Origin of the sequence: Sphingomonas sp. 3P27F8, assembly GCF_005502745.1 — a bacterium.
Taxonomy (GTDB): domain Bacteria; phylum Pseudomonadota; class Alphaproteobacteria; order Sphingomonadales; family Sphingomonadaceae; genus Sphingomonas.
Map to the genome: position 1 here is coordinate 1 of NZ_SCNL01000020.1, position 48,024 is coordinate 48,024.

Annotated in this window: 39 protein-coding genes, 1 tRNA gene and 1 pseudogene; 26 read left to right on the plus strand and 15 right to left on the minus strand. The window is 66.8% G+C overall.

The window, feature by feature from the left end; all coding sequences use genetic code 11:
* Window positions 1-190: 190 nt before the first annotated feature.
* Together FFS35_RS17725 and FFS35_RS17730 are read left to right on the plus strand one after the other, a co-directional pair.
* Entirely contained in the window at window positions 191-1,657 is a 1,467-nt protein-coding gene (locus FFS35_RS17725) for a lipopolysaccharide biosynthesis protein (RefSeq protein ID WP_137788219.1), read from the plus strand.
* A 314-nt stretch (window positions 1,658-1,971) separates the two neighbouring features.
* Window positions 1,972-2,892 carry a formylglycine-generating enzyme family protein gene (locus tag FFS35_RS17730; protein ID WP_137788220.1) on the plus strand — a complete coding sequence of 307 codons (921 nt, stop codon included), beginning with the start codon at window positions 1,972-1,974 and terminating at the stop codon, window positions 2,890-2,892.
* Window positions 2,893-2,901: 9 nt separating this feature from the next.
* On the opposite strand, the gene FFS35_RS17735 is transcribed toward FFS35_RS17730, so the two are convergent.
* The 6 genes from FFS35_RS17735 to FFS35_RS17755 form a co-directional block, all read right to left on the minus strand.
* Entirely contained in the window at window positions 2,902-4,167 is a 1,266-nt protein-coding gene (locus FFS35_RS17735; protein WP_137788221.1) for an adenosylmethionine--8-amino-7-oxononanoate transaminase, read from the minus strand.
* Complete coding sequence (gene bioD / locus FFS35_RS17740) at window positions 4,164-4,793, minus strand: dethiobiotin synthase (RefSeq protein ID WP_137788222.1); 630 nt, start codon at window positions 4,791-4,793, stop codon at window positions 4,164-4,166. The genes FFS35_RS17735 and bioD overlap by 4 nt, the downstream gene beginning before the upstream one ends.
* Window positions 4,790-5,914, minus strand: coding sequence for an 8-amino-7-oxononanoate synthase (locus FFS35_RS17745; protein ID WP_137788223.1), 1,125 nt, complete (start codon window positions 5,912-5,914; stop codon window positions 4,790-4,792). The genes bioD and FFS35_RS17745 overlap by 4 nt, the downstream gene beginning before the upstream one ends.
* Before the next feature lie 50 nt (window positions 5,915-5,964).
* Window positions 5,965-6,096 carry a hypothetical protein gene (locus FFS35_RS20530; RefSeq protein ID WP_283214579.1) on the minus strand — a complete coding sequence of 44 codons (132 nt, stop codon included), beginning with the start codon at window positions 6,094-6,096 and terminating at the stop codon, window positions 5,965-5,967.
* 63 nt (window positions 6,097-6,159) lie between these two features.
* Window positions 6,160-6,663: a methylated-DNA--[protein]-cysteine S-methyltransferase gene (locus FFS35_RS17750; RefSeq protein ID WP_137788224.1), complete on the minus strand. Its 504-nt coding sequence runs from the start codon at window positions 6,661-6,663 to the stop codon at window positions 6,160-6,162.
* A gap of 50 nt (window positions 6,664-6,713) precedes the next feature.
* Window positions 6,714-7,307 carry a TlpA disulfide reductase family protein gene (locus FFS35_RS17755; RefSeq protein ID WP_137788225.1) on the minus strand — a complete coding sequence of 198 codons (594 nt, stop codon included), beginning with the start codon at window positions 7,305-7,307 and terminating at the stop codon, window positions 6,714-6,716.
* Window positions 7,308-7,323: 16 nt separating this feature from the next.
* On the opposite strand from FFS35_RS17755, the gene argH reads away from it, so the two are divergent.
* The 8 genes from argH to FFS35_RS17795 all read left to right on the plus strand — a co-directional run bounded on the left by argH (window position 7,324) and on the right by FFS35_RS17795 (window position 20,691).
* Window positions 7,324-8,685: an argininosuccinate lyase gene (argH, locus tag FFS35_RS17760; protein ID WP_137788252.1), complete on the plus strand. Its 1,362-nt coding sequence runs from the start codon at window positions 7,324-7,326 to the stop codon at window positions 8,683-8,685.
* Between the two features lie 2 nt (window positions 8,686-8,687).
* Complete coding sequence (locus FFS35_RS17765; protein ID WP_137788226.1) at window positions 8,688-8,945, plus strand: hypothetical protein; 258 nt, start codon at window positions 8,688-8,690, stop codon at window positions 8,943-8,945.
* A complete protein-coding gene (gene lysA / locus FFS35_RS17770) occupies window positions 8,945-10,201 on the plus strand; it encodes a diaminopimelate decarboxylase (RefSeq protein ID WP_137788227.1) in 1,257 nt (418 codons plus the stop codon). The genes FFS35_RS17765 and lysA overlap by 1 nt, the downstream gene beginning before the upstream one ends.
* The gene (locus tag FFS35_RS17775; RefSeq protein WP_249341730.1) at window positions 10,198-10,950 is read left to right on the plus strand and encodes a siroheme synthase; all 753 of its coding nucleotides are present in this window, start codon (window positions 10,198-10,200) and stop codon (window positions 10,948-10,950) included. Before lysA ends, FFS35_RS17775 begins: the two co-directional genes overlap by 4 nt.
* Window positions 10,947-11,900 carry a CorA family divalent cation transporter gene (locus tag FFS35_RS17780; protein WP_137788228.1) on the plus strand — a complete coding sequence of 318 codons (954 nt, stop codon included), beginning with the start codon at window positions 10,947-10,949 and terminating at the stop codon, window positions 11,898-11,900. Before FFS35_RS17775 ends, FFS35_RS17780 begins: the two co-directional genes overlap by 4 nt.
* Window positions 11,901-11,974: 74 nt before the next feature.
* A complete protein-coding gene (locus tag FFS35_RS17785; protein ID WP_137788229.1) occupies window positions 11,975-17,752 on the plus strand; it encodes an Ig-like domain-containing alpha-2-macroglobulin family protein in 5,778 nt (1,925 codons plus the stop codon).
* Between the two features lie 44 nt (window positions 17,753-17,796).
* The gene (gene pbpC / locus FFS35_RS17790) at window positions 17,797-19,878 is read left to right on the plus strand and encodes a penicillin-binding protein 1C (protein WP_137788254.1); all 2,082 of its coding nucleotides are present in this window, start codon (window positions 17,797-17,799) and stop codon (window positions 19,876-19,878) included.
* Window positions 19,879-19,893: 15 nt separating this feature from the next.
* Window positions 19,894-20,691 (plus strand): DUF72 domain-containing protein, encoded by a 798-nt coding sequence (locus FFS35_RS17795; protein WP_137788230.1) that lies wholly within the window; start codon window positions 19,894-19,896, stop codon window positions 20,689-20,691.
* Here FFS35_RS17795 and FFS35_RS17800 read toward each other — a convergent pair.
* From FFS35_RS17800 to hemC, 3 genes are read right to left on the minus strand one after another with little or no spacing between them, the layout of a single operon-like run.
* Window positions 20,684-21,580: a hypothetical protein gene (locus tag FFS35_RS17800; protein ID WP_137788231.1), complete on the minus strand. Its 897-nt coding sequence runs from the start codon at window positions 21,578-21,580 to the stop codon at window positions 20,684-20,686. The two genes, FFS35_RS17795 and FFS35_RS17800, sit on opposite strands and share 8 nt — an antisense overlap.
* 24 nt (window positions 21,581-21,604) lie before the next feature.
* The gene (locus FFS35_RS17805) at window positions 21,605-22,270 is read right to left on the minus strand and encodes a uroporphyrinogen-III synthase (protein ID WP_137788232.1); all 666 of its coding nucleotides are present in this window, start codon (window positions 22,268-22,270) and stop codon (window positions 21,605-21,607) included.
* A complete protein-coding gene (hemC, locus tag FFS35_RS17810) occupies window positions 22,270-23,169 on the minus strand; it encodes a hydroxymethylbilane synthase (protein ID WP_137788233.1) in 900 nt (299 codons plus the stop codon). The genes FFS35_RS17805 and hemC overlap by 1 nt, the downstream gene beginning before the upstream one ends.
* Before the next feature lie 63 nt (window positions 23,170-23,232).
* On the opposite strand from hemC, the gene tsaD reads away from it, so the two are divergent.
* The 3 genes from tsaD to FFS35_RS17825 are packed head-to-tail and all read left to right on the plus strand — an operon-like array spanning window position 23,233 to window position 25,759.
* A complete protein-coding gene (gene tsaD / locus FFS35_RS17815) occupies window positions 23,233-24,258 on the plus strand; it encodes a tRNA (adenosine(37)-N6)-threonylcarbamoyltransferase complex transferase subunit TsaD (protein ID WP_137788234.1) in 1,026 nt (341 codons plus the stop codon).
* Window positions 24,255-25,226, plus strand: coding sequence for an NAD(P)H-dependent glycerol-3-phosphate dehydrogenase (locus FFS35_RS17820; RefSeq protein ID WP_137788235.1), 972 nt, complete (start codon window positions 24,255-24,257; stop codon window positions 25,224-25,226). Before tsaD ends, FFS35_RS17820 begins: the two co-directional genes overlap by 4 nt.
* Window positions 25,227-25,228: 2 nt before the next feature.
* Window positions 25,229-25,759, plus strand: a complete 531-nt coding sequence (locus FFS35_RS17825) for a DUF1697 domain-containing protein (RefSeq protein ID WP_137788236.1) — start codon at window positions 25,229-25,231, stop codon at window positions 25,757-25,759.
* On the opposite strand, the gene FFS35_RS17830 is transcribed toward FFS35_RS17825, so the two are convergent.
* On the minus strand, window positions 25,756-25,908 hold the full coding sequence (locus tag FFS35_RS17830) for a DUF1674 domain-containing protein (RefSeq protein WP_137788237.1): 153 nt from the start codon (window positions 25,906-25,908) through the stop codon (window positions 25,756-25,758). The two genes, FFS35_RS17825 and FFS35_RS17830, sit on opposite strands and share 4 nt — an antisense overlap.
* 31 nt (window positions 25,909-25,939) lie before the next feature.
* Between FFS35_RS17830 and FFS35_RS17835 the strand changes: the two genes are divergently transcribed.
* The 4 genes from FFS35_RS17835 to purH all read left to right on the plus strand — a co-directional run bounded on the left by FFS35_RS17835 (window position 25,940) and on the right by purH (window position 31,335).
* Complete coding sequence (locus FFS35_RS17835) at window positions 25,940-27,241, plus strand: RsmB/NOP family class I SAM-dependent RNA methyltransferase (protein ID WP_249341731.1); 1,302 nt, start codon at window positions 25,940-25,942, stop codon at window positions 27,239-27,241.
* 69 nt (window positions 27,242-27,310) lie between these two features.
* Window positions 27,311-27,973, plus strand: a complete 663-nt coding sequence (gene rpe / locus FFS35_RS17840) for a ribulose-phosphate 3-epimerase (RefSeq protein WP_137788238.1) — start codon at window positions 27,311-27,313, stop codon at window positions 27,971-27,973.
* A complete protein-coding gene (locus FFS35_RS17845; protein ID WP_137788239.1) occupies window positions 27,970-29,703 on the plus strand; it encodes a heparinase II/III family protein in 1,734 nt (577 codons plus the stop codon). Before rpe ends, FFS35_RS17845 begins: the two co-directional genes overlap by 4 nt.
* A 60-nt stretch (window positions 29,704-29,763) precedes the next feature.
* Window positions 29,764-31,335: a bifunctional phosphoribosylaminoimidazolecarboxamide formyltransferase/IMP cyclohydrolase gene (gene purH, locus FFS35_RS17850; RefSeq protein WP_137788240.1), complete on the plus strand. Its 1,572-nt coding sequence runs from the start codon at window positions 29,764-29,766 to the stop codon at window positions 31,333-31,335.
* Between the two features lie 25 nt (window positions 31,336-31,360).
* Here purH and FFS35_RS17855 read toward each other — a convergent pair whose 3' ends face one another.
* The 4 genes from FFS35_RS17855 to nadB all read right to left on the minus strand — a co-directional run bounded on the left by FFS35_RS17855 (window position 31,361) and on the right by nadB (window position 38,586).
* On the minus strand, window positions 31,361-32,878 hold the full coding sequence (locus FFS35_RS17855) for a lipopolysaccharide biosynthesis protein (protein ID WP_137788241.1): 1,518 nt from the start codon (window positions 32,876-32,878) through the stop codon (window positions 31,361-31,363).
* A gap of 28 nt (window positions 32,879-32,906) precedes the next feature.
* Window positions 32,907-35,672, minus strand: a complete 2,766-nt coding sequence (gene polA / locus FFS35_RS17860) for a DNA polymerase I (protein ID WP_137788242.1) — start codon at window positions 35,670-35,672, stop codon at window positions 32,907-32,909.
* A 78-nt stretch (window positions 35,673-35,750) separates the two neighbouring features.
* Entirely contained in the window at window positions 35,751-36,761 is a 1,011-nt protein-coding gene (locus FFS35_RS17865; RefSeq protein WP_349290337.1) for a serine hydrolase, read from the minus strand.
* 244 nt (window positions 36,762-37,005) lie between these two features.
* The gene (gene nadB, locus FFS35_RS17870; protein WP_137788244.1) at window positions 37,006-38,586 is read right to left on the minus strand and encodes an L-aspartate oxidase; all 1,581 of its coding nucleotides are present in this window, start codon (window positions 38,584-38,586) and stop codon (window positions 37,006-37,008) included.
* A gap of 93 nt (window positions 38,587-38,679) precedes the next feature.
* On the opposite strand from nadB, the gene thiL reads away from it, so the two are divergent.
* From thiL to FFS35_RS17915, 9 genes are all read left to right on the plus strand, one after another.
* Entirely contained in the window at window positions 38,680-39,567 is an 888-nt protein-coding gene (gene thiL / locus FFS35_RS17875; RefSeq protein ID WP_137788245.1) for a thiamine-phosphate kinase, read from the plus strand.
* 110 nt (window positions 39,568-39,677) lie between these two features.
* Entirely contained in the window at window positions 39,678-41,840 is a 2,163-nt protein-coding gene (locus tag FFS35_RS17880) for a sodium-translocating pyrophosphatase (protein WP_137788246.1), read from the plus strand.
* A gap of 212 nt (window positions 41,841-42,052) precedes the next feature.
* On the plus strand, window positions 42,053-44,953 hold the full coding sequence (locus FFS35_RS17885; protein WP_349290338.1) for a TonB-dependent receptor: 2,901 nt from the start codon (window positions 42,053-42,055) through the stop codon (window positions 44,951-44,953).
* Between the two features lie 171 nt (window positions 44,954-45,124).
* Window positions 45,125-45,370, plus strand: a complete 246-nt coding sequence (gene infA / locus FFS35_RS17890; RefSeq protein ID WP_026325702.1) for a translation initiation factor IF-1 — start codon at window positions 45,125-45,127, stop codon at window positions 45,368-45,370.
* 16 nt (window positions 45,371-45,386) lie between these two features.
* Complete coding sequence (locus FFS35_RS17895) at window positions 45,387-45,968, plus strand: Maf family protein (protein ID WP_137788248.1); 582 nt, start codon at window positions 45,387-45,389, stop codon at window positions 45,966-45,968.
* Complete coding sequence (locus FFS35_RS17900; protein ID WP_137788249.1) at window positions 45,961-46,881, plus strand: ribonuclease; 921 nt, start codon at window positions 45,961-45,963, stop codon at window positions 46,879-46,881. Before FFS35_RS17895 ends, FFS35_RS17900 begins: the two co-directional genes overlap by 8 nt.
* On the plus strand, window positions 46,878-47,051 hold the full coding sequence (yacG, locus tag FFS35_RS17905; protein WP_137788250.1) for a DNA gyrase inhibitor YacG: 174 nt from the start codon (window positions 46,878-46,880) through the stop codon (window positions 47,049-47,051). The genes FFS35_RS17900 and yacG overlap by 4 nt, the downstream gene beginning before the upstream one ends.
* A gap of 29 nt (window positions 47,052-47,080) precedes the next feature.
* Window positions 47,081-47,156: transfer RNA gene (locus FFS35_RS17910), tRNA-Phe, on the plus strand.
* Between the two features lie 446 nt (window positions 47,157-47,602).
* Entirely contained in the window at window positions 47,603-47,788 is a 186-nt protein-coding gene (locus tag FFS35_RS17915) for a hypothetical protein (RefSeq protein ID WP_137788251.1), read from the plus strand.
* Between the two features lie 19 nt (window positions 47,789-47,807).
* On the opposite strand, the pseudogene FFS35_RS17920 reads toward FFS35_RS17915, so the two are convergent.
* Window positions 47,808-48,024: pseudogene (locus FFS35_RS17920) on the minus strand (RNA methyltransferase); the annotation flags it as partial.

Here is a 48,024-nt window from a genome sequence, read left to right on the forward strand (position 1 = left end):
CGGCCATAGCGCCTGATTTCCGGTGACCAACAAAGCAAACCAAATGGCCACCCCGTCGGTGAAACCCCTCTAGGCCCCACCACACCAACTCGTCAAACACTTTTTGCAATTTTATGTCCGTCATCGACGAAATCGCCGGATTCCGCGGGTTTTAACGCACTGTGAAGGCGGCAAGGCTAAGCCCGCATCGATGGATGCCACGGCGAATCAACCGAATGAACCAGCGGAATCGCTCTCGCGGCAGGTAAGAAACGCCGTGATCTGGCGCTCCGGGAGCCAGATTCTGGCGCAGCTTGTGCAGTGGGCCGCGACCTTCCTCGTGATCCGCATCCTCAGCCCGCACGATTATGGCCTTTATGCGATGACCGGCGTCTTGCTCGTGTTCCTTAACATGCTCAACGGCTATGGATTGGCGAGCGGCCTGGTGCAGCGGCAAACCATAACGCACCACGAGGTGCGCCAGCTTTTCGGCATGCTGATCGCGCTGAATCTGACGCTCGGAATCATACAGCTGGCGATCGCGCCGCTGGCTGCCGACTATTATCGACAACCACAGGTCGCGACGCTGCTGCGAGTGCAAAGCCTGCTCTATATAGCAACGCCGTTCATCGCGCTTCCTTATGCCCTGCTTAGTCGCGAGATGGACTTCCGGCGCCAGGCGAAAGTCAACATGATCGCCTCGATCGCCAGCGCCAGCACCGCGCTCGCCGGCGCACTGGCCGGTTGGGGAGTATGGACGCTGGTGTTCGCGCCGATGGCGTTGTTCTTCACTCGCGCGATCGGGATGACGGTCGCGGCGCGCGTGTTGGTATGGCCATCGTTCAATTTCCGCGGCGCGGGGGGGCTTGCGCGCTTCGGTGGAGTAATGGCGGCGAGCCAGCTGTTCTGGTTTCTGCAAAGCCAGGCCGACGTGTTCATCGGCGGCCGGCATTTCACGCCGCACATGCTCGGCATCTACACAACCAGCCTGTTCCTGACGCAGATCTTCGTTTCCAAGTTTGTCCCGCCGCTGAACGAGGTGGCCTTTTCGGCCTATGCCCGTATCCAGCACGATGCGGATGCGACGGCCGCAGCGTTCCTGAAGGCGGTCCGCGTCATTATGCTGGTCGCGCTGCCGTTCTATTTCGGGCTGGCGATAACGGCCGAGCCGCTTGTCCTGACCATGCTGGGCGATAAATGGGCAGAAGCTGTCCCAGTGGTGCGCCTGCTTGCCTGCGCGATGCCTTTCATGACGCTGCAGGTGCTATTCTCGCCGGCGTGCGACGCGCTGGGGCGGCCGGGGATCGGCGTGCGCAACGGCGCGACCGGCGCGGTCATTCTGGCAACTGCCTTCATGATCGCGGTGCGCTGGGGCCCGGTCGGGCTGGGATGGGCGTGGATCTGCGCCTATCCAATCTATCTCGGGTTCACCTGCTGGCGATCGCTACCGGTGATCGGCGCCAGCCCTGCACGTGTCGCGCGCGCGATCGCCCCGCCGCTCGCCGCCGCCTCCGCAATGGCCGCGACGGTATGGATCGTCGATGAGAAATTGCCGCCACTGGCGCCGATGCCGCATCTCGGCGTGCTGGTCGCGATCGGCGCGGCGGTCTATGGAGCAGCGCTGCTCGCCTTCGCCCGCGAAACGATCGCGGAATTGATCGCTCTCATCCGGCATTGAGTGCGCGGGCAACCGCGTCGATTCGGTCAGCGGTTTCGCCAGGATCGACAGCATCGGACCTCTGCATCGGACCTCTGGCTGCGGGCGCCGACCTGCGACGACGAGCGGATCGGCCACGGGCTATGGGCTATGGGCTATGGGCGGCAAGGACGGGGCTGTCGTCTTTCCGCCAAACAGTATTCGCCCGGCAATGGCGCGGCCGACCATCGCGCTTGACGCATGACGCAAGTCCGTGTCCGGTTCTGCCGGTGTCATCATCGGAGTTTGTCTGCTCGTCAGACGGAGCGTGACTATTGGCTGCTAACCGCGAGAATATGCGCCTGTTGGACGGCGGGCGCTTCATGATGGGATCGGATCGCCACTATCCCGAAGAGGCGCCGGCCCGGCCGATGCGGGTCGATCGGTTCTGGATCGACGAAACGCCGGTCACCAACGCCGACTTCGCTCGTTTCGTCTCGGAGACCGGCTACGTCACTCTGGCCGAGAACGCGCCGGATCCGCGCGACTATCCCGGCATGGACCCGGCAATGGCGCGGCCTGGCTCTCCGGTTTTTCGCCGCACCTCCGGCCCGGTCGATCTGAACGACCCTGGCCAGTGGTGGGAATTCTGCTTCGGCGCCAACTGGCGCCGGCCGCTCGGACCGGAAAGCTCGATCGTCGGGCTGGAGGATCACCCGGTCATCCATGTCGCCTATGCCGATGCGGAAGCCTATGCCGCATGGGCAGGCAAGTCGCTGCCGACCGAGGCGGAGTGGGAATACGCCGCGCGCGGCGGCCTCGACGGCGCGGATTATGCGTGGGGCGACGAACTTGCGCCGGGCGGGGCGATGCTGGCGAATTACTGGCAGGGGCTGTTCCCCTTCGCCAACCAGTTGCTCGACGGATATGAGCGGACATCGCCCGTGCGCAGCTTTCCGCCCAATGCGTATGGGCTGTGGGACATGATCGGCAACGTTTGGGAATGGACGGCCGATCAATATGCCCAGCCTTCGCCCGCCGCTGGCACGAAGGCGCGCTGTTGCGCACCCGCGCGTCAACCGCGTGGCGCACGTCGGCGCGTCAGTCATCACCCCGCCGTCTCGCAGGATCGGATCGTGCAAAAAGTGCTCAAGGGTGGATCGCACCTGTGCGCCGCGAATTACTGCCAACGCTATCGCCCTGCCGCGCGCCATCCGCAATCGATCGACTCGGCGACCAGCCACATCGGCTTCCGATGTGTTGCGCGCGATCTCTGACGATGACTGTCAACCGCCGCGCGCGATATCGTCCAGAGCATTGGCGATCCCGGCGTACAGGAGATCGAGATCGCGGTCGTCGATGCAATACGGCGGCATGACATAGATCGTATTGCCGAGCGGACGGAGCAGCAGGTCGCTCTCGCGGAAGAGCCGGAGCAGGCGCGGCCCAAAATGCGAGAGATAGCCGCCACCGCGCGAATCGATCACGTCGATCGCGGCAATCGTGCCGATCGCGCGCGGATTGGCGACGCCGGCACGGCCGGTCAGGCCCGCCAGCCGCGCTGCCTGTCGGGCCGCGAGGTCGTCGATACGATCTTGTACCGGCTCGTCGCGCCAGATCGCCAGATTGGCGTTGGCGGCGGCGCAGGCGATCGGATTGGCCGTGTAGCTGGACGAGTGGAAGAACATTCGCGCCCGATCCGGCGACAGGTGCGCCTCGAAGATCGCCTCCGTCGCCATCGTCACCGCGAGCGGGATCGCCCCGCCCGTCAGCCCTTTCGACAGGCACAGGATATCGGGCACCACCCCCGCCTGCTCACATGCCAGCAAGCTGCCGGTGCGGCCCCAGGCGGTCATCACCTCGTCCGCGATGAAAAGAACGCCGTGGCGCGCGCAGATCGCACGCATTTCTGCCAGCACCCACGGCGGATAGATCAGCATCCCGCCCGCGCCGAGCAGCAACGGCTCGACGATCAGCGCGGCAGGGGCGTCGCGACAGGCCGCGTCGAGCGCGTCCAGCGTCCCTTGTTCAGCGCCGGCGGCGGGAAACGGCAGCGTGCCGACATCGAACAGCAGCTGGGAATAGACCGCGTTGTACACGCCGCGCTCACCGACCGACATCGCCCCGATCGTATCGCCATGATAGCTGTGCTGCATCACCAGGATGCGATTGCGTGGCTCCCCGCGATTGGCCCAGAAGCCGAGCGCCATCTTCAGCGCCACCTCCACACTCGTCGATCCCGAATCCGAATAGAAGACGCGGGTCAGCGCGGGTGGCATGATCGCGGTGAGCCCGTTCGCCAGCGTCTCGGCCGGCTCATGCGTCCAGCCGGCGAAGATAATCTGATCGAGCCGCTCGGTCTGCGCCGCGATCGCCGCCATGATCTTCGGATTGCAATGGCCGTGGGTGGTCACCCACCACGAAGAGATGCCGTCGATGATCCGCCGGCCATCGCGCGTATATAACGCCGCTCCGTGCGCGCGGGTGACGAGCGGGGTAGGCTCGCCCAGACCGTGCTGCGTGAACGGATGCCAGACCGGCGAGCCCGTCAACGGAAATCGCCCACGTCGAAATGAGCGGCGAAAGCGCGCGCCAAAGTGCCGGCGTCAAGCCGATCGAGCAGCGGAAGCCGGCCTAGCCGCCGAACCGCGCCGATCTGCGCGATCGTCGTCTCTGAATCGGGCTGCTCCTCCCCCACGAAGGCCATGCCAAGAATCGGGACGCCGCGCCGCCGGAGCGCCTCGATCGAGAGCAGGCTGTGATTGATCGTGCCGAGCGCAGTGCGCGCGACGATCACCACCGGCGCATTCCAGCGCGCGAAGAGATCGGCGAACAGCAGATCGCGGGCCACGGGCACCATGACGCCACCGGCCCCCTCCACTACCAGCGGCCCTTCCACATCGGGCAGTGCGAGCCGCGCGGGATCGACCGTGACGCCATCGATCTCCGCCGCGCGGTGGGGCGAGCAAGGCGTGCTCAGGCGGTATGACTCGGGCAGGATTTGTGCCGCTGCCACGCCAGCAAGCTCGGCGACGCTTTCCCGGTCGCCGCGCGGTTCGACGCCCGCCTGAACCGGCTTCCAGTAATGAGCACCGAGCGCCCCCGTCAGCGCGGCGGCGAAAACGGTTTTCCCGACATCGGTATCGGTGCCGGTGATGATGATCCTTGGATGCTTCATGCGCGCAAACTCCCAATTCGCTCGGCCAGTGCGACGATATCTTCCTCGCCCACATTGAGCGTGATCGAGATGCGCAGCCGCGCCGTACCGGCGGGAACGGTCGGCGGACGAATGCCGCGCACGTCGAACCCTGCCTTCTGCAACCCGGCGGCGAGCGCCATCGTCTTTGCATCCTCACCTATCACCAGCGGCAGGATCTGCGAGCCTGTCGGCGCCGTCCCGTGGGGCGCCAGCGCTGCTTCGGCGAACGCGATCAGCCGCACCAGTCTTGCGCGCCGCTCCGGTTCGTCCGCCAGAATCCGCAGGCTCTCACGCGCGGCGCTCGCCATCAGCGGCGACGGCGCGGTGGAGAAGATGAAGCCGCGCCCGCGATTGACGAGGAAATCGCGCATCACGCGGGGGCCGCAGAGCAGCGCGCCCTCGCAGCCCATCGCCTTGCCGCAGGTTCGCAAGGTGATGACCTGTTCCCGGCCTTCCAGATTGGTCGCCAGCCCGCGGCCTTGTTCGCCGAAGACGCCGGTGGCATGCGCCTCGTCGATCAGCAGCATCGCCTCGTGCCGTTCCGCGACGGCGAACAGTTCCTCAAGCGGCGCACGATCCCCGTCCATGCTGTACAGGCTCTCGACCGCGATCCAGGCTCGCCCCATCCCGCCACCGCGGCGCCAGCGGGTAATCGCGTCTTCGAACGCGCCAGCATCGTTGTGCGCAGCGCCGACATGGTCCGCCCGCCCGATCCGCATTCCTTCGTGCGCGCTCGCGTGAATCAACGCATCATGCACGACCAGATCGCCGCGCTGCGGGAGCGTGGAGAACAGGGTTTCGTTGGCGGTGAAGCCGCTAGAGAAAAACAGGGCGGCTTCGCTGCCGAAGAAGGCCGCCGCCTCCGCCTCGAGCGCTTCATGCTCGGCGTCGTTGCCGCGCAGCAGGCGCGATCCGCCCGCCCCCACAGCAACGCCGCGTTCAAGCGCCGCCACTACCGCCGCGCGCAAACGCGGCGAGTCGGCAAGCCCGAGATAGTCATTCGACGAAAAATCCCGCCCCATGCGCGGTGCGAGGTGGCGCAGCCGCGCCCGCGACGCGAGGTCGCGCAAAACGTGTTCCTGGGCAATCAGCAAGCTCATGCGCGCGCTATACCGGATAGTATGCGGCGCGCGACAAGCGGATTGGCGCATCAACGCTGGTTTTTGCGCCGCCCCCAGATGCGTTCACGCTCGCGACGCCGATGGCGGATAAACAGTACCAGTGCAGTCGCCAGGCCGATCACGAAAAGGGCGAGCAACACATAAGCGATTTCAAGACGCATCGGCGAGACTCTTGCTTGGGCGTTATCTTACCCAACGATCGGGCCATGCCATTGGCTCCCCGCTTAGATCGCCTGCCCGTTTACGCGGCGCTCAAGCTCGAGAAGCGCCTGCTTGGCGGCGAGGCCACCAGCGAATCCCGTCAGCGCGCCGCCCGCCCCGATCACACGATGACATGGCGCAACGATCGAGAGCGGGTTGCGCCCGTTGGCCGCGCCAACGGCCCGCGCCGCGCCGGGACGGCCGAGAGCGCGGGCGATAGCGCCGTAACTGGATGTCTCGCCGAACGGAATGGTCAGCAGCGCCATCCATACCGCCCGCTGAAAATCCGTGCCACCGAACCGCAGCGGCAAATCGAACGCGCGGCGTTTTCCGGCGAAATACTCGGTGAGCTGGCGTTCGGCGTTCGCCAGCACGGGGTGCCCGGGCGCGTCCACGGTGGCGGGCAGCGGCACGCGCGCGGGATCGTCATCCTGCCACAGGATCGCGACGAGTGCGTCGTCGTCCCCGACCAGCCGTAGTTCGCCGACCGGGGTGACAATCGTATTGCCCGACAGGGTTTTGCTCATGTCAGCCGCCATGCCCCAATGTGCGCCCGCGCGCTTCCCGGCGCTTGCGATCAAAGCGCCTCTTGGATCAGCTTGCGCGCTTCCGGCGAAGCCCAGTCCATCGCACCGGAGACGCGCCAGACCTCGCGCCCCTTCGAATCGAACAGGATCGTCGTCGGCAGGTTTACGCGGTAGCCAAGGCTGAGGTTCATCTGAGGATCGGTATAGGGCTGAATCCGATGCAGCCGCCGTGCGGTGACGAACGGGGCCACTTTCGCCTGGTCCATATCCTGGCTGACCGCGACCACCTTTACCCGATCGCCGGACCGCGCGGCCAGCGCGTCGAGGCTGGGCAACTCCTTCACGCACGGCGCGCACCATGTCGCCCACAGGTTCAGCAGCACCGGTTTGCCGCGAAAATCCGCAAGCTTCGCCAGCTTCCCATCTGGCCCGGTGAACGCAGCGTTGATCGCCGCCGTGCCGTGCTGGGCGCGATCGACCGCGCCCGCCTTGCCCTGCGCGGGCTTGGTGGCGACCACCTCGTCGGGTGCAATCGCATTATCCGCCGCTGCGGTCGCTTGCCCGCTGCCTGGGCTTTGCCTATCGCAGCCGCCGGCGGTGAATGCCAGCCCGAGGAGAAAGACGATCGCCGAACGCGAAGCCATGAGCGGTTCCAATCAGATGTGGGGCGGGCGTTTCGCCGAAGGCCCGGCTGCGGTGATGCGTGAGATTAACGCCTCGATCCCGTTCGACAAGCGGATGTGGCAACAAGATATCGCCGCGTCGCAGGCGCATGTCGCGATGCTCGCCGAGCAGGGCGTGGTGGCGGCGGAGGACGCCGCGACGATCTCGTCCGGGCTGGACAGGGTGGCGGCCGATTATGCCGAGAACGGCGTGCCCGACGATCTGACGCTCGAAGACATCCATATGCTCACCGAGGCGCGGCTCGCCGACGCGATCGGCCCGGTCGCGGGGCGGCTGCACACCGCCCGCAGCCGCAACGATCAGGTCGCGACCGATTTCCGCCTCTGGGTGCGGGATGCGATCGATCAGACGCTGGCGGCCCTCGATGCGCTCGATGCGGCGCTGCTGGCGCGGGCGGAACAGCATGCGGGCGACGTCATGCCCGGCTTCACCCATCTGCAGTCCGCACAGCCGGTGACGCTCGGCCATCACCTGATGGCTTATCACGAGATGATCGCCCGCGATGGCTCGCGCTTCCAGGATGCGCGCGCGCGGATGAACCTCTGCCCGCTCGGCTCGGCGGCACTAGCCGGCACGAGCTTCCCGCTCGATCGCCAAGCGACGGCGGCGGCGCTTGGTTTCGACGGGCCGACCCGCAATTCGCTCGACGCGGTTTCGGATCGGGATTTCGCGATCGAATATCTCACCTGCGCCGCGCAATGCTCGCTGCACTTGTCGAGGCTTGCGGAGGAATTCGTGCTGTGGGCATCGCAGCCGTTCGGCTTCGTCAGCTTGAGCGATCAATGGTCTACCGGCAGCTCGATCATGCCGCAGAAGCGCAACCCAGACGCGGCCGAGCTGGTGCGCGGCCATGCCGGCCGGATCACCGGCTGCCTCGTCAGTCTGATGGTCACGATGAAAGGCCTCCCGCTCGCCTATTCGAAGGACATGCAGGACGATAAACCGCCGGTGTTCGAATGCCACGACCTGCTCGGCCTCAGCATCGCGGCGATGACCGGAATGATAGCGAGCGCCACCTTCCGCACCGATCGGATGCGCGCGCTGGCGGAGAGCGGCTTCGCCACCGCCACCGATCTGGCCGACTGGCTGGTGCGCGAGGCCGACGTGCCGTTCCGCGAGGCGCACCACATCACCGGCCGCGCGGTCGCCCGCGCCGAAGCGCTTGGCGTGACGCTGGACAAGGTGCCGCTCGCCGATCTGCGCGCGATCGACGCGCGGATCGATGATCGCATTTATTCGGTGCTGTCCGTGGATGCGTCCGTCGCGAGCCGGACCAGCTTCGGCGGCACCGCGCCAGCCAATGTACGCGCCGCCATCTGTGCGGCGCGGGGAGAGTGACGATGAAGCGCGCATCGACGAAATATGAATTAGCCGCGATTGCGGCGCTCCTGCTGGTGCTCGCGGCGTGCGGCCGCTCGCACGGCCTGCAACCCGCGAAGGGCGAGAGCCTGCCCCCCGCGCCCTATGGCACCGAGGATCCACCGCTGGGCAATCAGCTCATCCGCGCCACTCCGCAGGAACGCCCGGCGCGCGGCGACGAGCTGTTGACCAATTCCATGGACCGCCGGTCGGACCAGTTCGACCTGCCGCCGCGCTGATGGATCATTTCACGCTGATCGACGGCGCGCTGCATTGCGAAGGCGTGTCGCTGGCGAAGATCGCCGCGGAGGTGGGCACGCCCGTCTACGTCTATTCCGCCGCGACATTGCGCCGCCACGCGCAGGTTTTTCGTGAAGGCTTGAAGCCGGCCGGGCGGATCCACCTTGCCTATGCGATCAAGGCCAACCCCAATATCGGCGTGCTGCGCGTGCTCGCGGACGAAGGTTATGGCGCGGACGTGGTCTCGGGCGGGGAGATGGCACGCGCGCTGGCGGCGGGAATGCCGGCGCACGACATCGTCTTTTCTGGCGTCGGGAAGACCGATGCAGAGTTGGTGAAGGGCCTGGAGGCCGGGATCGGCCAGTTCAATCTGGAGCTGGAGGAGGAAGGCGAGGTGCTCGCCGCGCTCGCCGCCGCGCGCGGGCTGACCGCCCCGGCCGTGCTGCGCGTCAATCCCGATGTAGATGCCGGCACGCACGCGAAGATCTCCACGGGGAAGCGTGAGAACAAGTTCGGCGTGCCGATCGATCTCGCGCCGGCGATCTTCGATCGGCTCGGCCCGCTGGATGGGCTGAACCTGCGCGGCATCGCGATCCATATCGGCAGCCAGCTTTTCGATCTGGCGCCGCTGGAAGCCGCCTATCGCCGCGTCGGCGAACTCGTGGCGGAGCTGCGCGCGCGCGGTCACGCGATCACGCACGTCGATCTCGGTGGTGGCCTCGGCGTGCCATACCGGCCCGGCGATGCGCCGCCACCGCCCGCGGATTATGGCGCCATGGTCGCCCGTGCGACCGCCGGCTGGGATGTCCAGCTGATGTTCGAGCCGGGCCGGGTGATCGCGGGCAATGCCGGCGTCCTGCTGACCGAGGTGATCTGGGTGAAGCCGGGTGTGGCCCATCCCTATGTCATCGTCGATGCGGCGATGAACGACCTTGCCCGCCCGGCGATGTACGATGCGTGGCACGATTTCGCCGCCGTACGCCCGAGCGGAGAGACGATGATGGCGAACATCGCCGGTCCGGTTTGCGAGACGGGGGACACGTTCGCGATGGCGCGCGAGATTGATCGCGTCGTGCGCGGCGATCTCGGCATATTCCGCACTGCCGGCGCCTATGGCGCTACTATGGCCTCCACCTACAACAGCCGCGCGCTGGTGCCCGAGGTGCTGGTCGATGGCGATCGCTACACCGTCGTCGCCGATCGCATCGCGGCCGAGACGATCCTCGCGGCCGAGCGCGTGCCGGACTGGCTGTGACGCTGCACAGCCTTCCCCTGTTCGTCCGGCTGAAGGGACGGCCGGTGATATTAGTGGGCGAAGGCGAGACGGCGGAGGCGAAGCGGCGCCTGCTTGAACGCGCCGGCGCGATCGTGGTGGATGAGGCGCACGCCGCATCGTTAGCGATCGTCGTGGACGATGAGGCGGCGGTCGCGCGGCTCAAGGCGCGCGGCGTTCTGGTGAATGCGGTCGACCGGCCGGCGCTGTGCGATTTCACCCTGCCCGCCATCGTCGATCGCGCGCCGGTGATCGTGGCGATCGGCACCGGCGGCGCATCGGCCGGCCTGGCGGCGGCGCTACGTCAGCGGCTGGAGGCGCTGTTGCCAGCTAACCTCGGCCCGCTGGCTTCGGCGCTACACGCCGCGCGCGAGGCATGGCGCGGTCGTTATGCCGATGCGGCCAGCCGACGGCGTGCGATCGGCGCGGCACTGGCGGCCGGCGGCGCGCTCGATCCGCTACGCGATCATGGCGTAACCCCGGATGCAGGACCACCGGATGAAGAGCGCCTGACCGGCGGGATCGTCAGATTGCGGCTTCGCTCCGCCGACCCCGACGACCTGACGCTGCGCGACGCGCGTGCGCTCGCCAATGCCGATCTGGTGAGCCACCGCCCCGGCGTGCCACCCGCCATCCTCGATCGCGCGCGCGCCGATGCCATTCGGATCGAATGTGCCGCCGCCCCGTTGAACGCGCCGGCCGGGCTGACTGTCGATGTGGAGATGCTGTGAGCGGATTCGGATATCGTATCGATGAAGGCAAGCCGCGCCGCATTACCGTGGCGGACGCGCTCGATTGCTCCGCCGGCTTCGTATGGGTGCATCTGTCGGCCACCAATGCTGAGGCCGCCGCGTGGTTGCGCGATCAGGCGAAGCTCCCCGAATATGTCGTGGAATCGCTGATCGCGCAGGAAACGCGGCCGCGCTGCGACGGCTATGATGCGGGCGCCTATCTCAATCTGCGCGGGCGCACCGAGGAGGACCTCGATTCGTCCGATCTGCTCGCGTCCGTGCGCATCTGGGCAACGCGAGGGCGCGTCATCTCGGTGACGCGCAAGCATCTGCTCGCCACCGATACGGTCGAGGAATCGGTGAAGCAGGGCAGCGTTACCGATCCCGGCGATCTCATCACTGCTTATGCCACCGCGATTACCGCCGATCTCGATCCGGTCGTGGCCGCGCTGGGCGACGACATCGATGATTGCGAACAGGCGCTGGACGCCGACCGCGTCTACGAATTGCGACGCCTGGTGACGCGCGTGCGGATCACCTCGATCGGTTATCGCCGCTTCCTCAATCCGCAGCGCGCGGCACTGGAGAAGATGGCGCAGCTTCCCGGTGACTGGCTCGACGGCGACGATCGCGCCCATGTCGCGGCCGCCGCCGATCGCGCCGCGCGAATGGCGGAGGAACTGGAGGCGATCCGTGAACGCGCCAGCCTGATCCACGAGACGCTGACCGATCTGCGCGCGGAACTGATCGACACCCGCAGCCTCATCATCGCGATAGCCGCGATGATATTCCTGCCGCTGACTTTCATCACCGGGCTCTACGGCATGAATGTCGACGGCCTGCCTTATGCGCACGAGCCGTGGTCGTTCGACGCTATCATGGCCGTGTGCGTGCTGATCTCGGTTGGCGCGATCGTCTATTTCATGCGCAAGCAATGGTTTCGCCGCTGAGCTGATCCGCACGTTTCCCGCTGGACTTCGGGCGCCTCCCGCCGATAGCGTCGGCGCGTCTCGGGAGGGTATGCATGAAGATCGCCGCCAAGCTTGCCGTGCTCGCGCTGGCGATCGCGCCGGTCGCGGCGCTCAGCGACAATGCGCCGCGGGTGATCCTGGCGCAGCCGGGTATCGGCGACGGGGCGATCGAGCGGTTCACGATGCGATTCAGCCAGCCGATGGCGCCGCTGGGCGATCCGCGCGCCGCCGCTCCCGCCGCCACGCAATGCCCGGTCGCGGGTCAGGGTCGCTGGGCGGATCAGCAGACCTGGGTCTATGAATTCGCAAAGCCGCTGCCGGGCGGCACGACATGCAGCTTCAAGACGGTGGATGGGCTGAAAAGCGTCGCCGGCTATGCGCTTGCCGGTACGCAAAGCTTCACGGTGGACGCCGGCGGCCCTGTCGCGCGCGCCGTGCTGCCATCGGGCGGCGGCGACGAGATCGAGGAGGACCAGACCTTCCTGGTCGCGGCCAATATGGCGCCCGATCCACGCTCGGTCGCGGCCCATGCCTATTGCGCGGTGGACGGCATCGGCGAGAAGATCCCCGTCGACGTGCTTGCCGCCGACCTGCCCGGGAAGCTCATCGGCGCGATGGGCAAGGATCGCTGGGAGGTGCGCAGCTTCCTTGAGAGCGCGGGCCTGCCCGGCGATCTCGCGCAGGCCTCCCCCGCCGATCGCCAGCGCGCGATGGTCGGGGTTGTGGCGCTGAAATGCCGCCGCAACCTGCCGCCGGGGCGCGACATGGCGCTGCTGTGGGGCGCGGCCATCATCGGCGCAGGCGGCAAGATCGCCGGCACCGATCAGCGTTTCGACTATACCGTGCGCAAGCCGTTTGCCGCGCGCTTCGAATGCTCGCGCGTGAACGCGCAAGCCGGGTGCAGCCCGGTCGAGAAAGCCTATGTCCGCTTCTCCGCGCCGGTGCCGATGTCCACCGCGCAGGCGATCCGCTTCACGTTGCCCGACGGCAAGCAGATCGCGCCTGCGTTCAGCGCCGATGACAAGAAGAAGGCGACGATCGCCGATATCACCTTCGCCGCGCCGCTCCCTTTCGCCACCACCGCGAAGCTGGAGTTACCGCAGGGGGTTAAGGACGAGAGCGGCCGCGCACTTTCCAACGCCGAGCGCTTCCCGCTTGAGGTCCGCTTTGATCGCGCCCCGCCGCTGGTGAAGTTTGCCGCGCCGTTCGGCATCATCGAGGCGAAGGAGGGCGGGGTGCTCCCGGTAACGGTGCGCAATGTCGAACCGGCGCTGCAGGGCCGCAACCTCGCGGTGGGCGGACAATCCCAGCGCATCGCCGACGATGACGGGCAGATCGCGGGCTGGCTGCGGCGCGTGGGATCGGCGGACGACAACCGATATGAGACGGTCACGCGCGGCAAGGATCGGGTGGAAATCAACCATACCGGCGACACGTCGATCCTCACCGGCAAGGGCGCCCCGCTGAAGGTCGCGCTGCCCGGCAAGGGGCAGGATTTCGAGGTGGTCGGCCTGCCGCTCGGCAAGCCGGGCTTCTATGTCGTCGAACTCGCCAGTCCCGTGCTGGGCCGTGCGCTGCTGGGGCGCGACGCGCCGCGCTACGTCGCCGCCGCCGCGCTCGTTACCAACATGGCGGTGCATTTCAAATGGGGCCGGGAACGCAGCCTGGCCTGGGTCACGGCGCTGGATAGCGGCAAGCCGGTTGCCAATGCGGCGGTGGCGATCACCGATAGCTGCACGGGCGCGCTGCTGGCTCGCGGCACTTCAGATCGCAACGGCGTGGTGACGGTGCAGGGCGGGCTGCCGGAGCCGGAAACCTACGGAAGCTGCAACGACAATTCGACCGCGCATCCGCTGATGGTTTCCGCGCGGGCGAACGGCGATTTCAGCTTCACCCTTACATCCTGGGGCGAGGGCATCCGCCCTTATGACTTTGACCTGCCCTATGGCTATTCCAAGCCGGACGACGTGTTCCACACCGTCTTCGATCGCGCGCTGGTCCGCGCCGGCGAGACGATCAACATGAAACATATCGTCCGCCACCCGGTTGGCGCGGGCTTCGTGATCCCGGCCGGCTTCAGCGGCACGCTGCGCCTGTCGCATCGTGGATCGGACACCGAGTTCGATCTTCCGCTGACGATCGACGCGCGTGGGATCGGCGAGACAAGCTGGACCGCACCGAAGGGCGCCCCGATGGGCGATTACGACCTGCGCGTGATAGCGGGTGATCGCACGATCTATACCAACCAGTCGTTCCGGCTGGACGAATATCGTTTGCCCACGATGCGCGCGAGCGTGAGCGGGCCGAAAGGCGCGGTCGTGCGCCCAAAGACGGTGCCGCTCGACCTGTTCGTCGGCTATCTCTCCGGCGGTGGCGCCTCGAACCTGCCGGTGGACCTGCGCGTCGGCTGGTTCGCGCGCCGCGCCAACCCGGATGGATACGAAGCCTATACGTTCGGTGGTCGCGCGGTGCAGGAAGGCGTGCGGGCGCTCAACGGCGACGGCGAGGAGGATGCGCCAAGCCTGCCGCCGACACAGACGCTGCCCGCCACGCTCGGCGGCGACGGAAGCGGGCGACAGGCGATCGATGTTCCGCGGAACCTTGACGGCACCACCGACATGACCGTCGAGATGGATTATCAGGATGCCAACGGCCAGACGCTCACCGCGTCGCGCAGCATCCCGGTTTTCGCCTCACGCGTGCAGCTTGGCGTAAAGACCGACGGCTGGCTGATGAAGCAGGACGATCTGCGCCTGCGCTTCGTGGCGCTCGATCCCGATGGCAAGCCGGTCAAGGGGCAGAAGATAAGCGTCGCCTTTTACAGTCGCCAGATTCTGACGGCGCGGCGGCGGCTGATCGGCGGCTTCTACGCCTACGACAATCAGATGCGAACGACCAAGCTGTCCGCGTCTTGCTCCGCCACGACCGACGCACAGGGGCTGGCGCAATGCGGCGCCGATCCGGGAATTTCGGGCGAGGTCTATGCCGTCGCAACGACTACGGATGCGGACGGGAACGTCGCCCGGGCGGTGAAATCGGTGTGGCTGGCGGGCGATGACGACTGGTGGTTCGGTGGCGATAACGGCGATCGCATGGATCTCGTGCCCGAGCAGCCCGCCTATAGGGCTGGGGATACCGCGCGCTTCCAGGTGCGGATGCCGTTCCGCGACGCCACCGCGCTGGTGACGGTGGAGCGCGAGGGCGTGCTCTCCAGTTTCGTCACCGAACTTTCGGGAAAAGACCCGGTGGTCGAGGTGAAGATGCCGGGCAGCTATGCGCCGGACGTCTACGTTTCGGTGCTGGCGGTGCGCGGCCGCGTAACGCAAAGCTGGTGGGGCTGGTTCAAGAGCCTGTTCGGCGCGCGCGACGAAGCGCCCAAGCCGACCGCGCTGGTCGATCTCTCCAAGCCTGCGTATCGGCTCGGCATCGCCAAGGTGAAGGTGGGCTGGGAAGCGCATACGCTCGGCGTGGCGGTGAAGGCCGATCGCGAGCGTTATGCCGCGCGCGACACCGCGCAGGTGGCGATCCAGGTGCGCGGGCCGGACGGGAAGCCCGCGCGCACCGCCGATGTCGCCTTCGCCGCAGTCGATCAGGCGCTGCTCCAGCTTGCGCCCAACGAATCGTGGGACGTGCTTACCGCGATGATGGGCGATCGCCCCCTATCCGTCCTCACCGCCACCGCGCAGATGCAAGTGGTGGGCAAGCGACATTACGGGCGCAAGGCGGTGGAGGCCGGCGGCGGCGGGGGTGATGCCACCGCGCTCAACCGCGAGAATTTCCAGCCGGTGCTGCTGTGGAAAGGCCGCGTCGCGCTGGACGCGAACGGGCGCGCGGTGGTGCCCGTTGCGCTCAATGACGCGCTCACCTCGTTCCGGCTGGTCGCGATCGCCACCGACGGCGCGGACCGCTTCGGCGCGGGCGCCACCAATATCCGCAGCGCGCAGGATCTGTCGGTCTATGCCGGCTTGCCGCCGGTTGTCCGCACCGGGGACAGCTATGCGGCTGGCTTCACGCTGCGCAACGGATCGGACAAGCCGATGACGGTGACGGCGGAGGTTTCGCTCACCCCGCGCATCGCGACCGGCCGGCCGCTCACCGTGACAATCCCCGCTGGCGGCGCGGCGCCGATCGCGTGGAATCTCGTCGCGCCACCGGTCGCCGGCACGCTGCGCTGGCAGGTAAGCGCGACGGCCAGTAACGGCCGCGCCGCAGACAAGGTGACCGTAACGCAGGAGGTGGTGCCCGCCGTCCCCGTGGAGGTATGGGCCGCGACGCTGGCGCGGGTCGGTGCGCAGACCAGCATTCCGGTCCGCGCACCGGCAGGTGCGCTCGGGGGCATGGGATCGGTCGATATCCGGCTGGACGATACGCTCGCGCCGCCGATGGCCGGGGTCCGCGCGTTCATGGCGGCCTACCCTTATAACTGCTTCGAGCAGCAGATGAGCCGGATCGTCGCGCTGGGCGACACGGCGGGCTGGACGCGGCTTGCCGCCGACATTCCGGCCTATCAGGCATCGGACGGCCTGCTCCGCTACTGGCCAAGCGAAAGCCTGAACGGATCGGAGGCGCTGACCGCCTATGTGCTGTCGATGGCCGGCGAGGCCGGGCTGCCGATCCCCGAGGCTAGTCGAAGCCGGATGATCGAGGGGCTGCGCGCCGTGCTGGACGGGCGTGTGCGGCACGAAGAATATGGCGACGTGCGGCTCCAGCGCCTCGCGGCGTTCGCGGCGCTCGCGCGCGCCGGCGCGGCGGGCCCGGCGATGCTGGGACAGATCGGGATCACCCCCGCGGAAATGCCCACCGCCAGCCTCGCCGATTATCTGATGGCGCTCGATCGGGTCCCCGGCCTCGCCAACGCGCAGGCGCTGCGCGGGGCGGGCGAAAACGCGTTGCGCAGCCGGCTGGTCTATGAAGGCACGCGGCTCGATCTGTCGGACGCGTCGAACGCCCCGTGGTGGCTGATGTCTTCGGCGGATGAAGGATCGATCAAGGCGCTGCTGGCGACTCTTGGCCGCCCGGGCTGGCAGGATGAAGGCGCGAAAATGATGGTGGGCGTCGCCTCTCGCCAGACGCGCGGACGCTGGGATACCACCACCGCCAATGCGTGGGGCGCATTGACGGTACGACGCTTCGCCCAGCTATACCCCGCCAGCGCGATCGCCGGCACGACCGTTGCGACGCTCGGCAATCGCACCGCCAGCTTCGCCTGGCCGCTGGCGGCCGACAAGCGGCAGGCGTCGCTGCCACTGCCGATGACGCAGACGCCGCTGGTGCTGCGCCAGTCCGGCGGGGCAGGGCCGTGGGCGACCGTATCGGTGAAGGCGGCGGTGCCCCTCGCCCAGCCGCTCTCGGCGGGATATCGCCTTTCGCGCAAGGTGGAGGTGGTGCAGCGCCGCATCGCCGGGCAGCTCACGCGCGGGGATGTGCTGCGCATCACGCTGACGGTGGACGCCGCCGCCGAGCGAAACTGGGTAGTGCTCGACGATCCGATCCCGGCTGGCGGCACGATCATCAGTGATCTCGGTGGCCAGTCCAAGCTGCTCGCGGATCAGGCGAATGCCGGCGACGGCGTCAAATTCGGCGCGGTCGATGGCGACGGCAAGCTATGGGATGTGCAGGCTGGCGTCGTCCCGGCCTATGTCGAGCGTGGCAATACCGCATGGCGCGGCTTCTATGCCTGGGTGCCGCGCGGGCGCTTCCAGGCGTCGTACATGCTGCGGCTGAACGGCGCGGGCCGCTTTCAGCTTCCGCCGAGCCGCGTCGAGGCGATGTATTCGCCGGCGATCCATGCCGCGGTGCCCAACGCGCCGGTGGTGGTCGTGCAGCGGTGACGGACATCCTCGCGCCTGCCGAGCCGCGGCGGCGCGCATGGCCCGTGATCGTGATCCTGCTTGCGGCCACGCTGTTTGCGCTGGCGGACTGGCTCACGCGCCCGCCGCCGCTCCCCGGCTATGAGCAGGTGCGCGCGGCGTGGCACCCGTCGGAGGCGTGGCTCTATGACCGCAATGGCGCGTTACTCGATTCCTCGCGCGTCGATTTCGCCACCCGGCGGCTGGCATGGACCCCGCTCGAACAGATCGCCCCGGTCGTCCGCACGACGACCATCGCGGCGGAGGACCGTCGCTTCGAGGATCATGCCGGGGTGGACTGGCTCGCGCTCGGCGGCGCGCTGCGCGATCGGTTGAGCGGCAAGCACCCGCGCGGCGCAAGCACGCTGACGATGCAACTCGCGGGGTTTCTCTCCCACGATCTCGCGCGGCCCGGCGCGCGTGGCTGGCTGGACAAGTTACGCCAGATCCGCGCCGCACGAGCGATAGGAGCGCGCTGGAGCCACGACCAGATACTCGAAGCTTATCTCAACCTGGCCGGATTCCGCGGCGAGGCGCAGGGGATTGGCGCCGCGGCGCTCGGCCTGTTCGGGAAGACGCCGGCGACGTTCACCCGCGACGATGCGTTGCTGCTCGCCGCGCTGCTTCCCAATCCGCAGGCGCCCGCCGGTCGTGTCGCGAACCGCGCCTGTGCGCTGGCGCGCGAGCGGCGCTGCGCGCGCTTTCAGGCGCTCGCCGCCTCGATGCTCGGCCCGGCACGGAGCCTCGCGCTCGATCCGGGGCTTGCGCCGCATCTCGCCGATCGGCTGCTTACCAGACCGGGCCTCAAGATCCGCACGACGCTCGACATCGCCGTGCAACGTGTCGCGATCGCCGCGCTGCGTCGCCAGTTGCTCGGGCTTGGCGCGACCCGCGCGCGCGACGGGGCGGTGATCGTGGTGGACAATGCCAGCGGAGACATCCTCGCTTATGTCGGCGGGATCGGCGGCAATTCCACTGCGCCGGCCGTGGATGCGGCCAACGCCTATCGCCAGGCGGGATCGACACTGAAACCTTTTCTGTACGCGCAGGCGATCGAGAAAGGCTATCTCACCCCCGCCTCGATCCTGGAGGATTCGCCGGTCCAGCTCGACACGGCCTCGGGTCTTTATGTCCCCCAAAACTATGACCGCGCGTTCAAGGGGCCGGTTTCAGCGCGCGCCGCACTAGCGGGCTCGCTCAACGTCCCGGCGGTGCGCACGTTGCTGCTGGTCGGGGTGGACCCGTTCCGCGACCGATTGTGGGATACCGGCTATCGCGGGCTGGTGGAGGATGGCGGCTATTATGGCTTCAGCCTAGCGCTAGGTTCAGCAGAAGTGACGCTGGCGGAGCAGGCCGCCGGCTATCGCAGCCTGGAACAGGCGGGCCGCTGGTCACCCCTTCGGCTGCGGGCGGACGATCCGCGCGTCGCGCCACGCGCGATCACGACCCCGCAGGCGGCGTGGATCGTCAGCGATATGCTGTCCGATCCGGTCGCCCGTGCCGGCACGTTCGGGCTCGACTCAGCTCTCCGGCTGCCGTTCTGGGCCGCCGTGAAAACCGGGACATCGAAGGCAATGCGTGACAATTGGTGCATCGGTTTTTCGGCGCGCTTCACGGTTGCGGTGTGGGTCGGCAATGTCGAGGGGGATGCGATGCGCGCCGTTTCCGGCACCAGCGGCGCGGCGCCGGTGTGGCGCGACGTGATGCTGGCGCTCGGCGGCGGACGTGAGCCGGCGCCCCCGCCCGGAATTGAGGCCCGTGGCGTGACCTTCGCCGGCACACGGGAGCAGCCGCGCCGAGAATGGTTCGTAGCCGGCACCTCATTCGCCCGCGCCGACACCGCACCGGCCGAAGCGCGACGACCAAGGATCGCCGCGCCGGTATCAGGCAGTGTCTATGCGCTCGATCCGGATATTCCGCGTGATCGGCAACGGCTGGCGATCGCCGTGAGCGGTGCGACAGCGCTGCACCGGCTACAACTCGACGCACGTGATCTGGGTGCGCCGAACGCTGCCCCGCTGATTTTTCCCGCGCCGGGCAAGCACCAGCTGGCGTTGGTCGACGTGGCCGGGCGCATTGTCGACCGCGTGACCTTCACGGTGCGTTGAGCGTAAGCTGGCCGGATGAGCAACGGCACGATTCGCATCGGCATCGGCGGCTGGACGTACGAGCCATGGCGCGGCACCTTTTTCCCGCCAAAATGGCCCGTGAAACGCGAGCTGGAATATGCCGCCGGCAAGCTGACCGCTATCGAAGTAAATGGCACCTATTACAGCGGCTTCAAACCGGCCACCTTCGCCAATTGGGCAAGGGCGGTGCCGGACGAGTTCGTGTTCACGCTCAAGGCCTCACGCTTCTGCACGAACCGCAAGATATTGGCGGAAGCCGGAGAATCGGTCGCACGCTTCGTCAGCCAGGGCATTGTGGAACTTGGCGACCGGCTCGGCCCGATCCTGTGGCAATTCATGGCGACGAAAAAGTTCGACGCTGATGATTTCGGCGCGTTCCTCAAGCTGCTGCCCGCGTCGCACGAGGGCGTGAGACTGCGTCACGCAGTGCAGGTGCGGCACGAATCCTTCGCTGACCCGGCATTCGTCCAGATGTGCCGCGCAGCCGGCGTTGCGATCGTCTATGCCGATTCTGCCGATCATCCCTCGATCGCCGATATCACAGCGGACTTCATGTATGTCCGGCTGGAAAGCGGCGTCGAGGACGAACCGGCTGGCTATTCACCCGCCGGGCTGGATCGCTGGGCGGCGGCGGCGCGCGAATGGGCCGCAGGCAGCGCACCCGATGGCCTTCCATATGTCGACGCGGCCACCCCACCGGAGACGCCGCGCGACGCGTTCATATTCTTCATCAACGGCGCGAAAGTGCGCGCGCCAGCCGGCGCGGTGGCGCTTATCCAGCGCGTCAAATAGCGTCCGGTGCCGGCTGAACGGCCGGGTCGGCGGCGCCGGGCGACGGAGAGGCTTGCGCCTCGTCCTGCTTCGGCGGTGCGGGCGGCGACAGCATCAGCGCAGCCGCCTCGATCGCGTCCAGTGCCCGATGCGCATCGAGATAGCGGCGAGCGGCATTAGCCCAATTGCCCGAATTGGTTGCACCCGGCAGCCGCGATACCTCGGCGATCGCCGCCTGTACCTGTCCGGATTCGAGCAGCCGCCGCGCCCGCGCCAGCCGCTCAGCTGGCAGTTGCGACGGTGTCCTCGCATCGTGCAGTATCACCAACTTGCCAAGCTGCCGCCGCACTCCCTCAAGCCAGCCGTCGTCGCCGTTCACGAGAACGTCGGCGTTGGTATCCAGCGCCTGGCGCAGCGCGGTGAGGGTGACCGGCTGGCGCGCCGCCTGGATAATAGTGGCCACCGGGCCCGGCGCGATCTGGCCAAAACGCTCGCGCAGCTGAACCTCGAGATAACCGAGCGGCATGCCGCGATCGATCGCGCGACGGGTGGCGAAGGCGACCATCATCGCCTCGGCCCGACCTGCCTGGGCAGCGGCAGCGGCGGAGCTTGTATCGATCCCCGCGGCACGCGCCTCCAGCGCCGCGAGTTGCGCGGCCAAGGCGGTCTCGCGCGTCTCCAGCGCATTCAGCGTTGGCGCGGGCACAGCCACCGCCGGCGCGGGAGCCGGCCCGGCTGGCTGAGACGAGGGCTGGTCCTGCGGGGCCGTCTGAATGAACCAGCCGTCGGAATTGCGCATCGCCACGAACATCAGCGCGATGCCGACAACAAAGGCGAGCACGGCGAGAGTCATCACCAGCCCGACCCGCGGCCGGCGCGCGGCGGTTTCGCTCGGCATAGGATCGTTCATGGTGATACTATCCCCGTCCCGGCCTCACGGGTCAATCGCGAGCTTGGCAGCAAGAGCGGTGAGCACCACATCGTCGGGACGCGGCGCGACGCCGATCGTGCCCCAGCCGCCGCCAACGGACTGGGCCACCGCCTCGCTAAGCGCGGCGATACGGACCTTATGACGCGGCACGGCATCACGATCGACGAGCGCGGCGAAATGCCGGGCGGCACGTGGCGAATGCAGCAGCGCCACCTGTCCACACGCCACCTCGAGCGCGCCGGGCGGCGGGTATAGCGCGTCGCTCCTATAAACGGTCATGCTGGTGACGCCCGGCAGGTCGATTCGATCGCGGCCGGCGAGATGCAGCAGGCGCGAAAAGCCGACCTGGTGCGCCCCTTCGACCGCTTCGCGACCGTCCGCGGCACCGGTGACCGCAACCTGAAATCCGGCGGCCCGCGCCGCTCGCGCGCTTCCCTCGCCGACGGCCACCACCGGCAGCGCGGTCAGTGCTTCCAGCCCGATCCCGCCGTGCCGCATCGCATTGGCGCTGGTGACGAGCAGCGCGTCGAATGTTTCGTTCAGCGGAGACCAGGCGACCGGCGCGATCACGAAAAGCGGGAATTCAAGGGCCGGTATGCCCAAAGCGGCGAGCCGGGCGATCGTCTGCCCGCCACCGGGCGCGGGGCGCACGACGATCGCGTTCCGCATCATCCACCGAACAGCTGAGTGATCGCGATCGGCGCCCGTGCCAGCAGATCGCGGGCCAGCGCGCCCGAGATATCCTCGCCCGGCGCGCCGCTTATCGTCCCGTCCACGGCATAGGCGCCTTCCTCCGAAAGAAGCTGCCCACGCAACGTGATGCGCGCCCCCTCGATCCGCGCCAGCGCGCCGACCGGGGAATGGCATCCCGCACCCAGCGCGGCAAGAAACGCGCGTTCGGTGAACACCGCCATGCTCGTATCGCGATCGTCGATCGCCGCGACGATCGCCACCGCCGGTGAGTTCGCGCGCACCTCGATCGCGATCGCGCCTTGCGAGGGCGCCGGCAACATCTCGCCAGCCGAGATAACCGTGCCAAGATCGTGCCGGCCCAGCCGGTCCAGCCCGGCGGCGGCGAGCAACGTCGCGTCAACCTCACCGGCGGCGAGCTTTTCCAGCCGCGTCGCGACATTGCCGCGAAACAGCACGATCTGCAGATCCGGCTTCAGATTGAGCAGCTGCGCGCGGCGGCGCGGCGAGCTGGTGCCCACCACCGCTCCCTTCGGCAGCGCCGCGATCGAATCCGCGCCGATCAGCCGGTCCCGCACATCGGCGCGCGGCAACATGGCGGCAATGACGATCTCTGGCGGCCGGATCGTTTCGACATCCTTGCCCGAATGAACACAGGCATCGACCTCCCCGGCGAGCAGCGCCCGATCGAGCTCCTTGGTCCACAACCCCTTGCCGCCGATCTCAGCCAGCGCGCGATCCTGCACCTTGTCGCCAGTGGTCCGCATGGGCACCAGCTCGACCGAAAGGCCCGGATGCACCGCGACGAGCGCGTCGCGCACCATCTCCGCCTGGGTGAGCGCAAGGGGGGACGCACGGGTGCCGAGCCGAAAGGTCATGCGCCCCGATGGCCGATGGCGCGCCCTTCGACAAGATCGCAGCGATTGGATAGAAGGCGGGACATGCTGATCCTTGGCCTTGAATCCTCCTGTGACGAGACCGCCGCCGCGCTGGTGAGCGACGGGCGACAGGTGCTCGCGCACCGGCTCGCCGGGCAGGAAGCCGCACATCGCCCCTATGGCGGGGTAGTCCCCGAAATCGCGGCGCGCGCGCATGTCGAGGCACTGGAGCCGCTGATCGAGGCTGCGCTGGCGGACGCCGGCATCACGCTCGATCAGGTGGACGCGATCGCCGCGACGGCAGGACCGGGGCTGATCGGCGGTGTGATGGTGGGCCTGGTCACCGGCAAGGCGCTGGCGCACGCGGTCGGCAAGCCGCTGGTCGCGGTCAATCATCTGGAAGGCCATGCACTCAGCCCGCGCTTGTCCGATCCCGATCTCGCTTTCCCTTACCTGCTGTTGCTCGCTTCAGGCGGGCATTGCCAGTTGCTGCTGGTGGAAGGTGTCGGACGCTATCGCAGGCTCGCCACCACGATCGACGATGCGGCCGGCGAAGCCTTCGACAAGACGGCCAAATTGCTTGGGCTGGGCTTTCCCGGCGGTCCGGCGGTGGAGCGCGCTGCCACGCTTGGCGATCCACGCTCGGTGCCGTTGCCCCGCCCGCTGCTCGGATCGGCAGAGCCGCACTTCTCCTTCGCAGGCCTCAAGAGCGCGGTGGCGCGCGCGGTCGGGCATCATGCGCCCGAGGATATCGCCGCCTCGTTCCAGCAGGCGGTAGTGGACTGCCTGATCGACCGCACGGGCCGCGCACTCGATCGCACCGGCGGCGCGACGGCGCTGGTCGTGGCCGGCGGCGTCGCGGCGAATGGCGCTGTACGCGGCGCGCTGGAGAAACTGGCGGCGGCGCGCGGGCTGCGTTTCGTCGCCCCACCGCTGTGGCTGTGCACCGATAACGCGGCCATGATCGCCTGGGCGGGGGTCGAGCGGTTCGCGGCAGGCCTCACCGATCCCCTCGACACGCCGGCGCGCGCGCGCTGGGCGCTCGATCCCACGGCAGAGGCAGTCCGGGGCGCGGGAGTAAAGGCATGAGGATCGGCGTGCTCGGTGGCGGCGCCTGGGGCACCGCGCTCGCACAGGTGGCGGCGCGCGGCGGCGACGTGATGCTGTGGGCGCGCGAACCGGAGGTGGTTTTGGCGATCAACGCCAGCCACACCAACCCCTTGTTCCTGCCCGGCGTCCCGCTCTCTCCGGCGATCCGCGCGACCGAAGCGCTCGCCGATCTGGCGGGCATGGATGCGCTGCTGGTGGTTGCCCCCGCTCAACACGTCGGCCGCGTGCTCGCCGACACACCCGTGGGCGCCACCCCGCTGGTGATGTGCGCCAAGGGAATCGAGGCGGGCTCGCGGCGGCTGGTGGGCGAGGTCGCGCAGGCCGCGCATCCCCGCGCGCCGATCGCGGTGCTCTCCGGCCCCACGTTCGCGCATGAGGTGGCCGCCGGGCTGCCCACCGCCGTCACGCTGGCATGCGAGGATGCGGCGCTGCAGGCGCGGCTGGCGGAGCGGCTGGCCGGCCCGGGCTTCCGCCCCTATGCCTCGAGCGACGTGATCGGCGCGGAGATCGGCGGCGCGGTGAAGAACGTCCTCGCCATCGCCTGCGGGGTGGTGGAGGGCGCCGGGCTGGGGCAGAACGCCCGCGCCGCGCTGATCGCGCGCGGCTTCGCCGAAATGACCCGCTTCGGCCTCGCGCGCGGCGCGCGGGGCGAAACGCTGGCGGGCCTTTCGGGGCTGGGCGATCTGGTGCTTACCTGTTCATCGACCAGCTCGCGGAATTTCTCGCTCGGGCTAGGTCTCGGGCGCGGCGAGAAGGCCGCGGACCTGCTCGCGGACCGTCGCACGGTGGCGGAAGGCGCGTTCACCGCCCCGGTGTTGGCAGAGGCAGCGCGTGAGGCGGGGGTTGATATGCCGATCGTGACAGCGGTGCGCCAGCTGCTCGACGGTGCCGACGTGCGCGCCGTAACGCGCGACCTGCTCGCCCGCCCGCTGCGCGACGAGGCCTGACGATGCGCTGGGCGGCGCTGCTCAAGAGCATCAACGCCGGCAAGAAGGTGGCGATGGCCGAGCTGCGCGATTTCCTGCGTGCCGAGGGGATGGGCGATGTCGCCACGCTGCTCGCCTCCGGCAACGCGCTGTTCGACAGCGACGAGAAGGATGCGGCAACGCTGGAACATCACCTGCGTGCCGCCGCGCGCGACAGGCTGGGCCTCGATACCGAATGGTTCCTGCGCGATCATCCCGCGCTGGCATCGATCGTCGCCGCAAACCCCTTCGTCGAAGAGTCGCGCATCCGGCCGAACCATGTGCAGGTGTTCTTCCTTCACGAGCCGCTCGCCCCGGCGCTGCTCGATACGCTGGCGACCATTCACGAAGGGCCGGAACGCCTGCACGCTATCGACCGCGCGCTGTTCGTCGATTACCCGGTGGATATCGGCAATTCGAAACTGCCCCAGGCGATGGCCAGAGCAAAATTCCCGAAGGCGGCAACCGCACGTAACTGGAACACGATTCTCAAGCTGGTCGAACTGACCGCCTAGAAATCGACCGCGATCCCTTTCAGCTCCCAATCACCATAACGCGTCGGATCGCGATCGGCGGGGCCAGGCTGCGCGGGTGCCGGCTTGGGCACCGGGCTGTTCGGCGACAGATAGGCCGGCGGCTTTACATGGGCTGGGCGTTTCGACATTGCTCTTCCGATCGGGCTGCCAAGCCGCCACATGGGCGTGATGACAACCCGCGCCAAGCCCCATATCGCCCGATCCAGCACCGCAGAGCCGCTCGGCACCAAGACGCGTCGCGCAGCAATGCGTCTGCTCGACGCGGTGTTGCGGCGGGGCGAGGCGCTGGAAGCGGCGTTTCCCGCCGCGACACGCGACGTTCTGTCGCCGCCCGATCGCGGCCTCGCCCATGCGATCGCTGCCGAAACGTTGCGGCGGCTGCCCGATCTCGACGCGTTGATCGATTCCGCCACCCAGCAGCGGCTGCCCGACGACGCCAAGGCCCGGATGGCGCTGCGCATCGCGCTTGCCCAGACACTGGCGCTCGGCACGCCGCCGCACGCCGCGATCGCGACCGTGCTGCCATTGGTCGATGGCGGCCCCCGTCGACTGGTTCATGGCGTGTTCGGAACGCTGGCGCGGCGCGGCGCGACATTGCCGGAAATTCCGACGCTGCCAAACCCGGTCGCCGAGCGCTGGCGCGCCGCCTGGGGTGATGAAATGGTCTCCGCCGCCGCGCGCGCGCTGGCGGTGCGGCCGCCGCTCGATCTGACCCTGCGAGACCCTGCATGGGCGGGACTGGAGGGGGAGAGCTTTGCGCCAGCGCACCTGCGTCTGACGGACCCCGACCCCGTGCCGGACCTGGCCGGGTTCACGGAAGGTGCCTGGTGGGTGCAGGATCTCGCAGCCTCAATCCCGGCGCGACTGATTGGCACGGGCACCGGCCACGCGCTCGATCTGTGCGCCGCGCCAGGGGGCAAGACGCTCCAGCTCGCCGCAGCCGGCTGGCAGGTGACGGCGGTGGACGCCTCCAAAAGTCGCGCCGCGCGACTCAGCGAGAATCTCGCCCGTGTCGGACTGAAGGCCGAAACGGTGATCGCGGACGTGCTGCAATGGGCACCCGACACTACGGCCGACGCCGTCCTGATCGACGCACCGTGCAGCGCCACCGGCATTTTCCGCCGCCACCCGGACGTGCTCTACCGTGCCCACGCGGGCGTAATCGCGGAAACGGCGGCGCTGCAACAGCTCATCCTGAAACGTGCGGCGGACTGGGTGCGGCCCGGCGGCACGCTGGTGTACGCCACCTGCTCGCTGGAGCCTGAGGAGGGCGAGGAGCAAATCGCGCGGCTGCTGGCCGAACGCGGCGATTTTGCCGTCATGCCGCCAATTGACGGTGAACTGCCCGAGGGAATCGCCGCACAGGCCGACGGGTTCGTCCGTACCCTTCCCGGAACCGTCGAGGCGAAGGGTGGCTGCGACGGCTTTTTCGTCGCGCGGCTGCGACGCGCTTCCGCCTGAGCGAATCGCACGTTAAGGCTGCCTCGCACTCGCCAGCCCGGCGGGGATTCGATGCAGCAGCGGAGCACCATGACCAAGCCAGTCCGTATCGCCCCCTCCATTCTTTCCGCCGATTTTGCAAAACTGGGCGAAGAGGTGCGCGCGATCGACGCCGCCGGTGCGGACTGGATTCACGTGGACGTGATGGACGGCCATTTCGTGCCGAACATCACGATCGGCCCGGCGGTGGTGAAGGCGCTGCGCCCGCACACGACCAAGCCGTTCGACGTCCACCTGATGATCTCCCCGGTCGACGTCTATCTCGATGCCTTCGCGGAAGCCGGGGCAGACACGATCACCGTCCATCCTGAGGCCGGCCCGCACGTCCACCGCACCGTCCAGCACATCAAGAGCCTGGGCAAACGTGCCGGCGTTGTGCTGAACCCCGCGACGCCGATCGATATCCTCGACTATCTGCTCGACATGATCGATCTGGTGCTGGTGATGAGCGTCAACCCCGGCTTTGGCGGACAGAGCTTCATCGATAGCCAGTTGCGCAAGATCACCGCGATCCGCGCGCTGATCGACGCCAGCGGCCGGGACATCGATCTGGAAGTGGATGGCGGAATCGACCAGCGCACCGCGCGGCTGGCGATCGATGCCGGCGCCGACGCGCTGGTCGCCGGCACGGCCACTTTTCGAGGTGGCCCCGATGCCTATGCCGCCAATATCCGGGCGCTGCGGGGCGAATGAACGATCAGAGCGGCGGTCCCGACGCCGACGGGATCGAGCAGGGCAAGCGGCTGGTTCGATCAGGTGGTGACCGTGGCCTGTCGCTCGCCGAGCGCCTGTCGCAAACGCTGGATCGGCTGACGTGGCGCACCCCGATCCACTCCTTTCGCCTGAAGGGCCGCTATCCGCTGAAGCTGATCGCGGTGCCCGACGATCCGCTGTTCGGCGATGCGGCGCGCGGGCAGGCGCTGCTCGAGGGCGAGATCACGTGGCGCGGCGACGTACGCGCGATCCCGGCAGTCGATTTTCGCAATCTCGATGTCACACCGGGTTTTGCCGATTATATCCAGTCCTTCGCCTGGCTGCGAGATCTCTCTTCGGTGGCGACACGGGCGAAAGGCGCACCCATCGCAGAGGGCCTGATGGCGCGTTGGCTCTCCGCCCACGCCGAGAAGGTCTCGGGAACGGCATGGCGACCCGATATCTGGGGCTGGCGCATTCTTTTCTGGACGACGCACGCGCCGCTGATCCTTTCATCCACCGACCTCGTCTATCGTTCGAAGGTGTTGAACACGCTCGCCCGCGGCGCGCGGCATCTGGAGCGCGGCGCGGACAAGACGCCACCCGGCCCTAAGAGGATCGCCGCCTGGTGCGGGCTGATTGCCGCGGGCCTGCTGATACCCGGCGGCGATCCGCGCCGGCTGGCTGGCGAAGCGGGGCTGGCGCGCGCGCTCGGCACCGCGCTGTTCGAGGATGGCGGCGCGGTTAATCGCGCACCGGATGCGCTGCTGGAGATCGCGACGCTGCTCGCAATGCTGCGCGAATGCTATGCCGCGCGCCGGATGGAACTGCCCGACGCGGCGGAGGCGGCGCTGGCACGCTTGATCCCGGCGCTGCTGGGCGTCTGCCACGCCGATCGCGCGCTCGCTAGCTGGCAGGGCGGCGGCCCGATTCCGGCCGAGCGCGTGGCGCAGGTGATCGAGGCGACCGGTGTGCGCGCCCGGCCGCTGAAGCAGGCCCGCGAATGGGGGTATCAGCGGCTTACCGGGGGCAGTGCGGTGCTCATCATGGATGCGGCGCCCCCGCCGATCGCGCGGGTCGTGGAAGGCGGCTGTGCCTCCACGCTGGCGTTCGAGCTATCGGATGGCGCGGCGCGGCTGATCGTCAATTGCGGTGGCGGCCGCGCCGCGTCGTCCCGCCTGCCGCGCGAACTGGTCGACGGCCTGCGCACCACCGCGGCGCACTCGACGCTGACGCTCGAGGATTCGAATTCCACCGCGACCCTGGCCGATGGCAGCCTGGGAAAGGGCGTGGCCGAAGTCGAGCTTTCCCGACAGGAATCCGACGGCGCGGGGCGGATCGAGGCGAGCCATGACGGCTATGTGCGCCGCTTCGGCTTCCTCCACCGCCGCCAGCTCGTGCTGACGAGTGACGGCCGCGAATTGCGCGGGGAAGATTCGCTGCTCCCCAAGGGCCGGCGGCGGCGGGCCGGCAGCACGCCGTTCGCGATCCGCTTCCACCTTGGGCGCGGCGTGGAGGCATCTCCCACCGCCGATGGCCTCGCGGCGGTGTTGCGCGTTCCGGGCGGCGCGCTGTGGCAATTCCGCGTGCGCGGCGATGCGCTCGCGATCGAGGAAAGCCTGTGGATCGATGCCGAAGGCCGGCCGGTTGCGACGCAACAGCTCGTCATCACCGGCTCAGCGGATGCTGGTGGCGCCAGCGTGAGCTGGGCGCTGAAGCGCGCGCGCTAGCGTTTGCGGGCATCCCCTTCTAAGAGGCCGCGCGAGTCCTCCCAGCTTCGCAAGGCCGATATGACCACGATCCCGATCAAGCGCGCGCTTCTCTCCGTTTCGGACAAGACGGGAGTGGTCGATCTCGCTCGAGCGCTGGCGGAGCGGGGTGTCGAGCTCGTCTCGACCGGCGGAACGGCCAAGGCGTTGCGCGATGCGGGGCTTACCGTGCGCGACGTTTCGGACGTCACCGGCTTCCCGGAGATGATGGACGGCCGCGTCAAGACGCTGCACCCCATGATCCACGGCGGGTTGCTTGCCGTGCGCGACGATGCCGCGCACCTGGCCGCGATGGCAGAGCATGAGATCGGGGCGATCGATCTGGTGGTGGTGAACCTGTATCCATTCGCGCAGACCGTCGCGAAGGGTGCGGGGCGCGACGAGGTCATCGAGAATATCGATATCGGCGGCCCATCGATGGTGCGATCCGCCGCCAAGAACCATGCCTATGTCGCAATCGTCACCGATCCGGCCGACTATGAGATCGTCGCCAGTGGCGAAACAAATCTTGAGGAACGCAAGCGTCTCGCCGCCAAGGCATTCGCCGCCACCGCCACCTATGACGCCATGATCGCGAGCTGGTTCGGCTTGGCCGATCAGGGGCAGCAATTTCCCGCGACACTTCCGTTCGTGCTCCAGCACCCGACTGTGCTGCGCTACGGCGAGAACCCGCATCAGCAAGCGGCGTTCTACAACCATGCCGGCCCCGCGACGCCCGGCATCGGCCAGGCGCGACAGGTGCAGGGCAAGGAGCTGAGCTACAACAACCTCAACGACGCTGACGCCGCGCTGGAGCTCGTCACCGAGTTCCGTGAAGCTGGGCCGACCTGCGTGATCGTCAAACACGCCAATCCATGCGGCGTGGCAAGCGGGGCATCCCTGGCCGAAGCCTATGAGGCGGCCTTTGCGTGTGACACGGTTTCCGCATTCGGTGGGATCATCGCGCTCAATCGCACCCTCGACGCTGCCACCGCGAAGGCGATCACCGGCATCTTCACCGAAGTAGTCGTCGCACCCGATGCAGACGCGGAGGCGATCGCGCTGTTCGCGGCAAAGAAGAACCTGCGCCTGCTGCTGACGGGCGCTTTGCCGGATCCTGCGCGCGGCGGGATGACCGCCAAGTCGATCGCCGGCGGCTGGCTGGTCCAGTCGCGCGATAACGGGGTTCTGACCGACGAGATGCTCAAGGTGGTGACGAAGCGCCAGCCCACGCCGCAGGAACTGGCCGACTGTCGCTTCGCCTGGACAGTCGCCAAGCACGTCAAGTCGAACGCGATCGTCTATGCCAAGGACGGCAGCACGGCGGGCGTGGGGGCGGGCCAGATGAACCGGCTCGAATCCGCCCGAATCGCCGCCTGGAAAGCGAAGGACGCCGCAGAGAAGGCTGGCTGGGCGGCTCCGCGCACGATCGGCTCGGCGGTCGCGTCGGACGCTTTCTTCCCCTTCGCCGATGGCCTGCTCGCGGCGGTCGAGGCCGGGGCTACGGCGGTGATCCAGCCGGGTGGCTCGATCCGTGATGCGGAAGTGATCGCCGCGGCGGACGAAGCGGGGCTGGCGATGATCTTCACCGGGATGCGCCACTTCCGGCATTGATGCAGGCTCGCGGCGCGCGCCTAGCCTAGCCGGTGATCGCTCCGGCGCTGGTCAGCGTCGTATCCTCGACGTGCGGCTTCTTGCTGAACAGCGCGCGATCCGCCGCGCCGAATGCCCAGCGCCACAGAACGAATAGATAGACGGCGGCGATCGCGGGAATGCCGAATATGAGTTCGGCCCATTCGAAGCGATGCGGCAGCAACGTGAAGAGCCCGCCGATCGCCCCCGCCGCGATCGCCGCCCATAGCAGCGGCCAGCGCAGTGGCGAGACGGAGCTATGCAGCAGTCGGCTCAGCACACGCGCCTTGATAATCGAGGTGAGGGCAAGGCTCAGCATCAGCGCAACCGCCGGGCCCGCTGCCTGGAAAGCCGGCGGCCAGCCAAGTGCGCGCATCGCGAAAATCAGCGCGAAGCTCAGCAGCACCTGCGACGTGAGCATCACTGCCGAAATCACCAGATTGCGATGCCGCGCCATATAGACGAGCGCGGATTCACACACCGCCCCGGTGGAAGCGAGCACCTCCGCCGTCAGCAAGAAGGCCAGCGCGGCCGTGCCCGCCACGAATTGCGGGCCGACAATCCCCATCACCGCTTCGCCGGGGATCGAGCCCATCAGCGCCAGCCCGCCCTGCGCGGCGATGATCCAGAACGCAACCTGGCGTACCTGTTCGGCAATCGCGGCGCGGTTGTCGCTGGCAAGATTGCGGGTGATGACCGGCCCAAGGATTGGATCGAAGGAGGTCTTCAGCTTCTGCGGCAGCGACGCGACCTGCTGCGCCATGTAATAGATGCCGACGATCTTCGGCGCGAACAGCAGACCCAGGATGAAGCGATCGACATTGCGCGTGCCCCATTCCAGCGCGTCTGCTCCGGCGAGCGGTACGTTGCGCCGCGCCAGCGCGAATAGCTCGGAAAGATGCGGGGACCAGCCCCGTGGCAAGCCATAGCTGCGGATGAATGGCACGAGGCTCGCCGTCAGCGCCGCCACCATCGAAGAGACATACGCGAGCACCAGCCCGTCACGCGTGGTGAAGAACGAAAATATCCACGCCGCGATCGAGATCGTCCACGGCTCCACCACTGCTCGCGCCGTCACCGTCGCGCGCACGTTCAGCCGATAGGCCAAAGCCGCGAGGCTGATATCAGACCAGGCGACCGCGAGAATGATGAGCGGCAGATAGCGATCCAGCCCCGCGATATAACTGTTGGGGTACATGACCTCAGGAAAAATCCACAGCACCGCGCTCGCGGACAGGCTCAGGATGCCGCCGAGCACCATCGCGTCCCACACGACGTGGACATGCGGTCGCTCGGTCGTCGCCAGCGCCTGCGCCAGCCCGCGTTTCAGGCCCAGCGTGGAGACCAGCGCGGCAAGCTCCACCACCACGACGGCGATCGCGAAACGCCCGACGAGATCAGGCCCATAGAGCCGCCCGGCGATGAACAGGAACGGGATGCGCGCCATCAGCCGCAGGATGAACCCGGCGACGTTGGTGCGCCCGCCCTTGGCGAGGGTCGCGATATCCTGCGATGGCCCGCTCATCGCCGGCGCTCCCGACGCCCGCGATAGTTCAATGCGCTGCCCCCCAGCTTTCGCCGACACCGATTTCCACCGCGAGCGGCACGTCCAGCTTTACCACCGGCTCGGCGGCGGTGGCCATCACATGCTCGATCACCGGGCGGGCGCGCGCCACTTCCGTTTCGGGAAGCTCGAACACCAGTTCATCATGCACCTGGAGCAGCATCCGTGTGCCCGTCAGCCCCGCCTCGGCCAGCGCCGGCTCCATGCGCGCCATCGCGCGCTTGATGATATCGGCGGACGAGCCCTGTATCGGCGCGTTGATCGCCGCACGCTCCGCCCCCTGCCGCTCGTGCTGGACCTTGGATCTGATACGCGGGAAATGCGTCTTGCGACCGAACAGCGTTTCGGTAAAGCCGCGTTCGCGCACCTGTGTCAGCGTTTCCGCGATATAGCGATTGATCCCCGGGAAGCGCTCGAAATAACGATCGATCATCGCCTGCGCCTCGTCCGACGAGACGTCCAGCCGCCCTGCAAGACCCCAGCGGCTGATGCCGTAGAGGATCGCGAAATTGATCGTCTTGGCGCGACCGCGCGTGTCGCGATTGACCTCGCCGAACAGTTCCTGCGCGGTGAGCGAGTGGATGTCGTCACCACGCGCGAAGGCATCCTTCAGCGCCGGCACGTCCGCCATGTGCGCGGCGAGGCGCAGTTCGATCTGCGAATAATCGGCTGCCAGGATCACGTTGCCCGTCTCCGCGACAAAGGCATCGCGAATCTGGCGACCGGTTTCGGTGCGGATCGGGATGTTCTGAAGATTGGGATCGGTCGACGAAAGCCGCCCGGTCTGCGCCCCGGTCAGACTGTAACTGGTGTGGACGCGGCCGGTGACGGGGTTGATCTGCTCCTGCAGCGTATCGGTATAGGTGTTCTTGAGCTTGGTAAGCTGCCGCCAGTCGAGCACCCGCGCCGCCATCTCCGCACCGGGCGAATCCTTGTCGGCAGCGATCCGCTCCAGCTCGGTCACGTCGGTCGAATACACGCCGGACTTGCCCTTGCGGCCGCCCTTGATCCCCATCCGCTCGAACAACACGTCGCCCAATTGCTTGGGGCTGCCGATCGTGAACGGCGCACCGGCGATGCCGTGGATCGCCGATTCCAGCGCCGCGATCTCGGTATCGAATCCGCGGCTGAGCTGCGCCAGACGCTCCCGGTCTACCTTGATCCCGCGCCGCTCCATTCGCGAGACCACTGACACAAGCGGCCGATCAACCATCTCGTAGACGCGCGTCGCACCCTCCACCGGCAGCCGCGCGCGGAAACGACGCCACAGCCGCAAGGTCACGTCCGCATCCTCGGCCGCGTAGCGGGTCGCGGTTTTCAGATCGACTTCGTTGAAGACCAGCTGCTTCTTCCCCGTGCCGACCACCTCCTTGTAGGCGATACAGCTGTGCGACAGGTGCGTAGCCGCCAGTTCGTCCATGCCATGTCCATGCAGCCCGGCGTCGAGATCGAAGCTCATCACAATCGAATCATCGTAGGGCGCAACATCGACGCCCAACCGCGCGAGCACGATCATATCATATTTCAGATTATGCCCGATCTTGAGCACGCCGGCGTCGATGAGCAGCGGCCGAAGCTTCGCCAGCGCCACTTCGCGATCAATCTGCGCCGGCTTTTCCGCAAACATGTCGCTGCCGCCATGCGCCAGCGGGATGTAGCACGCGCGATTGGGCGCGAGCGCCAGACTGATCCCAACCAGCTCCGCCAGCATCGGATCTTTCGCCGTCGTTTCGGTATCGATCGCCACAAAGCCCTGATGACGCGCTTCCGCGATCCACCGATCGAGCGCCGCTTCGTCGGCCACCGTTTCGTAGCCGTCGTGGTCGCACGGCGGATCATCCTCGTGCGTTATCAGGGCCGAGGGCGCGGGCGCGGGCTGCGGCGTGTCCGCGACCTGCCCCAGCTTGGCGAGCAGCGACTTGAAGCCGTGATGCTCCAGGAACGCGCGCAACGGTGCTTCCGGTATGCCGTTCAGCACCATTTCGTCGAGCGGCTGCGGCAACGGCACGTCGCTCGCCAGCTCCACCAACCGACGGCTGAGCCGCGCCATCTCGGCGTGTTCGATGAGATTATCGCGCAGCTTGCCGGCCTTCATCCCCGGCGCGGCGGCGAGAACCGCCTCGACGTCGCCGTGCTCGAGAATCAGTTTGGCGGCAGTTTTCGGGCCGATGCCCGGAACGCCGGGTACATTGTCCACGCTGTCGCCCATCAGCGCCAGCACCTCGCCAAGCTTGTCGGGGCCGACCCCGAATTTCTCAACCACCGCTTCCGGCCCCATCCGCCGGTCACGCATGGTATCGAGCATATCGATCCCCGGCTCGGTAAGGAGCTGCATCAGATCCTTGTCGGAACTGATAATCGTCACCTCCCAGCCCTGCGCCAGCGCCGCCTTGGCATAAGAAGCGATCAGATCGTCCGCCTCCCACCCCTTCTCCTCGATGCACGGTAGCGAGAAGGCCCGCGTCGCATCGCGGATCATCGGGAATTGCGGGACGAGGTCTTCCGGCGCGGGCGGCCGATGTGCCTTGTACTGATCGTACATCTCGTTCCGGAAGGTCTGCTCGGATGCGTCGAGGATCACCGCCAGATGCGTCGGGCCATCGGCTTCGTGCAGCTCTTTCGCGAGCTTCCACAGCATCGTGGTGTAACCATATACCGCGCCCGCCGGCTCCCCATGCTGATTGGTTAGCTTCGGCAGGACGTGATAGGCGCGGAAGATATAGCCCGAGCCATCGACGAGATAGAGATGCGGCATCGCGGCGGAATAGCCCGGATCGCGCGGCGGACCAATCCCGCTTGTTGCATCGGCGCGATCAGTCGTTGAAACGGAAGATCAGCTGCCCGGCGCGTCCTCGTCGCTCGCAGCCAGCGCCTGATTGACGCGCGAGCCTGTGAGCGCTCCTGCGGCGGCCTGGATAAGCTGCTGGCGATCGCGCATCGGCCGCATCGTATCGCCGATCATCACCGCAATCGCGTAACGCCGGCCATCAGGCGCGGTAAGCAACCCGACATCGTTGAACCCGGCATTGCGGCGACCAAGCTCCTGCCCGGTTCCCGTCTTGTGCTGCAACGACCAGCCCGGCGGCAGCGCCGCCTTCAGCCGCGCCCGCCCGGTGACGGTGGAACCCATCGTGGCAAGCAGGAAGCGCGTCGACGTTTCCGACAACAATTCTCCACGCGCGAGGCGCGACAGCGCATCGGCAATGGCGAGCGGCGCAGCGCCATCGGGCGGATCGGTGATATAGGCTTCGAGCGCTGCGGCGCGCACCTCCGGCGCAAGCCGCGAGCGCGCGATCTCGAAGCTGTTGCCGAGCGAATAGCTTTGCTGCCACGTCAGGCCGGCGGTTCGCGACTGGAGCAACCGCTCACCCGGGCCGAAACGGATATCGCCAAGCTGCTTGCGCTCGATGAACGAGCGCACCGCCGCCGGCCCGCCCACCAGCGTCAGCAGCCGGTCGTTGGCGGTATTGTCGCTCTGTGTGAGCGCGCGGGTCAACAAGGCCGATACCGTCGTCTGATAGCCGCCCGGCTTCACCAGGGACGCGATCGGCTGATGAAACAACGTGAGATCCGCCGGATAGATCGTCACCGGATCGTCGAGCCGAAGGCGCCCGCTATCCCGCTGGTCGAGCACCGTCATCGCAACCCACAGCTTGCTTACGCTCTGCTGCGGCATACGGCGGCGACCGCCGCTCTCGACCGTCCAGCCCTCGTCAACCGCGCGGATCGCAACGCCCGCGATGCCGGGGAAGCTGCGCACCAGCGCATCCACACGAGCGACCAGTTCGCGCGGCGCGTCGTTACGCGGGCGCGAGAGGACCCGCGGAACCGGGAGCGAGATCACATAGGCCGGCGCACCGACGTACGTAGACGAGGGAGCTGCCGCTGATGTGCCGGGCCGCGAGCCGGACCCGCACGCGACCAGCGCGAACGTGCCCAAACCAACAATCAGCCAACGAACACGCAAAGCGATCATACCAGCAGAATGCCCACCCCGACCCGAAAATCAGGTTAAACCCGATCGAGGCCGCGAAAGAAAACAGCGGCTTGGCACAATCGCGATGAACCGCGCCTGATCCGCGACAGATTCATGGAACGAGAATCGTGTCGGCGGCCCTGGGCATTTTTTCAGGCCAATCGGTGTTGTAATGCAGCCCGCGGCTTTCGTGGCGCTGCAGCGCCGATCGGACGATCAGATCAGCCGTCTGGAGCAGGTTGCGCAGCTCGATCAGATCGGGCGTCACCCGGAAGTGGCCATAATAGTCGCCCACCTCTTCGGTCAGCAGCTTTATCCGGTGCGCGGCGCGCTCCAGCCGCTTGGTGGTGCGCACGATGCCGACGTAATTCCACATGAACCGCCGGATCTCCGTCCAGTTCTGCTTGATGACGACTTCCTCGTCGGAATCGGTGACACGGCTCTCGTCCCACGCGCGGATCGGCGGCACAGCGGCGAAGACCTCCCAATTGGCCGCGATATGCTTCGCCGCCGCCTCGCCGAACACGAAACATTCCAAGAGCGAATTTGAGGCCAGCCGGTTCGCGCCGTGCAGCCCGGATTGGGTACACTCTCCCGCCGCATAGAGATTGGGAAGATCCGTTCGCCCATCACGATCGATCACGATCCCGCCGCAGGTGTAATGCTGCGCCGGCACCACCGGGATCGGCTGCGTCGTCATGTCGATACCGAGCCCGAGCAGCTTCTCGTAGATGTTCGGAAAATGCCCGCGCACGAAATCGGCCGGCATATGGCTGATGTCGAGATGGACGTAATCGAGCCCAAGGCGCTTGATCTCGTGATCGATCGCCCGCGCCACGATATCGCGCGGCGCCAGCTCCGCCCGGGGATCGAAATCGGGCATGAAACGGTGGCCGGTATCGGGGATCTTGAGCTGCCCGCCCTCACCGCGCACCGCCTCGGTAATCAGAAAATTCTTCACCTCCAGATTGTAGAGGCAGGTCGGATGGAATTGCATGAATTCCATGTTCGAGATCCGACAGCCCGCGCGCCACGCCATCGCGATCCCATCTCCCGTCGCGCCACGCGGCGCGGTGGAGAAAAGATAGGTGCGCCCCGCCCCGCCCGTCGCGAGGATCGTCGCGCGCGCGGTGAACAGATTTACCCGTCCCGTGCGGCGATCGACGGCGTAGACACCCCACACATTGCCCGCACCGGAATAGCGTTCCTCATGCCTGCTGGTGGCGAGATCGATCGCTACCTGATCGGGGACGAGCGTGATGTTCGGATGCTTCTCGGCCGCGCGTTGCAGCGCCTCCTGCACGGCCCAGCCGGTCGCATCGGCGACATGGACGATGCGGCGGTGCGAATGCCCCCCTTCCCGCGTCAGATGGAGCGCGTCGCCCTCGGTGGCGAAGGGCACGCCCAACGCCTGTAGCCGGTGGATAGCGGCCGGGGCATTTTCCACCACGAATTCCACGGTCGCACGGTCGTTCAGGCCCGCGCCGGCGATCATCGTGTCCTCGATATGGCTTTCGAACGTGTCGCCTGGCTCCAGCACTGCCGCGATCCCGCCCTGCGCCCAGGCGGTCGAGCCCTCGTTGAGCGCCCCCTTCGCCAGCACCGTCACCTTGAAGCGATCGGCAAGATTGAGCGCCGCGGTGAGGCCGGCGGCGCCGGAACCGACGATAAGGACGTCACTGGTGCTGGTCATGCGCGCGTTGTTGCACGAAAGTTGCGCCGCGCGACAATCACAATCTGCCCGCGGCTTTGCGCCCAGTGATGCGAGACCGTATAGCGCGACGCCATGATCGAGGCGGAATTCATCGCAGCACTGCGCCGGCTGCCTCTGCATCCGGGCGCTTTGGGCCTGGCGGATGATGCTGCGCGGCTTGGCGCGTTCGTCATCACGACCGACACGTTGGTGGAGGGGGTGCATTTCCTACCGTTGGATCCGCCCGAGGATGTCGCGTGGAAGCTCGTCGCCACCAATCTCTCCGATCTAGCCGCCAAGGGCGCGCGGCCCGAAGGCGTCCTGCTCAACTATCCGCTGGGCGATGACCGCTGGGATCGCGCCTTTGTCGCGGGGCTGGCGGCGGCGCTGGCCGCGTTCGATTGCCCGCTGATCGGCGGAGATACGGTATCGCTACCGGAAGGCTCCGCCCGTGTACTGACTTTAACCGCATTCGGCGCTGACGCCATGGCGCCGGCACGTAGCGGCGCGCTACCCGGCGACGCCCTGTGGGTAACTGGAACGATCGGCGATGCCGGTGCGGGCCTTGCCATCGCGCGCGGCAGCGCCGGATCTGACGCGCTGCTCGCCGCCTATCGCCGGCCCCGGCCGCGCATCGCGGAAGGGCGCCTGCTCGCGCCGTTGGTTCATGCGATGATGGACGTATCGGACGGGTTGTTGATCGACGCATGGCGAATGGCGGCGGCGAGCGGCTGCGCCGTGATGATCGATCTCGCACGTGTGCCGCTATCCGCCGACTATCGCGCGACCGGCGCGGACGCGTTGGCCGCCGCGACCGCCGGGGACGATTACCAGCTCCTGTTCGCCGCGGCGCCGGACATACCGATCCCCGTTCCAGCGACCTGCATCGGCGCGTTCCGCGAGGGCAAAGGGCTGGCGCTCATGGATGGCGATCGCGTGGCGCCCCTCCCGGCGCGGCTCGGATTCGAACACCGCGCCTGACGCGCGGCGGGTTGCGCGCGCGCAACTCGACCTATACGCCTTCGTCATCCGTGTTACGAAAAAGGGCAACAGCCCCCGAGTGCGGAAACGAAATTAGGGGAAGGAATGCGATGACGACAGTCCATATCGCCATCCTCTGCGGCTTGTTGGCCGTGGTCTATGGCTTCGTTACCAGCCAGCAGGTGCTGCGCGCCTCGCCAGGCAATGAACGAATGCAGGATATCGCGGCCGCCATTCAGGAAGGCGCGAAAGCCTATCTCTCGCGGCAATATACCACCATCGCCATCGTCGGCGTGATCGTGGCCGTGATACTGGCCGCGACACTCGGTCTAACCTCCACGATCGGTTTCGTTATCGGGGCGATCCTGTCCGGCGTGGCCGGCTTCGTCGGCATGAACATCTCGGTGCGCGCCAACGTGCGCACGGCCGAAGCCGCGCGCGGATCGTTGCAGGGCGGCTTGACGATGGCGTTCCGCTCGGGCGCCGTTACCGGCATGCTCGTCGCGGGGCTGGGGCTGCTCGCGATCGCTACTTTCTTCTGGTATCTCACCGGCCCGGGCGGCCATGCGCCAAATGATCGGGTGATCGTCGAGGCGCTTACCGCACTGGCATTCGGCGCGTCACTCATCTCGATCTTCGCCCGGCTCGGCGGCGGCATCTTTACCAAGGCGGCGGACGTCGGGGCAGACCTCGTCGGAAAAGTCGAGGCCGGCATTCCCGAGGATGACCCCCGCAACCCGGCGGTGATCGCCGATAACGTCGGCGACAACGTCGGCGATTGCGCGGGGATGGCCGCCGACCTGTTCGAGACCTATGTGGTGACGCTCGGCGTCACGATGGTGTCGATCGCGCTGCTGATCCACGCAGATGCGGCTGATCTGATGAAGCTTATGACGTTGCCGCTCATCGTCGGCGGCGTTTGCATCATCACCTCGATCATCGGCACTTACATGGTGCGGCTGGGCGGCGGCTCCATCATGGGCGCGCTGTACAAGGGCTTTGGCACCTCGGCGCTACTGTCGATCCCGGCAATCTGGCTCGCCACCAAATATACGCTCGGCGACATGAACGCGGTGATTGGCGCGCCGGGCTTCCTCGATCAAACCGGCGATGCGCTGGGCAGCGATCCGGTGGCCCCGGTGGTCACCGGCATGGGCTTTACCGGAATGGATCTGTTCTGGTGCATGATGATCGGCCTTGCGGTGACGGCGCTGATCGTTTGGATCACCGAATATTACACGGGCACCAACTATCGGCCTGTCAAGTCGATCGCCAAGGCATCGGAAACGGGCCACGGCACCAATGTGATCCAGGGCCTGGCGATCAGCCTGGAGGCGACCGCGCTGCCGACGCTGGTGATCGTGATCGCGGTGATCGCGGCATACAAACTTGCGGGCGTCATCGGCATCGCTTTCTCGGCAACGTCGATGCTGGCGCTTGCCGGCATGGTGGTGGCGCTCGACGCTTACGGGCCGGTCACCGACAATGCCGGCGGCATCGCCGAGATGGCAGGGTTGCCTGATGATGTGCGTCACAGGACCGACGCGCTCGACGCGGTCGGCAACACCACCAAGGCGGTAACCAAGGGCTATGCGATCGGCTCGGCGGGGCTTGCCGCGCTGGTGTTGTTCGGCGCTTACACCACGGATCTGCAGACCTACTTCCCCGATACGCAGGTCGATTTCAGCCTCTCCAACCCCTATGTGATCGTCGGGCTGCTGCTGGGGGCGCTGCTCCCCTATCTGTTCGGCGCCTTCGGGATGACCGCGGTGGGCCGCGCGGCCGGTGCGGTGGTCGAGGAGGTGCGCGACCAATTCCGCAACAATCCGGGCATCATGGAGGGGACGAGCCGGCCGAATTACGGCCGCACCGTCGATCTCGTCACCCGCGCGGCGATCCGCGAGATGATCGTGCCATCGCTGTTGCCGGTGCTGTCACCGATAGCCCTCTATTTCATCGTCTCACGCGTCGAGAATCAGGCCGCGGGCTTCGCCGCGCTTGGCGCGATGCTGCTCGGCGTGATCGTCTCCGGCCTTTTCGTCGCCCTCTCGATGACTTCTGGGGGTGGCGCATGGGACAATGCCAAGAAATATATCGAGGACGGGCATCACGGTGGCAAGGGATCGGAGGCGCACAAGGCCGCCATCACCGGTGACACCGTGGGCGATCCCTATAAGGACACCGCCGGCCCCGCCGTGAACCCCATGATCAAGATCACGAATATCGTTGCCCTGCTGCTGCTCGCGGCACTTGCCGGGCATGTCGGCGGGTAAACACCCTGGCATTCCCTGAAAAACGCTGCCCCGCGCCTGGAAACAGGCGCGGGGTTTTCGTTTTCATGTTGCCCGATTGCCACGCCACGGCGCAAATCACGCCTTGACGCCGCGCGCGCGCTTGCACCTGCCGTCCAACAATTGTCACACTCCCGTCACGATCCGATCAGCCCGCAGAGGCGCGGACGACAACAGGGGACATCAAGATGCGAATGACGAAGTCGTCCGTTCAGGCGGGAATCGCGCTTATCGCCATTTCCTCCGCACTCGCCAGCGCGCCGGCCTGCGCCCAGGCCGCGCCTGATCCTGCCGCCAGCCCCGAAATCACCCAGGGCGACGTGATCGTGACAGGCTCGCGCATCCGCCGCGATCCGCTCGACCAGCCTCAGCCGGTGGTAACGATCGATCAGTCCGCGATCGCCAAGACCGGCCTGTCTTCGCTCGCCGACGTGCTCCAGCGTCTGCCGTCCTCGTCAGGCGGCCTCAATTCCAAGTTCAACAACTCCGGCAATCTCGGCAATCCGCCGGATGGCGGTGGCGTTGGCGCCGGCTCGGCCGCGATTGACCTGCGCTATCTCGGCGCCAAGCGCACGCTCGTGCTGGTGGACGGCATGCGTTACGTGAACGGCGCCTCCGCCAGCGGGATTCCCGGAACGGTCGATCTGAATTCGATCCCCGACGTGATGATCGAGCGTGTCGAAGTGCTGGAGAGCGCTGCATCCGCGCTGTACGGTTCGGATGCGATCGCGGGCGTGGTGAATATCATCACGCGATCGAACCAGAAGGGGTTCAGGGCGAGCGCGCAATATGGCCAGTATCTGAGCTACAATGATGGCGCGACGCAAAACTATCAGTTGAGCTGGGGCGGCGGCGGCCCATCGACCCACATGGACGCCGGAATCTTCTACACGAAACAGGATTCGGTCAGCGCGCGCAACCGCTCGATCTCGCAATTCCCGAACCCCGGCCAGACGAGCTGTACCGATCCGATCGGCGGCTGCTCGAGCGGCGCGGTGAACGGCCGTATCGTGTTCAACCAGGGCGATCCGTCGCTGCCCGCTGGCGGCAGCATCACGCCGCGCAACCCACCTCTTAACGGCCGCGGCGTCTATGACCCGACGCTTGTGGGCGGCGATTTCCGCGCCTTCACCACCGCCGACCGCTTCAATTTCGCGCCGTACAATTATTTCCTGACGCCGAATGAGCGTTATGGCGGCTTCTTCAATGGCCGCGCGGAATTCTCCGATGCACTCAATCTGAGGATCAAGGCGATCTACAATCGCCGCAATTCGCAGAATCAGGCAGCCTTTCTGCCGCTGTTCGTCGGGCCCGACGCGGGCAACGGCAATCTGCTCGACACGATCTCCATCGATGCCACCAATCCCTATAATCCGTTCGGCATCACGCTGAATTCGGGCACCAATGGCCAACCGGCGACCTATTCGTTCATCGGCCGTCGCGTGGTCGAGAACGGGCAGCGCACTTACACGCAAACCGTTGACACGATGTCGTTCACTGCGACGCTGGATGGCAAATTCAAGCTTTTCGGACGCAACTGGTATTGGGACGCGAACGCCGAGTTCGGCTTTAACGACGCCAAGCAGCTTTTCACCGGCAATATCAACGCGGCGAAGCTGGCGCAGGCGCTCGGCCCGGTCAGCCAGTGCACCGGCGCGTGCGTGCCGTTCAACATCTTTGGCGGCGCCGGCTCGATTACGCCGCAGATGCTGGCATTCGTGGCTTTCGACGAGCATTCGCGCAGCCAGCAGGAATTGCAGGATTACACCCTCAACGTCTCGGGTGAGTTGTTCGACCTGCCCGGCGGCCCGGTGGGCATCGCGCTCGGCTATGAGCATCGCTATCAGGAAGGCAGCTTCACGCCCGATCCAGTGATCCAGGCCGGTCTTGGCTCGGATATCCCGGCGCAGGCCGCACGCGGCAGCTATATGATCGACGAATTTTATGGCGAGTTGCGCCTGCCGCTGCTCAAGGATGTGCCGTTCTTTCATTCGCTGGAGGTGAATGGCGCGGTGCGGCACTCGAACTATTCAACCTTCGGCGGCAATACGACGCTATCGGGCGGCGTGCTGTGGAAGCCGGTGGCCGATTTCCTGCTGCGCGGCAGCTATGCCGAGAGCCTGCGCGCGCCGACGATCGGCGAACTGTACGGCGCCAAATCACGGTTCGATCAGCCGCTCAACGATCCGTGCACCAGCGCCGCCGGCGGCCAGTTCCAGAGCAACGCTTCTGTGCGAGCGAACTGCATCGCAAATGGAGTGCCGGCAAACGGCAGCTACGCCGAACCGCAGGGCGGCCAGCTCCCGGTGCTGACCGGCGGCAATCTTGCATTGAGGCCGGAAACCGCGCGCACTTTCCTGTTCGGGGGTGTTTACAGCCCGGCCTGGGCTCGTTCGGGCTTCGCGCAGGCGCTGAGCCTCGAGGTCAATTACTATGACATCAAGGTAAACGGCTCGATCTCGTCGATCCCGGCGGGCACTTTGCTCGATCGGTGCGCGCTGACCGGGGATGCGCTGTCGTGCGCAGCGGTGCAGCGCACTAGCAATGGCTTCATTTCGGCGATCAACGGCGTGTTGCTCAACACCGGCGGGATCCGAACGCGCGGCATCGATGCTACGCTGACGCTGCGTACGCGTGAGGGTTCTGCCGGCACGTTCGGGTTGAGTGTCAGCGGAAATTACCTGCTGAAATATTCTGAGACGCTGCCCGCCACCAATGGCTCGACGACGATCAATTATGTCGGCACGGAGCGCGGAAGCCCCGATCAGGCCTATCCGCGCTTCAAGGGGCAGGCGACGATTGACTGGTCGCTTGGCCCCGTGGGCGCAGCATTCACGGGTCGCTATATCGGCAGCGTATACGAGCAGATCGACAGCACGACGCGCAATACGCTTGGCAGCCGTTTCTACGGCGACGTGCAATTCCGGCTCAGCCCGGGCTGGGTCGACAACAAGATTGCTCTGACGCTCGGCGTCAACAACGTCTTCGATCAGGGACCGCCGGCATGCTTCACGTGCAGCCTGAACAATTATGATCCCACCACCTATGACGTGCCCGGCCGCTTCGGCTATGTCCGGTTGAGCTACGGCTTCTGATCCGTTGTGAAAGGGGCGTTCGCCGAGGCGGGCGCCCTTTTTGCAGATGGCGGGCGAGCAAGGCTTGCGGTTTCCCGCGTCCGCGGCGGCCTCGGAGCGGCGCGATGCTTCCCAAACTCCGCGCTTTCCGTTAAGGGCGCTCGCGCATTCCCAGCACGGAAAGATTTTTGTTTGGCGAAAGAAGAACTCCTCGAGATGCGCGGCCAGGTGGTCGAGCTGCTGCCCAACGCGATGTTCCGCGTAAGGCTTGAGAACGATCACGAAATCCTCGGCCACACTGCCGGCAAGATGCGCAAGAACCGCATTCGTGTGCTGGTCGGAGACGAGGTGCTCGTTGAACTGACTCCTTATGACCTCACCAAAGGGCGCATCACCTATCGCTTCATGCCCGGCCGCGGCGGCCCCGGCCCGCAATAACGCGCCGGACGGGCTGATGCCCTCCGCTCCACAATTAGTGCTCGCATCCGCCTCGCCCCGGCGGCGCGATCTGCTGGCGCGCATCGGCGTGACGCCGGCGCGCATTATCGCGCCCGAAATCGATGAAACTCCGCTCAAAGGCGAGCCCCCGCGCGACTATGTTCGCCGCGTCGCCGCCGGAAAGGCAAAAGCGATCGAGCGCGCACCATATGAGGTGATCCTCAGCGCGGACACGACGATCGCGGTCGGCCAGCGCATCCTCGGCAAGCCACATGATGAGGCTGAACTGCGGTGGATGCTCGCACTGCTCGCCGGTCGACGCCACCATTGCCTCTCCGCCGTAGCGGTGATCGATACCGATGGACGACTACGCGAGCGTCTTTCGGACACGCTCGTGGTGTTCAAGCCGCTCTCCACCGCCGAGATCGACGCCTATGTCGCGGCAGGCGAGGGCATGGGCAAGGCTGGCGGCTACGCGATTCAAGGCCATGCCGAGACGTGGGTGCGCCGCCTCAACGGCTCACATTCCGGGGTAGTCGGGCTTCCGCTGTATGAGACGGCGGCACTGCTGCGCACGGCGGGCATCGCTCTTGGCTGAATGGCTGTTCGAGCACGGCATCGGCGAGGCGCGCGCCGCGCTGGTGGCAGACGGGCGCATCGTTCGCGCACGGATCGCGCTTGATGACCGCAGCCCGAAGCTGGGTGCGGTATATACGGCCCAGCTCGTTGAGCCTGGCGAGGTGCGGCTCTCCGACGGTGGCGTCGCGACGTTGATGCGCGCGCCGGCGGCGCTGACCCTCGGCGCACGCTTCAACGTCGAAGTGGTTCGTGAGGCGCTGCCCGAACCCGGGCGCCTGAAACCACCGCGCGTCGTGGTGACCGATCAGATCCCGCAGCCCGCACCCAGCCTGCGCGATACTCTCGACGGGCCAGTACGAACGCTTCGCGCGCACGAACCCGATGCGCTCGAAGCGGCCGGCTGGTCCGAAGTGCTCGAAGAGGCGCTGACGGGAGATATCAGCTTTCCAGGCGGAGCATTGCGCATGACGCCAACGCCCGCGATGACCCTGTTCGACGTCGATGGCGACGGGCCACTGGATGCACTTGCCGAACGAGCAGCGGCGGCTGTGGCGCTCGCGATCGTGCGGCACGACGTTGGCGGCTCGATCGGCGTGGATTTCCCGACGATCATGGGCAAGGAAGCGCGCCACCGCGTCGCGGCTGCGATCGATGCCGGTTTGCCGCAGCCGTTCGAGCGGACCGCAATGAACGGCTTCGGCTTCTTGCAGATCGTGCGCCCGCGTCCGCGCGCTTCGTTGCCGGAACTGCTAAGGGCCGATCCAATTGCCGCCGCTGCGCGAGCGACGCTCCGTCAGATTGAGCGCACCCCGCCAGGCGCGCCGAACAATCACCGCTTGCCACCGGCCATCAGCGCGCGAATCGGATCGCGCGACGATTGGCTGAATGAGCTGGCGCGCCGCACTGGTCGAAAGCCGATTTTGGAACAATGAACAGTAACAAATGCCCGATCTGCCGCCGCCCGACGGACCCGGTCAATGCGCCATTCTGCGGCCGCGGCTGTAAGGATCGTGACCTCCTGCAATGGCTTGGCGAAGGCTATCGCCTTCCTGGGCCGCCGGTGGATCCAAACGGGCTGGACAGCGGCAAAGACGCCGACTAGAGAGCGCGGCTCCGGCGTTCGTCGGGTTTGCCCAGGTAGCTCAGTTGGTAGAGCATGCGACTGAAAATCGCAGTGTCGGCGGTTCGATCCCGTCCCTGGGCACCATCCTCTCGCAAGCGGCCCAGAAGAACCTGGGAAAGCGTCACGCCGTTGATCTGTGATCCGGTACAAGCCAGTGACAAAAAGGTCGTGCGGAAATCGCCGGACTGGATTCGCGAAGGTCCGAAATTGGTCCTGCTGATGTGTTCGCTGTGCTTACTCAGCCTCGCCTATCACTCGAGACTTGGAAGAATGGGGAGGCCGAGTTCGAGGGAGGTGCGGTGGTTCGATCTGCTGGGCGCATTGCGCAGACTTCGAGACATCTCAAGCCATGATCGACGCGCGTACAGCTTACGCGCCTATCTGTCTGTCCCTCGGCGCCGAGCGGCGGCCGACCAGATATCGAAACAAGACCGACGGCAACAAACACTTACGCCGCGCAACCTTGTCGTTGCCCGCTCCACCAAACCGCTATACGCTTCAGTTTCCGAGCCGGGAGCGAGGAGTAGAATATGCTGAAGGCCGCTTTCATTGCCTTGTCGCTGGCATCGCTCGCGACGGTTCCCGCTTATGCAGCCCCGTGCAAGGATGCGAAGGGCAAGTTCGTGAAATGCCCGCCCGCCAAGCCGGTGAAGTGCAAGACCGCCAATGGTAAGTTCGCAAAGTGCGGCTCGCCCGGCGCAAAGCCGATAAAGTAAGCGCGCGAGGCGCGGTCGCCTAGCCGCGCTTCGCTTTCGCCCCTGCCAGTGCGGATAGCACACCGCGCAACGTGCGCACCTCGTGACTCGACCAGCCCGGCTTGGTTAGCAAGGTACGCAACGTGCGCTTGGTTGTCCGCGTGCGATCGGGAGGGAAGAAGAAATGCGCTTCCTCCAGCATCCGGTCGAGCTGGCCGATCATCCCCTCCAGCTCCTCGTGCGGGGCGGGGGGGGCG

Bases quoted from the DNA above. Each gene is read 5' to 3' on its own strand.
- FFS35_RS17755 (WP_137788225.1), bottom strand. From the start codon at position 7,307: ATGGCTTCGCGTTCGGCGATCGTCTTTCTCCTCGGGCTGGCATTCACC.
- FFS35_RS17795 (WP_137788230.1), top strand. From the start codon at position 19,894: ATGAGCAACGGCACGATTCGCATCGGCATCGGCGGCTGGACGTACGAG.
- thiL (WP_137788245.1), top strand. From the start codon at position 38,680: ATGATCGAGGCGGAATTCATCGCAGCACTGCGCCGGCTGCCTCTGCAT.
- FFS35_RS17830 (WP_137788237.1), bottom strand. From the start codon at position 25,908: ATGTCGAAACGCCCAGCCCATGTAAAGCCGCCGGCCTATCTGTCGCCG.
- FFS35_RS17750 (WP_137788224.1), bottom strand. From the start codon at position 6,663: ATGAGCAAAACCCTGTCGGGCAATACGATTGTCACCCCGGTCGGCGAA.
- FFS35_RS17805 (WP_137788232.1), bottom strand. From the start codon at position 22,270: ATGCGGAACGCGATCGTCGTGCGCCCCGCGCCCGGTGGCGGGCAGACG.
- bioD (WP_137788222.1), bottom strand. From the start codon at position 4,793: ATGAAGCATCCAAGGATCATCATCACCGGCACCGATACCGATGTCGGG.
- FFS35_RS17855 (WP_137788241.1), bottom strand. From the start codon at position 32,878: ATGAGCGGGCCATCGCAGGATATCGCGACCCTCGCCAAGGGCGGGCGC.
- lysA (WP_137788227.1), top strand. From the start codon at position 8,945: ATGGATCATTTCACGCTGATCGACGGCGCGCTGCATTGCGAAGGCGTG.
- nadB (WP_137788244.1), bottom strand. From the start codon at position 38,586: ATGACCAGCACCAGTGACGTCCTTATCGTCGGTTCCGGCGCCGCCGGC.
- argH (WP_137788252.1), top strand. From the start codon at position 7,324: ATGTGGGGCGGGCGTTTCGCCGAAGGCCCGGCTGCGGTGATGCGTGAG.
- FFS35_RS17880 (WP_137788246.1), top strand. From the start codon at position 39,678: ATGACGACAGTCCATATCGCCATCCTCTGCGGCTTGTTGGCCGTGGTC.
- FFS35_RS20530 (WP_283214579.1), bottom strand. From the start codon at position 6,096: ATGCGTCTTGAAATCGCTTATGTGTTGCTCGCCCTTTTCGTGATCGGC.
- FFS35_RS17835 (WP_249341731.1), top strand. From the start codon at position 25,940: ATGGGCGTGATGACAACCCGCGCCAAGCCCCATATCGCCCGATCCAGC.
- FFS35_RS17745 (WP_137788223.1), bottom strand. From the start codon at position 5,914: ATGAGCTTGCTGATTGCCCAGGAACACGTTTTGCGCGACCTCGCGTCG.
- FFS35_RS17730 (WP_137788220.1), top strand. From the start codon at position 1,972: ATGCGCCTGTTGGACGGCGGGCGCTTCATGATGGGATCGGATCGCCAC.
- FFS35_RS17845 (WP_137788239.1), top strand. From the start codon at position 27,970: ATGAACGATCAGAGCGGCGGTCCCGACGCCGACGGGATCGAGCAGGGC.
- yacG (WP_137788250.1), top strand. From the start codon at position 46,878: ATGAACAGTAACAAATGCCCGATCTGCCGCCGCCCGACGGACCCGGTC.
- purH (WP_137788240.1), top strand. From the start codon at position 29,764: ATGACCACGATCCCGATCAAGCGCGCGCTTCTCTCCGTTTCGGACAAG.
- FFS35_RS17895 (WP_137788248.1), top strand. From the start codon at position 45,387: ATGCCCTCCGCTCCACAATTAGTGCTCGCATCCGCCTCGCCCCGGCGG.
- FFS35_RS17725 (WP_137788219.1), top strand. From the start codon at position 191: ATGGATGCCACGGCGAATCAACCGAATGAACCAGCGGAATCGCTCTCG.
- FFS35_RS17785 (WP_137788229.1), top strand. From the start codon at position 11,975: ATGAAGATCGCCGCCAAGCTTGCCGTGCTCGCGCTGGCGATCGCGCCG.
- tsaD (WP_137788234.1), top strand. From the start codon at position 23,233: ATGCTGATCCTTGGCCTTGAATCCTCCTGTGACGAGACCGCCGCCGCG.
- FFS35_RS17885 (WP_349290338.1), top strand. From the start codon at position 42,053: ATGACGAAGTCGTCCGTTCAGGCGGGAATCGCGCTTATCGCCATTTCC.
- rpe (WP_137788238.1), top strand. From the start codon at position 27,311: ATGACCAAGCCAGTCCGTATCGCCCCCTCCATTCTTTCCGCCGATTTT.
- FFS35_RS17800 (WP_137788231.1), bottom strand. From the start codon at position 21,580: ATGAACGATCCTATGCCGAGCGAAACCGCCGCGCGCCGGCCGCGGGTC.
- FFS35_RS17915 (WP_137788251.1), top strand. From the start codon at position 47,603: ATGCTGAAGGCCGCTTTCATTGCCTTGTCGCTGGCATCGCTCGCGACG.
- FFS35_RS17765 (WP_137788226.1), top strand. From the start codon at position 8,688: ATGAAGCGCGCATCGACGAAATATGAATTAGCCGCGATTGCGGCGCTC.
- polA (WP_137788242.1), bottom strand. From the start codon at position 35,672: ATGCCGCATCTCTATCTCGTCGATGGCTCGGGCTATATCTTCCGCGCC.
- hemC (WP_137788233.1), bottom strand. From the start codon at position 23,169: ATGACCTTTCGGCTCGGCACCCGTGCGTCCCCCCTTGCGCTCACCCAG.
- FFS35_RS17825 (WP_137788236.1), top strand. From the start codon at position 25,229: ATGCGCTGGGCGGCGCTGCTCAAGAGCATCAACGCCGGCAAGAAGGTG.
- FFS35_RS17820 (WP_137788235.1), top strand. From the start codon at position 24,255: ATGAGGATCGGCGTGCTCGGTGGCGGCGCCTGGGGCACCGCGCTCGCA.